The organism is Paragemmobacter kunshanensis (assembly GCF_011059185.1).
Lineage (GTDB): Bacteria > Pseudomonadota > Alphaproteobacteria > Rhodobacterales > Rhodobacteraceae > Paragemmobacter > Paragemmobacter kunshanensis.
This window is the reverse complement of record NZ_JAALFE010000025.1, coordinates 1-43,018: the sequence shown is the minus strand read 5'-3', so window position 1 is coordinate 43,018 and position 43,018 is coordinate 1. Positions and strand designations below refer to the sequence as shown.

The following is a 43,018-nucleotide window of genomic DNA, read 5'->3' as shown; positions in this document are numbered from 1 at the left end:
GCCGTCAACGCCATGATTTATATGCGAAATATCACGATTACGACAGCGAAATCAGCGACTTACTTGGAGAATGTGGGTTCAGGACAACGAGATCTATCGTCTACAAAAGCAGGCCCCACCTTGGTTCGCCGGTGGGTTTGGTCATTGCGACCGCATCGCCGATTTTGTGTACTGGGCTCGTCAACCCTTCTTCTCGGTGGATGAATTGACGTGCCTGTCCATCGGCTTCGATCCACGCCAAGAGATCGCAAAGAGGATCGACGCAATAACTGCCAAAGACCCTCATTTTCAGTATCAATCAGTCAAATTCCTTATCGAACGCCATCAGCTCCTTACCAGGCAGTTCAATCCAAATGGGTACGAAAAACGTGTCCGACCGGCAGATTTCTTGCGATGGGTCGATCGCATGGAGTTCGAAGTGCACCCGGACTTTCTCGCCCTCTTGCGAAAGTATCACGGCCCTGAACAGCAAAGATCGCCAAGCCGCCCTCTTCCGAAACAGGACAGGCGCGAAGTCGATACGATCGCACAACTCTTCACAGCCATGGCAATCGACCAACTCGGCTACAATCCACGCTCAGCGCGAAGCTCCGTCCCGAGGGAAATCGCGGAGTTGGCGTCTGAAATGGGCTTGTCGATTTCAGACGACACGGTCCGAAAGTTCCTGAAGCTGGGCGCGAGCTTCATCCCTGATGACTGGGAACCGCACAACGGCTAATCGGTTAACGATTATCTTTTGAAATTTCCATATAAATCAAATTCTTGAATCTAGTCGGAGAGGCCTTCTGGCTATTCCCGTACAGGACGGGTCACCGATGGCATGCTGGGCGAACATCATGGCCATGGAGATGATCCAACATGGGAAAGAACGAGCAGCCACTGACCGAAGCGATAGCGGATTGCGCCCTGATTTCTGAAAGGGAACTCGCAATGCGCTGGAGGTGCACCACACGCACCCTCCAGCGTTGGCGCGCAGAGGACTATGGACCCCATTTTCTTCGGTTGGGGGGAAGCATCCGCTATCGGCTTTCCGACATTGTCGAATACGAGAACCGCCATCGCGCGTCGCCGGTTTCACGCTGATGGCGCCAATCTCAGCCAACGCTTTCCGGAATAGCTCCCACTCCTGCCATGGGGGTGAAGCGTCAACGCTTAAGAGGAGTGAGGAATGAACCCCCTCGCCCCCTCCCTCATGACCCCTGCCGAGCGCCGCACCGAGTTGTGCCGCATCCTGGCCTTGGGCCTGATCCGGCTGATGCAGCGCCAGTCAAGTCAACTCTCTGATCCCGCTGGAGAAACTTCGCTACACTCTCTGCCCGACCAGAGCGCACATGCAACTCCGACGCACCGGAGAACCGCATGACGACCAATGACCCCATCCCCGCGCGCCTCGCGGCACTGAAGACGGCGCCGGTCACTGCGCTGAAGCAGCAGTGGCGCGATCTGTTTGGCAGCGAACCGCCCCCCTTCAATCGCCGCTATCTGGAGAGCCGCCTCGCCTACCGCATTCAGGAACTGGCCTATGGCGGGTTGAAACCCGAGACGGTGCGGCGGCTGGAGGAACTGGGCGAGGAACTCTACGGCGGCGGGGATCGGAGAAAGAGCAGCCATCGGTTCGATCGCGATCGGCCGATCACCGGGACGCGGCTGCTGCGCGAATGGCAGGGCGTGGAGTATGTGGTCACTGTCACGGCTGAAGGCTTCGACTGGCAGGGACGGCCGTATCAGTCGCTGTCCGCCATCGCCCGCGCCATCACCGGCACGCGCTGGAACGGCTGGGTGTTCTTCGGGTTGAAGAACCATCGGAGGGGGGCGTGACCGAAGGCATCGTCCAGAAGCTCCGCTGCGCCGTCTATACCCGGAAATCCTCCGAGGAAGGGTTGGAGCAGGAGTTCAACTCGCTCCACGCCCAGCGTGAGGCTTGCGAGGCCTACGTCGCCAGCCAGCGATCCGAGGGATGGGTGCTGGTGCGGGATCACTATGATGATGGCGGCATCAGCGGGGGCACGCTGGACCGCCCCGGCTTGAAGCGCCTGCTGGCGGATATCGAGGATGGGCTGGTCGATGTGGTGGTCGTCTACAAGATCGACCGCCTGTCCCGGTCCCTGATGGACTTTTCGAAGCTGGTCGAGGTCTTCGACCGGAACGGCGTGACGTTCGTGTCGGTGACGCAGTCCTTCAATACGACAACATCCATGGGTCGCTTGACCCTGAACATCCTGCTCTCCTTTGCACAATTCGAACGCGAGGTCACCGCAGAGCGCATTCGGGATAAGGTGGCGGCCTCCCGCGCGAAGGGCATCTGGATGGGCGGGGGTGTGGCCTATGGTTACCGGGTGGAGAACCGCAAGCTGGTCATCAATGAGGATCAGGCTGCCCATGTGCGCTGGGTGTATCAGCGCTTTCTGGAGGTGGGGTCCGCGACGCTCATCGCTCGGGAAGCAGAAGAGCGTGGCATGCGCACCACTTCCGGCAAGGCCATCGACAAGAAGTTCATCCACCGTCTGGTCGACAACCCGGTCTACATCGGGGAGGCGGTCCACAGGGGCAAGCGCTATCCCGGTGAGCATGAGGCCATCGTGGATCGCGAGACTTGGGAGAAGGTGCAGTCCATCCAGAAGGTCAGTCCCCGCCAGCGGGCGGCCAAGACGCGGGCGGACACTCCTGCCCTGCTGAAGGGGCTGCTGTTCGGGCCGGATGGGGCGGCCTTCTCGCCCAGCCACACGCGCAAGGGCGGGCGTCTGTATCGTTACTATGTCAGCCAGACCATCTTGCGGCATGGGGCGGGGACATGCCCGGTGGGCCGTGTGGCGGCCGGGGACATCGAGGCGGCCGTCATTGACCAACTGCGCGCGGTGTTCCGGCAGCCCGAGATCGTGGCGGGCACCTGGAGGGCCGCACAGGCCCACACAGACGGCATCTGCGAGCAGGAAGCCCGGGACGCCCTCACGCGGTTGGACCCGCTGTGGGACGAATTGTTCCCGGTTGCACAGGCGCGGATCGTCGCGCTGCTGGTGGAGAGAGTGGAGATCGGGTTGCACGCGCTGAATATCCGCCTGCGCACGGACGGGCTGGCAGCACTGGCGCGCGAAATCACCGCAGATACAGGAGCCGAAGCATGACCCGGGCCACGTCCCTCCCCGACACAGTCACCATCCTTGTCCCGTTCCGCGTCGTGAAGCGCGGCGGAAGGAAAGAGATGGTGCTGCCGGATGGCGCCGAACAGACGCGCAAGCCGGACAATACGCTGGTAAAGGCGCTGGGTCGCGCGTTCCGCTGGAAGCGCATGCTCGATTCAGGCGAGTTCGCCACCATAGCCGATCTGGCTGAGCGCGAGGAGATCGCGCCCTCATACATGACCCGTGTCCTGCGTTTGACGTTGCTCGCGCCTGATATCGTCGAGGCGATCCTCGACGGCAGGCAGGGATCAGGGGCCACGCTCGCTCAGCTACTGCAGCCGTTCCCGCAACACTGGCAGACTCAGGAATCCGCAATCGGGTAAGCTATCACGGCACTCCGATCATTCACCGACTGGCAAAGCATCAAACGGATACCAACCCTTGTTCCCTCAGTCGTTCAAGGACACTCAAGGCATGTTTGCACTGTAGTTCACTCGGTAGCTGTCGCGGCATCGAGGCGCAAACCTGCAAGATCTGCTGGTCTTTCGGAGTGAGTTTCCGGTCGGCCATGCCCAGCTCGAGAATTTCCCGCCAGAAATCGGCCCCACGATTCACGACTTCAGACTGAGCGGATATGCCGTCAATCTCCCGCTTTTTCTTCCTCTGGTCACGCTCGTTGGTTCGGGCATTCTCTGCCAGCACGAGACAGCCATCGAATTCTGGACCATAATCCAGTGATCGCCCCTTCAGTCCGTTCCAGCACGCCTGCTGTTTCGCCCACTCCGACATGTTGCGCACGCCTGCAGGAGGATTGGTGATCACGTCATTTGCTTCGCCCGCAGCCAGCAACAAAGCCTGTTTCAATGCGTCAGAAACGGACTGGCGACGCCAGATCGCATCGAGGTCCAGAACCTGTTTCTCGCCGTTGGCGTCGTGAAACACCTTGGCCATTGCATACGTGACGATATTTGCGCGGTAGCCGCCTTCGTACCATGGCTGCTTGGGAATCTCGGTCTCGAGCCAGCGAAACACGATCGCCTTTGATATCAGTCGTCTGTACCAAAGCTCGTCGAACTTGGCATCGTTCTTTGACCAGGTTTCGCCGATGTCCTTCGCAAATTCGGCGAAGTTCTTCTGGGCCCCTCGCGACACGATGTGGGGGTGGCCCGCGGCCGAGAATTCGAACTTGGCCAGATCTGTCTTGCTGAAGAGCTGCGGCTTTGGGAACTGAATATCGAAATCGGTCTGGGCTCGCCCCCGCGTCTTCGGCCTTGCGTTGATGTATTGACCACGCGCCCGCTCATAGAACCATTTGGTGTCATGACGTTCGCCCTCGCGGCGCGCAAAAATGACGTCCCGCGAGAAATCCTGCATGCGGACGTGGAACGGATGGTTGGCAAAGAAGTCGGCAGCGTTCACCTTGTTTTGGGTGTTCGCATATTCCGAGATCCGCGGTACGATTTCTTCCGCCCGATCGAACGGGACCACCGTCAGCTTCATCTGCACGAAGACCCGCTGCAGTTGCTCTGCCGCAGTTTTCATCACGGCATGAAGCGACCCGGTCGTCTGGGCACCGTTCACGATCTGGAGGTTGCTGATCGACGTGACGAAGAGGCCATTCGAACCTTCTTCGCACGCGACTGCGTTGGCGGTCGCGGACAAGCCGTTGTTGTAGGGGAAGAACAGTTCCGGCTCGTTCCGGATCGTGTTCTGGATTCCCTTGTTCGTCTTGGCCCGCGCCTGAAGAAACGAGCGCACATTGCCCTGAAGGAGCTTTTCGCCCCAGCGATCGTAGATGCTCGCCAGTTGCGAACCAGGAATGATCATCAGGTAGCTTTCCAAGGCGTCACCGGATCGCGAGGCCTTGAGGGCGGGTATCGCGCCGCCGAAATCTCCGTTCAGGTCGATCTCGATTTCGTCGCTTCCCTTCAGATCGAAGCGCTCGAACCGAGCGAGATCCCAGACGGACCAGGTAATCGGAACGTCACCGATTTCTGCCAGCTTCACCGCATCATCGCGACCGATGTACTGGCGATTCGATACAAGGATCAGCTTGACCTTCGTGACCTGTGCCCATGTCGTTATGATCAGGTCCGAGACCTGAAACGCCGGATTGGCCTCGTTGAGGGAATCCCGGAATTCCTCGGTCTTCGCCTTCTTCAGAAATCGGATCAGGGGGTTCAGGATCGGTGGGACATCGCCCTTGCCAAAGGTCTGCACATTGTCGCTGTCGGCGAAATCGCAGACAATCAAACCAAGGACACCTTCGCTGTCTCTCGGATCACCGGCATAGCCGTCGATCCTCAGTTTCTGACCGCCTTCGCCGCTCTGGAAGTAGGCTCGATCGGCTACCTCCAGTTCGCCGGCTTCGGTCAGACGGTCCGTCATCCGGTCGAAGAATGCCTCGACGGGGAAGATGCCGCTGGCATCCGCTTCGCGGCGGATATCGGCCATCAGGTTCTGGTGGTACTCGTCGAGTTCGCTCATGGCTGGGCTACTTCGTTCAGGTTTTCCTGCACCGTGTCCCAATCCGTCCGGAATGGCGTGCAGGCAGAAAGGGCAATGGCGTAGGAAACCGCAGACAGCCCCAGGGGCACGGGCGCGGCAATCCGTGGGAAGTCCTCGGTCACGGCATGGAAATCGGGAGCCGAGACGATCCAGCGCCATGCCGAATAGTCGTGCAGGATGTCGAAACCCGCGTCAGCCAGGTGCAGATCCCAGTCCATTATGGCCGAAGGTTCGGTTCGTTCCAGAAACTCAGTGACTTCCGAGACATACTCGGTCAACGTCCGGCCGTGTGGCGGCTGCACCTTGTCGACGGCCAGCACCGCAAGCCACAGCCGCCGTTCCGGCACATCGGCCAGCTGGAACTCGTTGGTGATCTTCACGAAGGGCTGCGAAGCCCCGCGCCTCGCCTTGACCTCGATGCAGTCGGCCTTCAGCTCGAAATCCTTCGGTGCGCCAGACGGCCCCGTCCACGCGGTCAACGCCGGTTTGGCACCGAGCGTGGAAATCAGCAGCTTCAGGACTTCGATCTCGCCGATCAGGCCCTTCTGGGCTTCCTCCGAAAGCGCTTCGAGCTTTCCGCCGCGAAGCAGATAGTGCCAGCGGAAGGTGCGGCCGATGGCGCGTTCGAGGGCTTCAGCCTCGTTCACTGCAAGCTCGCCCGCCGCCATCACATCGCGACACAGGGTCTCGAACAGTTCAAGCTGGGCGCTGTCCTTGAGCCGGATGTAGAGGATCGGGCCGCCAGGCAACGTCTGGAACCGGATCTCGAGGTTCCGGAGCTTGGGCAGGTCCGGGGCGGGTTTTGGCAGGTTGGACAATTGCAGGACAAGGGCCACATCCGCCCGCGGCATCACTGCCCAGAACCAGTTCCAACGTGCCGACGCCGAAACCCGGCGCGTGTCCACCTTCCCTGCCTCGAGGCCGGACCATGGCGAGTCATTCGGTATCACCGCGCGCCTCCTCCTCGATCTCTTCATCGCCGAACATTTCGCGCATGCGGATGGTGTTGACGATGTATTCCACCGTGCCGCCTGCGATCTTGCTGGACGGGAAGGAAAGGCCCCAGGCGAGGACGTCCTTTCCGAAAACGGTATTGCCATCCGAATCTTCGACCTTCGGCCGCACGAGCCGCAAGATCAACAGCGGTCGGCGTCCCTCTACCGATCTGTAGTAACTGGGGTTTATGGTGGACTTCGGTTTTGCTTCAGGACGGTCGCGCCTGAAGGCGTTCTCGGCGGCCGCGATCTGTTCGTCCGTCAGCCCTTCGCGTTCATCCTCGGCCGAACCAACCCGGCGGCTTGTGCCGCTGATCGTCAGAACGCCCTTTGCGAAGTCGCGAGGGTCGACCGATCGCCCGTATGGCACGAGATCCAGATGCCCGAAGGCGACCGGATCGAACTCATTTCCGGTCGAACTGGCAATGAAGACGTCCCACAGCCGCAATTCGCTGTCCGCCCGGGCGGCGATGTAGTCGCGGATCAGCTTGGGGTCCGTCAGAAGATCGGCTGGCACATTCGCCGGATCCGTACGGAAGGTCCGCAGGAAAGCGTCGATCCGCCCGACGGCCACGCCCTTCACCAGGTGACCGCGGCTTCGCTTCTCGAACGAGCGGCCATCTGAGACCAAGTCCTGCAGCAGTGCCTCGCCTGCCGCGAAGTTGCGCTGCATCAAGCCCTCTTCGGCGACGATGCGTGTCGTTTCGACGAGTTTCTTTTCGAGGCTGACCTTCATGGGGAATTCCTTCCCCGTGCCCATCTTGTTCCTCGCCGTCACGATCAGCGATTCCGGGTGGCTGCGAACGGCGAGACCGAACTGCTCGGGCGTGGCCTTGGCCAGTTCCATGCGCTTCAGCTGGGTCTGCAGGTCGTCCATGGCCTCGTGGATATGAGCATACCAGCCCACACCATCGGCAGGGATCCAGACGCGGCACAGGTCCTCGTATCCGGGCCGGTAGCCGAACCAACGGCCCATCTGCATCAGCGTGTCATACATCATCGAGTTCCGCAGGAAGTAGCTGATGGTCAGCCCTTCCAGCGTCAGCCCGCGCGAGAGGGAGAAACCGCCGACGGCAATCACCGTCACGCCATGTTCCCCACCTTGGTCATAGTCGAGCGGCTGCGACCGCTTTGATGCGTTGACCTCGACAACCCGCGCGGCAACCAGAACCTCGTGCAGGCGGGCCTGGACGGCGGGCCAGTCCGCGCCCTCAGCCCCGGTGAACTCGGCCTCCCAGACCGCATGCAGGGCCGCAATCTCGGGGTTGCGCAGCGCTGCCTTGCCCTTGGCCCCATCGACCGCGACGGCATCCCGTATCCTGTCGACGACATCCGCCACCCGGGACCGCAACCGCCCCTGGACATCGGTAAAGCGTGAGGCGTTGATCAGCATCGAGGCATGGGCCCCCTGCTGGCCCCGGGCATTCCGGATCGCCCGCGCGACGATGAAGGCGCGCACGGCACGGATGAGGCTTTCCGGCAGCACATCGACCGGATGGTCGATCTTGTGCTTCATCGGCAGGATGTCCTCGTTGTCGTCGATCAGGCGGACATGCCGGTCCCGGGCATCAAGGAACACCTTCTGCGCCCCGAAATAGTTCGATGGCGCGTCGAGGCCGATGATGAAGTGCCGCGGGAACAGGTCCTGCTTCAGCGCATCATCATCGGTATCCGGGTCGATGAAGATGTTGGCAAAGGGCGTCGCCGTGTAGCCCACATAGCAGCTGCGGTGGAACATCGACAGCAGCTGCCGGAGCTGCCCGTTGATCCGGGTCACCTCGTCGCGCGCATAGGCGGTGTTGATCGAGGCGTTGTCGGCCTCGTCATCGATCAGCAGCATGGGCTGGCTGACCATCCTGGTAACCCCGGTTGCAGAGTGTTCCTCCAGCCATTCCAGCAGGTTCTTCAGCGTGCTGGAGTTCTTTTTGATCACCAGAACGACGGGCACGTTGTATTGCCCGATCTGGCTGGTGTTCGTGGTGGCCGTCGCCTTGTTGAAGTCGCGCAGCGTGTTGGTGAGAGAGACCGGAAACTCGCGCTGGTCGAACTGGCCGACGCCGATGATCCTCTGGCGTTGCGCCCTGTTGGCATGGGCCAGCCGACCGGTATCGCGGCCGATGAATCCCTCGTCTATGCGGGCCTGGGTCTGGTTCCGCAGGTTGTTATGGATCCCTGCGATCACGACGATCAGGCGATAGCCCGCATCAGCCGCCTTGCAGATCAGCCCCGTGTAATTGGCGGTCTTGCCGCTTTGCACATGGCCCACGACCATGCCGCGGCGGCTCCACGGGCTGAGGTTGCGGGGATTTCCCAGCCGATCCAGCACCCGATCCGTCACCTCATCCGTCGCGTCGATCACCGACTTCGGCATTCCCTTCAGGTTCAGGAGTCTGCGGTACCGGCCCCAATAGAAATCGTCGATCTCACCGTTGATCCGGGCGTCATGCAGCCAGGGTCTGAAATCTTCGGCATCGACAATGGCACCGAAGCCCATGCTGATGCCGTATTTCTCCTCGATCAGGCGCGCGAGTTCCTCTGCGTCATCCTCTTCGATCTGGCCCGCGAACATTGGCATGACACGCAGCTGGGCGATGATCTCCCGGATCGACTGGGCCGTATGGGGGCCGGGCTGCGACGCCATGTACATGGACGTCATGCCCTCGAGGCTGCTCAGCATCTGCTTCACGTGTCTTCCTTCGTCTCGATCGTTGCCGCGATGATGCGTTCCGTATCATCCCAGGCCGATCTGAACGGATCGACGTCCTTCATCATCGACTTGATTTCCTTAATGTCCTTTCGCGCGCTCAAAAGAACGGAGAGAGTTGCCTGAACTGCCTGGGCAAGCGTGTCTTCGTCTACCTTATCCGGGACAATCTGTTCGGCCGTGCCTGCCATGTCTGCGTGCAACGTTTCTATGGGCAATGACGCCCCGACCAGGGCAATGCAGTTGAAGAAGCCGCGCCGGAGGTCCGGGGGCAGGCTTTCGGCGAAATCGGCAAACGCCGGATGTTCGATGTTCGGGCGGTAGCGTATTTGCCCATCCGCCTGAATCCGGTGCCACATGGGCAGCCGTTCATGATCGACGAGCTTCTGGCCCCGCTTGCTGTAGGTGCGCTTTGAACCGGCGAGGATGCGCTCAATGACCTTCTTCAGGCGGTCGCGAACGACCGGCGGAAGCTGCGCCGAGGACTTCTTGACGTCGATCTTCCAGTCCGCATCCATGCTGTTGGGAATGTCGATCCTGACCCGGGACAGCTTTGTCAGTTCCGACTGTCGACACAGTCCGAACCAGGTTCCGTGCAGGATCAGACGCTTGCCGCGATAGAGATAGAAACCCTGCGATTTCAGGTGACCTTCCGGCCCACCGATATCCTCCCATTCCGTCTTGGACATCTGCTTGTGATGGGGAAGCGTGAAGCTCTGGATCTCCACATCGCCTCTGATGAGGGTCAGCGTTTCTTCCGGGTCTGAAATGATCGCGGGGTTCTTTCGGGCGAATGGGTCAAGCGGGCGAAGCAGTCGCCCGTTCAGGAGGATGCGCAGCGGTTTGGCGTCCTCCATGAACCGATGAAACACGAGGCGCAGGTGGCGTTCGGTTTCGGCGATCCTCTGGTTGATGACCTCCGCGCGCTTGGCGGCATTGTGCGAGTACCCGCCCGTCAGTCGGTCAAGTTTCTGCCAAAGCACAAGCGTACCTTGCTGCCCCAGCTTCTCGATGCCGGGGATGAGATCGAAATGATCGGGCAATTGCACCGCCCATTCGTTTCGTTCCGCGACATCATCAAGATCCCAGATTGCTGCGCTGGTCTGCCCGGAACGCCGGGACACGACCGTGAGCCGACGGCACTGGGAGAAGCTGGCGCTCTTGAGGCCGAGGCCGAACCGACCGAGGTCCGGTTCATCACGCGTGGCCAGCGGGTTCCTGCTGCCGGGTCGCATCGCCGCGACAAGTTCGTCTTCGGTCATGCCGAGGCCATCGTCGATGATCGCGATATAGGGCTCGTCCGAATAGGTCTCCGTGGCGATCTCGATCCGTTGTGCGCCCGCGGTGATGGAATTGTCGACAATGTCTGAAATTGCAGTTTCGAGCGAATAGCCGATGTCCCGCAGCCCCTCGATCAATGCGGCGGCGTGAGGAGTGGCATCTGCCCACCTTGAAATGACTTTCTCTTGCATGCGAACCTAGTCAAAATGATTGACTCGAGTTTGACGTGAGATGATAGGCGGTTACAAGGCACGTGAAAGACAAAAGCGGGGCAACCGACAGTCGGGGTGCCTTACTTCGTGAGGGCGGAATGCACGAGGGTTGCGATTTGCCGTGCGAGAAAGGGCGGCACCGCATTCCCGACTTGAACATATTGCTGAGTCCTGTTGCCGAGAAACAGGTAGTCGTCCGGAAAGGTCTGCAACCGCGCGGCTTCGCGCACTGTCAGACTGCGGCACTGCAGCGGGTCGGGGTGAATGAAATAGTGGCCATCCTTCGAGATGTGGCTGGTCACCGTCGTTGAAGGCTCATGGGCAAGCTGAACGCGAAAGCGGTCATTGAAGACGCCGCTGTGCCAGTTCCGGTGATCCGGGCTGAGGGCTAGCGGGAAGTCGGCCGCCTTGGGGCTGTAACCGCGCACCTTGCCAAAGACTGCGGCAAACAGGTAGCGGCCGAGGTCACTGGCCATATGGCCCCTGGTTTCGTGCTGGGCCAGCGCGCGCAAGCCGGGACGCTCCAGCCAGCGCATCAGGACGTCATTCGAAGTTCCATAGGCGGCAGGAAGCCTAGAGGAGGAGCGGCGGGTTTCGGCGCCGTGTTTCAGGACTTCCCTGATCTCCCGGAATTCCGATGCGAGGGCACCGTCCTCGTCGCCATTGGAAATCCTCTCGAGCAGTCTGGCGAACCCTGCGACCTCCTTTCTCCATGCCTCGGCGGTGTCTGACGCGCGGCTGATGCCGCTGCGCAGAGGCGGCATGTTGCCGATGGTCTCGTCTACCGTGCGGGTAGTGCACGACACCGCGATGCGTGCGCCGGATGCTCGGGTTGCCAAATCCGATCTGATGCCGACGATGATGACCCGATGGCGGCGCTGCGGAACACCGAATTGTTCGGCACGCACGATGAAGTCGGATGGCTGTGTTGCCACTTGCAGGGTGGCCATGCCGTCCGCAAGGCGGATGGCCCGAAGCTCGTAGTGATGGCCGTGACCCGTGCCCAAGGAAGCCAGGTCTTCCATCAGCATCTCGAAGACCAGTCGGCTTTCGACGGTCGAGGACAGCATGCCCTTGACGTTTTCCATGACGAAGGCGGCTGGGCGAAGCTTGTCCAGCACCCGGATGTACTCGCGGAAGAGGTAGTGCCGTGCGTCCTCCTCGGGAACATAGCCGACCTTGCCCTTGGACCGAGCGCGCCCGACCAGGGAATAGGCCTGGCAAGGGGGGCCGCCGATCAGGATCGTATCGTCGTATCCCGCCTTCAGATTCTCGATGGCGCAATCTATTGCGGACGCGGCGACATCGGTTCCAAGTTCAAGCGCACGGGCTTCGTCGACGGCATGCTTCCACGCCTGAGCGTCGACGGCTGACCAGTCTGGTTCGGTCTCAAGCCCTGCATGAAAATTGATGAACTGATCGGGCAAGGTGCCGTGAAACGCCATGTATTCACGCAAGAACGCACGCAACGTCAGGGTCCGATGGGCCGACGCCTCCTTCTCGACCGAAATGCCGATCCGGAACGGCGCATGGCCATCCTTGGCAAGGGACGCAAATCCCTCGCCAAGCCCGCCTGGACCGGCAAACAGATCGACAATGCCGAAAGTGGAAGGCAAATCAGGCTCCTGATGAATTTCATTCAGCCGGTGTATACCAGCTTCAGGGACGAAAACCAGGACGGATGTGACCGACATCGTGGACCAGAAGACCCGCTCCCGGATGATGTCGGGGATCAGGGGAAAGGACACCAAGCCCGAGCTGGCTCTCAGGCGGGCGTTGCACGCGCGCGGTTTCCGCTTCCGACTTCATTCAAAGAAGGTCCACGGACGACCGGACCTCGTTCTGCCGAAGTATCGCGCCGTCGTCTTTGTGCACGGCTGCTTCTGGCATCGGCATGAGGGATGCCGCTACGCCACCACGCCCGCAACGCGCTCGGAGTTCTGGCGGGCCAAGTTCGCGGCCAACGTTGCACGGGACAGCGTCGTTCGCGGAGCGCTGCTTGATCAGGGTTGGCGCGTGGCGACGATTTGGGAGTGTGCCCTGCGCAAGCCCGAACAGGTCTTCGTGGCCGCCGACCGCCTTGCAGAATGGCTGGTTGCTGCTGGTGATACGCTCGAACTCGGTGAAAACGAGGCTTCGGCACACGTGAGAGAAGGTGAGGACGCCGGCTCTTTCCACTGATTGATCCAGCGCAGCAAGGCCATGATCCGCCTGTTGAATGTTCGATCCGGGTTCCTTTTCACGAACGCCACTGACATCGAAGTGTTCAGGTGGGGTGTCTGGAAAAGTATGAAATTTCTGATAGTTACAAGCTATTCACCAAATCCGCGCAGTCATGAGCTTCAGAGAAATTGGGCGTCGAGAGAACGATTTTGGCACGTCGCGGCGCAGGAAGGTCAACAGCCCCTCCCGCATAACCCTCGAAAACAACGAGAAAAGCCGGCCGCGGCCGGATCGGGAGAACGCTTTCGCAGGGGCAAGTGGCGGAGAGGATGGGTCTGACGTCGAACCTTCTCCGGGGTGGAATGTGAAGCTGGTATCTTAGTTCTTTGTCGTGGGGTCCATTGGTCGCGGCATGAGGTACGTCGGAGAAGGCAATCCATCCTAGCGCACGCCCTCCTCCTGGCTTTGCCCCGGCTTGGCCGCACCCATGACATGCGCCGGGTGAACGAATATGAGCAATGCATGACCTCTCATACCTGAGGCATTATCGTGTTAACGATACACGCGCGCCATCCTGTTTCGAACAGCGCCCCGAGACTCCACGTCTGGTCGGCGGAACTTTTCGTCAGACCTTGGACGGAAAGGCCCGTTCTTTTCGCGGCGCGCAACGCCCCGTGATCCGTCCGGCCGGCCGCCCTGCGATCGCAGGGCTCAGGGCGGGTCGGCTCAGGCTCCGCCGGCGGGTTCCGCCGCGCCTTGCCCCGCCACCTGCCGATCTCGGTACGCGGCGGGGGTCATGCCTGTCGCCTCGCGGAAGGCGCTGTAGAAGGCCGAGCGCGAGTTGTATCCGGCATCGACGCCCACCTGGGCGATGATCGCTTCCGGATCCCCGAGCAGGCGCTTGGCCTCTTCCACCCGCCATCGGTTGACATAGTCGAAGAAGGTGCATTTCAGGTGCCGCGAAAAGGTCTGCGACAGGTGCCCCTCGCTGACGCCTAGCTTCGCCGCCAGCCGCGCAAGCGACAGGTTGGGCGTCAGATGCAACCGTTCGCCCGCGAATACCGCCTCGATCCTGCGGGCGATCTGGACCATCCGCTCGTCGCCGAGCAGCGATTTCGCGTAACGGGGCTGCTCCGTCGCGTCCTCATCGACGGCGATGCGCCGCTTTTCGCTGGGGGTCAGCTGGAAGACGGGATTCTGATGGATCGACCACGTCGCAAACAGCACCCCGAGCACAGAGGACAGCAGCGCGAAGAGCAGTTCGGGAACGTCCAGCAGGCCGAGGTTTTCGGCAATCGCCACAGGAATGTGCAGCACCAAAAGCGCGATGATGGCCCGCAACCAGATCAGGTCGCGGCCACCGGTATCTGCAAAGACAAGTTTCAGCCGCCGCGGCAGGCTGCGCATGGTTAGGATGGTGGCCGCCGAATAGGCCGTGACATGCACCAGCCACGCAAACAGCAGGACGAGACCGCTCAGCCTGAAAAGAAGCCCCGACAGACCCGCCTGCGCGCCAAGGTCAATCCCCGCACTGCCGCCATAGGCGATCATCGCCCAGAGCGCATGGACAAGAAACGCAATCGGCACCATAAAATGCACGACCTCGCTGCGGCGCAGGGGGCGGGGCACGTCAGACGACAGGTCCCGCGAATAGACCCATGCGGTCACGAACACCCCCGCCGACGCCGCCCCTGACAGAGAAATGACCCAGAGCGGCGCCTCGGCGCTTGCAGCATCGACCGCGTTGCATAGCGCCGTCAGCACCAGCAGCAGCGCCGTCGCCGCCCCCGCTGCAAAGCTTTCGGCCGCGCGCCACCTGCGACCGAGCGATAGCGCCGCCACGATGGATGCGCCGGCCGTCATGCCGTAGAGCACAAGAGAAACGGCGTCTTCCATACTCGCCCCGAACCACGGCCGATCCCGGGTCGTGTCCGTCCCAGCAGGGCAGGACATCGGACGTGTCCTGCCGACTTGGCTGAGGGCGCATCCCACCCGCCGCGACAGCTAAGGGCTTTCCTCCTCCTCCATCAAGCGGAAAGTAAACACGATGTCCATCCCCTTCACGGCGGCCCGTTCCCGCCGGATCCTCGGCCTTCTTCTGGCCACGACGCTGGCCTGTTCCGGTGCCAAGGCCGACCCCGTCGCCAACATGTTCGTCTTTGGAGACAGCAACGCCGATGTCGGCTCGCAAGGCCCGCAGCGGCGGCCCACGAATGCCGGCAGCATGTGGAGCGAGACCGTCGCCCGCGCCTTAAACCTGCAGAACCGCCACGCGCGGGAATTCAGGATCAACGCCACCGCGGACGGCATCGACATCCTCGCCACGGGTGGCGAGAATTATGCGGTGAACGGCGGCACGGCCCTGACCTTCGATTGCTGCGTCAGCTTCGGCCAGCAGGTCGATTTCTTTGCCGCCGACCGTGGCCGCTTTGCCAGCAACGACCTGGTCTTCACGTGGTTCACGCGGAACGACATCACGACCGCCCTGCCCGACGGGCTGCCCTACAGCGCGCAGTCCTATACCGATGCCTACATCACCCAGATCGAGCGGCTCCGCGGCCTTGGCGCGCGCAACATCGTGGCCTTCGGGGCCGAAGTCGGGCTCATTCCCGAACAGTTCGCGCTCGACATCGGGACCCCGCCGGAGATGATCGCGCTTCTGCGGCAGGAAACCCTGCTGGCTGAGGCCGCGCTCTGGCCGCGTCTAGCGCAGAACGACGTGTTCATCATCGACATGAACAGGCTGGGCGATGACATCATCGCCGATCCCGGACGCTACGGCTTTACCGCCACGACCGATGGCTACCAGCAGATGGGCAACCCCAACCCGCCGGAATCGCAGACCCTGCCCAATGACGGGAACGTCTTCACGCTGGATGGCCACTATACCTCGGCCATGCAGGATGTGATCGCCGATTACACGCTGGCCCAGCTACGTGCGGGCGACCAGATCGGCAGCCTGCTTCTGCAGTCCTCGGACAGCTACCGTCAGGCGTCGCAGTCCCTGTCGGCCGCACGGTCCGCAAACCGTGGCGAGGGATGGCAGATCTACGGCGCGCCCTTCGGCGGGCTGTCCAGCCACGCGCGGGGCAACGCCATCTCGCCCGAGGCGGACCTGACCTTCAACGGGGCGACCTTCGGGGTGGGCTACACCTTCCAGAACGGCACGGCGATCGATGCGGGCCTGTCGATGTTCCGCGGTGCCACCACCTTCGGGGGGGCATCCGGTTCGGCCAAGTCGCGCTCGACGCTCTTCGAGATCAGCCTGCTGCACCCGCTGTCCGAAGGGCTGGCGCTGACGGCACACGGCTCGGCCGGACGCACCACCTTTGACCGGATCGAACGGAAGGCGCGCCTCGGCGCGTTGGCCGAGGCGCGGGGCCTCGGGTCCGCCGACGGGGCGTATTATTCGGCGGGTCTGGGTATGGAAGCAGCGCGGACGCTGGGCAACTGGTCGGTGCGCGCAAGCGCGGGGGTGAGCTACGAGAAGATGTCGATCGACGGCTATGCCGAAGCGCCCGGCGTTCTGGCCCTGCATTTCGGCGATGCGGAAAGCGCGGGCTTCACCGGCAATCTGGATGCCGAGGTGATCTACGGTGCCGAGACCGAGGTGTTCCGGCCCTTCTCGACCCTGTCGCTCAACCACGACTTTTCGGGGCGCGACATGACGGTGAAGGCCGGTCCGACCGCCGACACCATCGTGTCGCGCCCCGTGGGGGGCGCGGGCGGCACGACGGCGAGCCTCGAACTCGGGGTCAAGGTCAAGCTTGGCGCGTCGGTGTCGGGCAGCGCCAGCGTCTACGGCTCGCTCCAGCCGGGCAGCGACAGGGGGCTTTCTGCCTCGGGGCTGCGCCTTGCGCTAGTGAGCCGCTTCTAGGGCCCCTGCGGGCTGGCACGGAACAGGCGGCGCGCCTGATCAGGCGTACCCCTGCCCGCCAAAGCCGCAGGCGACGAAATCGAGCAGCTGAGGCACCTCGGCGAGGTATCGCTGCCTGAGTTCCGTTTCGCCGACGAGCGGTCGCAGGAACTCGGCGCTGGCGAGAACGGCAAGGATCGAGACGAAGGCGAAGTCGAGCCGCGCGGCGAGGTGGTCGCGGCCGGTCAGGCCCGACCGGGCGCTCAGCTCGTCGATGATCCGGTCGTTGTGGAGGTTCACCTTCTCGCTGAACTCTTGCGCGATTTGGCCGGCCTCGCCGGTCACGACCCGTGAAAGGAGCTTCACCGCGTCGCTGCCCCAGGCGGGGTGCCGCAACGGCAGGGTGACCATCGGCAGGAACAGCGCCGCGAGGACGGCATGGATGCCCGAGCGGTCGCAGAAGGCGCGGTCCACGCGCACAAGGCTTGCCGTTCCGGCATCGACCGGTTCCGCCAGGGCCGCCAGGATGCGGTCCACCGCCGCCATCAGCAGCCGGTCACGGTCGCCGAAGTGATAGTGCACGGCGGCGGTGTTCTTCTGCCCCGCCGCCTCGCCGACCGCCCGAAGGCTGACGCCGTTCACCCCCTTTTCGGCGAACAGCCGGATCGCCGTGCGCACCAGAAGGTCGCGCGTCTCCTCGGCCCGTTCAGCCTGCCCGCGGGGCGCTGCCTCGCTCATCCCTGTCTCCCTTCGCCGGTTGCGGAGCATTTTCCCTATCGCGCGCTTGACGGGATAAAGCAAGCGCTTTAGGTGCGCTTAAAGCAACTGCTTTAGGAGCGAATCATGACCGACACCGCAGCGACCACGACCTTCATCGACCATTGCGTCATCGGCGCGGGGTTCCAGGGCCTGCCCGTCCTCAAGAAGCTGACCGAGATGGGCGAGAAGGTGATCTGCCTTGACCGGAACGAGGATGTCGGCGGCATCTGGCACACCGGCGCCTATGAGACGGCGCACATCATCTCGTCGCGCTCGGCCACGGGGTTCGCGGATTTCCCGATGCCCGAGAGCTACCCCGACTTTCCGTCGAAGCGCGAGATGCAGCGCTACTTCCGGTCCTATGCCGAGCACTTCGCCCTGCTGCCACACATCCGGTTCAACACCGCCGTGACGCGCGTCCGGCCCGCCTCTGCCGCGGAGGCCGCGCGCGGCGCGCGCTGGCGCACCGAATGCGGCGACGGTTCCGCCGTGCTGTCGCGCACGGTCGTCATCGCCAACGGCCACCACAGCAAGCCAAACGTCGCGGGCTACCCCGGCACCTGGCAAGGCGAGACGATGCATTCGGATGCCTACCGCACGTCGGAGGTCTTCAAGGGCAAGCGCGTGCTGGTCGTGGGCAACGGCAACACCGCTTGCGATGCGGCCGTGGAGGCGTCGCTGCACGGCGCGGGGGCCGACATCTCGGTGCGCGAGGGCGTCTATTTCTTCCCCCGCACCTTCATGGGCAAGCCGCTCGACACCTTCCTGCGGGCCATCCCCTTCGATGCGCCCTGGCTGGAGCGGCTGTTCGGCTGGGTCGTGCACAAGGCCGCCGTGGGCGACCCAGCCCGCTATGGCCTGCCCCGCCCCACCTACCGCATCTTTGACCGCCACCCGGTGATCAACTCGGAACTCCTGCGGCGGATCAAGCTGGGCCGGATCGGCGTCCGCCCCGAGATCGCCCGGCATGACGGCAACACCGTGACCTTCACGGACGGGACGAGCCGCGACTACGACCTGATCTTCTGGGCGATCGGCTATCAGATGGCCTTTCCGATGCTGGCACCCGAGGACGATCTGCTCGACTGGAAGGGCGGCAAGCCGGTCATGTTCCTGCAGCTGGCCCTGCCCAAGGCGCGGGGACTGTTCATCGCGGGTCTGGGGCAGGCGCGCACCGGAGGCGGACCGCTCTTCGAACTGGGCGGCTATCTGGCTGCGCGGATGGCGGCCCATGACGCGCGCCATCCGCAGGGCGTGATGGAGGCGATCTCGGGCACGGCCCGGATGCGCTTTGCGAAATGGGCCTTCGGCCATGACCCCGTCGCACCGGCCGACACCCGCTCGCTCAGCCTGCAGCACCATGTTGCCAGCGGGCGCATGCTGAACGGGCTGCTCGACCAGATCGGCGCCCCCGATGCCCGGTCGGGCACCGGCAGATCGAAGGCCCGCACGAACCTCGAGCTGCTGGCCCGGACCGGCCGCACGGCGGTGACGTCATGATCGGCGCCATCGTGGAAGAGGTCCTGGAGGAGGTCGCGGAGGGGATGATCGAAGACGCCCTCGACAAAGCCGCCGACGGGACCACGGAACCCCGGCGCATCATCCGGCCCGGGCCGATGGAGCTTGCCTGCGTCACCGACGGGCCAGACTCGGGCGAGGCCGTGATCCTCGTCCACGGCCTCGGCCAGACGATCGCCGACTGGCCGGAGGGCTTCGTGTCGGGGCTTGCCGCGCAGGGGTATCGGGTCGTCCGGCTCGACAACCGCGACGCCGGTCGGTCCTCCCGCCTCACACATCTGGGTGATCCGGCGCTGGTCCTTCAGTCACTGGGACATGCCGTCGGCCTGCCGGACCTCGTGCCGCCGCCCTACAGGCTTGCCGCCATGGCCGGGGACGTCATCGGAGTGATGGACGGCCTCGGGATCTCCCGTGCGCATGTCGTGGGGGTCTCGATGGGCGGGATGATCGTGCAGCATCTGGCGGCGCTCGCCCCCGGGCGCGTCCTGTCGATGACCTGCATCATGTCGTCGTCGGGCGCACCCGGCCTGCCGCCCCCGCGCGAGGATGTCGCGGCAGCCCTTGCCACGCCGGAGGCACCCGACTTGGCCGGGATGCTGCAGTTCCGCGAACTCGTCGCCGGCCCGCTGGACCCGGCGGACCGGGCGGAACTCGCGGCGCGGGTGGCCGCTGCCTTCGCCTATGGCACGCCCCATGACGCGGGCACCCGGCGCCAGTACGCCGCCATCCTTGCCGATACGGCACGCTACAGGCTTCTGGCGGATCTCGACGTGCCGACCCTGGTCATCCATGGCGAGGACGACCCCTTCGTCCGGCCCGACCATGGCATCGACATCGCGAACCGCATCCCCGGCGCGCGGCGCATCCTGCTGCCGCGGATGGGGCACGAGATCACCGCGAGCTTCGCCCCGGTCCTTGCACAACTGGTCAGCCGCCACCTGCGCGGCCAGCCGCCCCTCTGAACCCACCAGGAAAAGGAACCCACCATGAAACTTCTCGTTCTCGGTGCCGGCGTCGTCGGCAAGCACATCGCCCGAACCGCCGCCGACATGCCCGTCTTCGGCGGGATCACCGTCGCCGACCGGCTTCCGGGCCGCGCGGCGAACCTCGCGGCAGAGGTCGGGGGCACGGGCGTCGCCGTCGATGCGACCGATCAGGCCGCGCTTGTCACGCTGATGGAACAGGCCGACCTCGTGGTCTCGGCCATCGGCCCGGCCACCCGCTTCGGTGTCTCGACCCTGCGCGCGGCCATTCGGGCGCGTCGGACCTTTGTGGACATCACCGACGACCCCCACCCGACGCTGGACATGCTGAAGCTGGATGCCGAAGCCCGGGCCGCAGGCGTGACGGCGATCATCGGCACCGGCGCCAGCCCCGGCGTCTCGAACCTCCTGGCCGTGGCGGCAGGTCGCGCCCTTGACCGGGTTGACCGCCTGCTCACCGGCTGGGGCAGCGGCGGCGAGGAAAGCGGCGACGATGACGAACCGGGCGACGGGGCCAATGCGGCGTTGCAGCACTGGGTCGAACAGTGCTCCGGCGCGATCCCGGCGCTGGTTGACGGGCGGATCGCCGATGTGCCGCCGCTGCGCCGCGTCGTGGTGGACTACCCCGGTCTCGGGCCGGTGACCGGCCGGACCGTCGGCCATCCGGAGCCGGTGACGCTGGCACGGCGGTTCCCGGAGCTGCGCGAGGCGTTCAACGTGATGAACTTCTCGGACTTCGTCTTTGACGGGCTCGAGGCCGCCGCCGCCGCCGTGAATGCGGGGGCGAGCCCCGCCGAAGGGGCGCGCATCCTCGCCGCCCGGTTCGGCGAGGATGCGTCGCTGGCGGACCGGTTCGGCGCGCTCGCAAGGCTGGCGTTCCAGGGGATGCGCGATGCGTTGGCGCCCAAGCTGTGGCTGCCGCCGCTCTGGGCGCTCGCCGAAGGGGAACGGGACGGCCGCCCCGCCCGCATCGGCGCCTCGCTGAACGGCTATGTGCCGGGCGGAACCGGGCGCATGACCGGCGTTCCCTGCGCGCTGATCGCCGGGCTTCTCGCCACGGGCGCGGCGAACCCGGGCCCCGGGGTCCACAGCGTCGAGACGGCGGTCGATCCCGACCGCTTCTTCGCGGCCCTCGCCCCCTACCTGCGCGACAGCGAAGGCCGGGTCGTGACCGACCCGGTGGCCCTTGTCCGCGACGCAGGCCCGGGACACGAGGCCGTGGCCGCCGAGTGACCGCCGGGGCCGGGGGGGATTGCCGCTGGCAGTCCCCCCGATGCGTCGGGGCGAGGGCCCGGTTCGCCCGTGCGCGTCGAAGCGGGCCGCAGCGCCGTCAGCCGTGGCGCAAGCCGCCGCAGCAGATCAGTCCGCTTCGCCCCTTGCCGCGAACTGCCGGCGCAAGTGATCGAAGAAGGCGGCACGCCCGGCTTCGTCCAGAGGGCTGATCCCGAGGACTTCCGACATCCAGAGCCCGTCGAGCGCGAAATGCAGAAGCCGCGCCTGATCCGGCCCGAGCGGCGAACTGCCAAGCCGGTCCAGCCAGGTCCCGGTTGCAGCGCGGAGCGGTGCCAGAACCGAGAGATCCTGCGTCAGCGCGGCCAGCAGCGCCGCTGCGGCCGGATCACGCGCGCCATGTGCCGCCTCGGCCCGGTCGATCAGGCTCCCCGCATCGACCGACGCCGGATCGGGGTCTGCCGAAGGTGTGAGGCGCCGGACCAGACGTTCGACCATGGCCGCCACAAGCGCATCCTTGGTCCCGAAGTAATGCAGCACCGCGCCCTTCGAAACGCCCGCCTCGCGGGCGACCGCCTCGAAGCTGAGGCCTGCCGCACCAAGGCGGGAGACCACGCGCTCGGCTGCGGCAATGATCTGTTCGGACGAGAATTTCGGCGGGCGTGACATCCTTACGGTACTATCCTCCCTGCCGATCACCGGCAATGGCCGGATCCACGGTCGCCGAGATTTCGGCGAAGAGGCGATCCCGGGTCGCGGGTCCGGCCAGGAACAGATCATGGCCGCCCGGCAGGTCCACGACCCGCGCGTCCAGCCGTCGCGCCACATCAGGCACCGGCGACAGGTCCACCGATGTCTCCTGATCTGCCGTGGCAATCAGTACCGGACCCTTGCGCCAGCCGACGGAACGCGCCGACCGCATCGCCGCCAGTGCCGCCCGGCTCCAGCCCCAGGTGACCCCCCGGAGCGAGAGTTCGGGGGAATCCGCGGCAAGCTCGGCCACGCGCAACTGACAGGCCGGATCGGTGACGTCGGCCGAAGACGTCCCCATGGCGGGCTTCTGCGATTCACCCGGCGCGAAGGTCCGGCCAAACCCGAGCGCGACCGCAAGGGAGGCGCCAGCCAAGGCAAGGGTTTCGGGTATGGGCAGCGGGATGCGCAGCATCGGGCTGACCAGCGTGACCGCCCGGGGGGCCAAGACCCCGCTGCCGATCAGCGGCAGGGCCACGGCAGCCCCCATCGAATAGGCCAGAACCCAAAGCGGCACGTCTGGTCGGCCCCGCGCCCGCAGGACCGACGCCGCATCCGCCCCGTAGCGGGCGAAGTCATCGGCATGTGCGGCCTGCGGGTGCGCACCAAGACGCCCCGATCCGCCCTGACCGCACCAGTCGAGGGACAGCACTTCATGCCCCTGCGCCGCCAGCCGCGCCGCGACATCGGCCCGCTTCTCAAACGAATCTCCCAGCCCCGGCAGGAACAGGCAAAGGGCCTTCGCTTCGCCCTTGGGGTGCCACAGGCCGCTGCGTAGGGCTGTGCAAGTGGCTGTGGGGCGGGTTTCGATGTTCCAGGTCATGCGCGTGCCCCTGCGGCAAGCGTCGGCAGATACATCACGACGATCCCGATGACGACGATCACGATGCCAAGCCAGCGCTGCAGGCTGACCGTCTCGCCGAAGAGGAGCATCGCGCCGATTGTCGCGCCGACGATGCCAAGGCCCGCCCAGGTCGGGTAGGTCAGGCTGAGGGGAAGGCGCGTGGTGATCTGAGCCAGAAGAAAGAGCGATGCGCCGAACCCCGCCAGGGCGGCGGCCCCCGGCAACAGGCGCGAGAATCCCTCGGACGCCTTGAGCGCCAGCGAAGCCCCGACCTCCAGTCCGATGGCAAGAAGCAAGAGAAGATACGGCATGTGTGGTCTCCATTTAAAACCGTCTGCACGGTATTTAATGATGCCAATCTTTGAGTCAAGGGGTCGGGCGAATGCGGCGATGGCGTCGCATCGTACTTGACCTCGCCGCTGAACAATGAAGTGGCTGCAATCTTAAGGAAGGCCGATCAGCGGAACGCTTCAGAAGTCCGTCTCGAGGTAGACCCCGGCGCAGTCGAAGGCGACCGCGGCGGCTGTCGCGCCGGTGTTCAGGAACAGCCGTGGTGACAGGAACTGCGTCGCGGCGAGCAGATCGGCGGTGACCTCCTGTTCGAAGACCGCGCCCGAAACCTCGTCGACGACGCGCACCCAGACAGATGACCCATTCGGCGGGGCGGCAATGAACAGCGTCAGCACGCCGCCCGTGGCGATGGCGAACGACGCGCCCATGTCAGTCAGGGTCGGTGCGCCGGTGCCATCGTTCGCGACCAGCTGCCAACGGGTGTGCGTCCCGCGCTGGAATCCGATGCCGATGCAGTTGATGGCGGCGGCCAGCGTCAGGGTGGTGGCCAGCGCAGCGGTCGATCCGTAGAGGCCGAAGAAACCCATGCCGGTTGCCTGCAGTGTCGTCAGCGAAAGCCGGGTGACGAAGGTCCAGCCGCCGAGGCCCGCCGCGTTCCCGCGCCAGCAGGCCCAGCCTGCGGATCGCTGGTCGGCGACCGAGTCCACGACGGCCGCCGAGGTCAGGCGCCAGCGCCGCATCGAGGCGGCCAGGTTCGTCGCGGCCAGCGTCGGGTGCGACACGGTGCCGACCGAGGTGATCGGCATCCCTTCGGTGGTGATCGTCGTCGTGACCGAAGGTGACCACGTGGCGATCCGGTTCACCCCGAAATGCGGCTGCAAAGGGAAATCCCGTCCCGAGGGACGCATGACGTCGATCCATGGCGCCCCGGCACGGCTGCGCGCATAGACGGCGGCCTTCCCTGCGGGCGGCGGGGTCGGCGCGGCGCTGAGGCCGGGCAGGACCGTCGGCTGCGGCAGTTCCACCTGGCCGTTGGTCCGGTCGATGCGCAGCGCGTCATAGAAGGCCGAGCCGTCCGGGCTGACCTTGAAGCTGAAGTCGTCGTTGCCGAGGAGCCCGATCAGCGCTCGGGCGGAGAAGCCGGTCTTGAAGGCGAAGGTGGCGTCGTTCGCCGGTGCCGCCTTGTTCACCGTCGCTTCGATCCCGGCGCCTGCGTTGTTCAGCAGCACAGCAGGCGTGTTGACCGAAACCCGGTTGTAACTGTCCGCTGTGGCCCCGCCGAGGCCCAAAAGCTGCGCGGTCAGATTCGCCTGCGGCATGCCAACTTGTGTGACAGCATTGGCGAAGGTTACCGTCGGCGTATTGATGACGGTCGTGCCGCCCGCACCGGCGCTGGCCGAGCCGATGTTCACGACCGTAGTCGATCCGGACGCACCGCCGGTACCGAGGTTCAATGTCTTCGTGACGCCGGTCGTCGTGGCCCCGGTGCCCACCCCATAGGTGGCGGTCGTCGTCGCCGTGCCGATGCTGGCGCTGGCCGCAGACACCGTCACTGTCCCGGACGCCGTCAGCGTTCCCGAAAACGTCTTGTTACCGGTGAAGGTCTGCGTGCCAGCGAGGATCGCCAGTTCGGACGAGGTGTTCGGCAGCGTGAAACTCCGCGTCGTCCCGGCGCTGATGCCTGCCAGCAAGAAGGTCGCTTTCTTTGTCGGGTCCGCGTCGTTTACGAGGCTGAAGACGGCATCCGACACATCGCGCGGCTCGCCCACGACCTCCCAGGCCGCACCGGTCCAGACGAGGAATAGCCCCTCGGCCGCGACCCAGACCAGCCAGCCGGTGCGCGGCACCAGCCTGATCCACGCGCCATCGATCCAGAAGGCGATGTTCAGATCCCACCCGGCCCAGAGGCCGGTGGCGCCCGAGGCCACAAGGTGCCGGTTGCCGTCCGCGGGGCTGGCCGGGGGCGCGGTGCGCGTGCGGTCGAGGACAGAGAACTGCACCATGGCATCGAGCAGGCGCAGCGCCTCGTTGTGGGTGACATGCTTCTGCGCCTGGGCGGCCAGGAGGTAAGGCAAGCCCAGATGGGTCGTGGTGTCGGACATGGGAAATCCCGTCAGAACTGGAGGGTCACGGCCGCAGGCGTGCCACGGCCGAGGCGGTTCGAAAGCTGGTAGATGCGGATCGCCAGCGTTTGGCCGGGGCCGAGCGGTGCGCCCCAATCGGCTGTCTGCTGGGCGGCGGTGTAGAGTACGGATGTCGTGCTGCTGGTCAGTGTGCGCTTGATCGATGCCCCGTCGAGGATCTGGACGTCATAGCTTTCCAGGTCTTCGGCCAGCGGCACTTCGACCTGTTCCCAGGCATCCGCGACCAGCGCCCGCGATCGCCGCGTCCAGCGGATCGTCAGATCGCCCGAGCTACGAGCCGTTCGCCATGGCTGCTCGACATGGACCGTGGCGAAGGGAACAAGCCCCCGGCCAGTGGGGGTTAAGCCCAGCGCGGCATAGCTCGCGTCACTGACCGCCCGGGCGGCCGGGCCGACACGCCAGTTCCACGGCAGTCCGAGATCGGCCTCCGCGATGGGTAGCGAGGCCAGCGTCGTGTCAAGCACCACGACCCGCGCGCCAGCCGGTGCCGGGTTGCCGATGGCATGTTCCGTCCCGCGCTGGCCGCGCAAGAGGCGGGTCAGTCGGTAGCGGCCAGCGGCGATCAGTTCGGCTTGGCCAGCCTGGACGATCTCCCAGACCCCGACCTCCATCTCCACGGCCAGCGCATTCGCCCCGCCGAACAGGGCAACGTCGGTCACACTCTCCAGCGTTCCCGACAGGAGATCGACGACCAGCGCGTTGCCCAGATCGAAGCGGGAGGTAGGGCCCGGAAAGAAGTCGAAAGCCAAGGTGCCGATCCGCGCCCGACTGCCGAAGGTGGTGAGCAGATTGAACCCATCCGTCGAGGCGCTGCGGAAGACCGCGATCTCGCCCGGCCAGGGGCTGGCATGGGCTGCAATCAGGGGGCGATGGGCGGGCTGATCCTCGGTGATCTGCGGAAGGTCCAGCATCACCACCTCGGGCGTGCCGAAGACGACGGGGCTGGAGAGCGAGGCGGGACGTGGATCACCGGGCGGGAGATCATAGGCGGCCCGGTCCTGGCGGACAGCCTCGATCCCGCGCGCCTCGGCATCTGCGACCGAGACGAGACGGAATTCCACCTCGCGTCCGTCATGGGCGAGCCGGATCACGTCGGCTGGGTCCAGCGCCAACCGCGAGGGCGGCAGGCGGAAGGTTGCGCTTTCCCGGCCGATCCAGGCTTCCATCAGCGCGCGGCGGCAGCGGCGTTCGGCCTCCTCGGGCGGGATTGCCATGGGGAAGGATTCGGAGGCGATGCGCGTGGTATCGACGGTGATGCGGCGTGCCTCGACGAGCGCCGCATCGTAATCTTCGTCGGCGCGTGCGACCTGCCACTTCAGCGCCTGCGGCAGTTCAGTCTCCTGGCCACGGGTCAGCTCGAATGCCTCGCCTTCACGGCTTGCGACCAGATCGTCGATGGCCAGTGTGGCGACCGAGGCGCGGCCGCGCATCACGAAGCGGATCACGCCTTCGGTCTCGATGGCATCGAACCCGAAATGTCGGGCCAGCGTGGAAATCGACGCGCGGGGGCTTTCCAGCGCCCCGATGACATAGCCCTCGACCGCGCCCCAGAGGCCAGAGACGTCGATCAACGCCTCATCGAGCCCAGCGCGCAAGCAGAGGTGGCGCACAAGGGCCGCCAGCGACACCGCGCCCAGCCGCCCGGTCAGCCAGTGGCCAAGCCGCCAGTTCGGCCCGTCCGTCCAGACGCCGGTGAGTTCCGGAAAGAACGGATAGGGTCGCGCGTCCCAGGTCCAGGCAGCGCATTCGGGGACATGGACCATCCGGCCGCCGTAGACGGATGAGGTCGGGTTGTTCGCGCCCTGACCCCACCAGAGATAGCTGGCCTCGAGATAGGCGCGCTGGATCGCGTCATCCCGCCAGCCGCGCGAGAAGTAGGGCGTGAAGCTCTCCGACGACTTCGGGTCGAAGAAGACGTTTGGCTGGTTCGTGCCCCGGTCGATGGCGGGACAGCCGAGTTCCGTGAACCAAACGGGCTTCGACTGCGGCACCCATGCGGTGGACGTTCCACTCTCCACCCCGCCCGGCCGGTTGAAATGCGGGTTCGACCACCAGGCGCGCAGATCCTTGTAGCGGAAGACCCATGGCTTGCCTGCAGCGCCATCCGTGATCGGCGTCCGGATCTGGGCCGACCGGTCGGCCGCGCTGGCATAGAACCAGTCGAAGCCTTCACCACCCGCGATGTTCGCCTGCAGGTAGCCGCGATCATGGATCGCGGGCCAACCTTGCAGGGCGTCGGCATGGTCGAACCCGTCGCGCCAATCCGAGAGCGGCATGTAGTTGTCGATGCCGATGAAATCGATGTTGGCATCCGACCAGAGCGGGTCGAGGTGGAAGAACACGTCGCCACTGCCGTCGCCCGGCTGGTGGCCAAAATACTCCGACCAGTCGGAGGCGTAGCCCACCTTGGTGCCCGGCCCGAGGATCGTCTTCACGGCCGCTGCCAGCGCCTTGAAAGCCGTCACGGCCGGATAGGCGCTGGCGCTAGAGCGGATCGTCGTCAGGCCCCGCATCTCGGTGCCGATGAGGAAGGCATCGACACCGCCCGCGACCGCGCAGAGATGCGCGTAGTGCAGGATCATCCGGCGCAGGCCCCAATCGCCGGATGGGCCGATCCAGTTGACCGCGTCGCCAGAGATCGCGAACTGCGCCGGGGTGGCCGCACCGAAGAAGCTGGAGACCTGCGTTGCGGCGGCGGCGGTCTTGTCGGCCGTCCCGGCATAGCCTGCCGCTGGGGAACAGGTGATCCGGCCGCGCCAGGGGAAGCTGGGCTGGCCGGGCGTGGCGGCGTTGGCGCTGTAGGGGTTCGGCAGGGTATTGCCGGGCGGGACGTCCATCAGCATGAAGGGATAGAAGGTCACCCGCAGCCCGCGCGCCTTCATCTCGCGGATCGCCTGCACCACCGCGAAATCGGCAGGCGTGCCGCCATAGACTGGCCGGTCTTCAGCATCGCGGCTGACCAGATGCGCATTCGCCCGTGCCACGCCATTCACGGACCAGACCTTCGGGCTGGTAACCTTTGCCGCCACTTCGACGCCGGGCTTGATCGTGCAGTTCCCCGCGCGCAGGTCATCGCCGAACCAGGCGACGACCAGGCTGACGCTCTCCACAGCCGGGGCCATGGCTTGCAGGCGGTCCAGCGCCACGACGATGTCGGCCTCGTCGGGCAGCGCGTTGAGGTTCTCGGCCGAGGTCGTGCCGCCGGTGGTCTGGCCGAACACCGTGGTCGTGGCGCCCACCGTCTTGCGGACAGCCTCGGTCGCATAGGTGAACTCGCCTGAGGCGGGGATCATCGTCACCGCCGTCACGAGCCCCTCGGCCGTGTCAGGGTCGGCAAGTGGCCGAAAGACCTCGAACGAAAGCTGCGGCAGGCGGTTGCCGTAGCTCGCAAGCGGCAGTTCCTCGAAGACGACATAGGCCGTGCCGCGATAGGCCGGGGTGTTGGCCGCCCCCATCTTGGCCGCAATGAAGGGATCGGCCCCTTGGGTCTCGTTCCCAGGATACCAGCGCATGGGTAGATCGCCGGTCATGTCGAGCGGCTTGCCATCGGCCCAGATGCGGCCGATGCCGGTGATCGGGCCTTCACACAAGGCGACTGCAAAGCTGGCGTAGTACAGATACTCGGTCGTCTGGACCCTGCCACCGCCACCGCCCTTGCCGCCGCCTTGCGTGGTGGTCTTGGTCTCCTCGCGGAAATCGGTCGCCCAGATGATATTGCCGCCGATCCGCATGCGGCCGTAGAGGCGCGGGATGATCGCCCCCTCGGTCGCGGACGTGATCCGCAAGCTGTCGAGGCGCTGGCCCTCGATCTTCTGCGCGGGCGCCAGCGAGGACACGATCCAGCTGTCCACCACCGAACCGATGGTCGAGCCGATGAAGCCACCGATGGCAGCGCCAGAAAAGCCGAGGATCGCGCCGCCAAAAGCCCCGCCGATGGCGGAGCCGACAGCGCCGAGGACAAGGGTGGCCATGTGGAAAACTCAGCGTGCAGGGAACAGAAAGGCGAAAGCGATGCGGCGTCGCCATGCGGGCGTCAGCGGTTCCTCGATCACGCCCAGCCGCTCATAGGCGTGTAGGAAGGTGTCGGGGCCGGTCAGGATCCCGACATGCTTGGCGATGGCGCGAGGCATCATGCGGAACAGGATCAGCGCGCCAGGCGGCGCATCGGCCGGTGCGATCTCGGGCATCATCGCCCGCGCCCCATCGGCCAGAACCTCGCGCGTGCCGGTCTCGCCCCAATCGCGGCTGTAGGGCGGGATCGGGAAGGGCTCCGGGCCAACGACCTCGCGCCAGACACCGCGCGCGATGCCGAGGCAGTCGCAGCCGACCCCGCGCAGACTGGCTTGGTCGTGATAGGGCGTGCCAAGCCAGGAGCGCGCGACGGCGATGACAAGGGCGGGATTGGCAGTCATCACAACACCGCCCCCTCGTGCCCGCCGTCCTTCGTCGCGTAGCGCAGGACTGCGTCCTGACCCGGGATGTGGGGGAAACCCCGGAAGTTGGCAACATTGGCAAATTTCGTCCCGCAGGTCGCGATCCGCTTGTCGCAGCCCGCCCGGACCACGAAGGCATCCGTCGCCGTGATCGGCCGTACTGGGGCTTCCAGAAGGGTCAGGATGGCGACGCCGTCGACGAGGTCATGCGACAGCACTTCAACCCGCCGCCCGGCATTCGCGCCGGTCGACCATTCGACAAGGCCGAAGGTGAACCAGCCCGCCGCGAAGGTGCCGAGTCCGGATGCTGTGAAGGCCCGATCCCGCAGCACATCGATGACGGTTCCGCTGCCCTTGAAGGCCGGGGCCTCGAGGTTCACGCCGCAGCGCGGATCGCCCAGCGCGGCGTCGCAGCTGGCCTGGAAAGTTCGCCCGACGGTCTGCCCGAGAACATGGGCAAGGCTTCGCACCTCTGCCACGAAGGCCAACCGCCCGCGCCGGATCTGGCCGATGGCCCCGCGCCGCAAGAGCACGCGCTGCGCCGGGGCCGACCAGTTCACCCGCCAGACCTCGACCGCTGCATTATCCCATCGGCCATCGAGGATGTCGGTCTCGGTGATCCGGTCCGACGACAGCACGCCTTGCGCGTCCTGCGCATCGACCGACAGGTCCGACCCTGAGCGCACCTCGGACGCCGTCAGCCCGCTTTCCGGTTCGAACTCGGTGCCGTCGAAGGTGAGCTTCAGGTCGTGGTCGGTGAAACCGAAGGTCACGCCATCGGCACGGGTGATGCGCCAGCACCACGCGAGCGTCGTCGTGCCTTCGTCCAGATGCGCCTGCAGCGCGGGCGGTAGCGACTTCACTTCCGCCCCCAGCCGCGCCAGAGCGCGATCGAGGCCAGCGCCGAGGAAACGACGCCACCTGCAGCGCCGGTCAGGGCGTAGAGGTTGAAGGGCCTCAGGTCGAAGGTTCCGGTCGCCAGGTCGAAATCCGCGAGCCCCGCCATGGCGAGGCCGGAAGCGACGAGACAGGCGAGATAGACGAGGCCGCGTGCGAGGGTCCAGTTCATGTCGTTTCCTTTCCGGTGAAGAAGCTGGCGAGCTGCTGCCACCAGCTGGGCGTGGTGGCGGGTTGGGCGGGTGGCGGCATCAGCGTGCCGGTCGGGCGCAGCAAGGCGAGCGCCTCGGCCTCGCTGAGCCGCCGGATCGGCCGCGAGAAATCCACCCTGCCGTTGCGGTCGACCGGCCAGACCGGGATGGTGCCGGTCGGATAGATACCTTTCGCGAAGAGATCGCGCTCCGCCTCGCGGCGGGACCGGATGGCGGCGGGCTTGAGCCAGCCCATGAAGGCCGCTGCGGCTGCTGCGCGGTTCCCCGCATTCAGGTGCCGCGTCAGCGCGGCCTTGGCGATGCCGCCGGTGTTGTAGTGGAAGCTGACCAGCGCATCGAATTCGTGGGGTTCCAGCGGCACCTTCACGGCGCGCAGCACGTCGGCTTCGTAAGCCGCGAGGTCGGCGCGAAAGAGCCGGAATGCCTCGCGGATCCCGGCTTGCGTGTCGGCGGGCATGCCGCGCTGCATTCGCGCCGGATTGGGCGGACCAGCAGCGGCGGTGTGGCCGATGCCGAAGGTCCAGACGTCCTTCACGTCGAGATAGGGTCCGGGCACGACGCCTTCGTGCCGGATCAAGGCAAGAAGCCCCCGGTCAGTGGTCTGCATGGCGATGGTCCTTTGGGGAAATCATGGGGCGTCGTGTCGACGTTCGAGTGCGGCGGTCAGCGCCTCGATCCGGGCGAGGATGTTGGCAATCCGCTCGTCGATGACCGCGATGCGGCGGTCGGCCTCCACCACCTGGTTGTGGTAGAGGGGCGAGGTGGAGAGCAGTTCGGCCACCCGCGCCTCGAGCGAGGTCAGGCGGGTGTTCTGCGTGCCCGCCCACCAGATCGCGGCCCCGCCCTGCGCCGACAGCGCGAGGGCAAGGCTCAGGTAAGCGGCCAGTGCGCCCATGCGCACGGTCGTGGGTTCCGACATGGGATCGGTCCTTCAGAGGCGGAGTTCGATGAGGGGGATCGAGGTGATCGAGCCCAGGCGTTCGAGGTCGAGGGTGACGTCGAGGGCGTCGGTGTCGAAGCGGACGGGGACGTCGAATTCGAAGCCCGCGGTGATGGCCACGCCCAGGGCCGGGGCGGTGGTGAAGGTGACGAGGCCGGTTGCGGTGGAGACCGACCAGCCGGAAGCCTGCGGCGTGCCGTTCAGGGCGATGGTCACGGTCCCGGCGACGGGCTTGCTGATGGCGCGCGTCCAGGACTGCGCGCCGGAGGTGTAGCGTTTGGCCAGCTGAAAGGTGTTCGTACTGCCGTTGCCGGTGCCGATGGGGTGATCGGTTGACGCCGGGGTCTGCGACGGCAGGCAGGACTTGAAATCGGCCCAGTCCTTGAAGCGGAAACCGTGGAGGCGGCCGTTGCGGGCCTCGAAGAAGGCGACGACTGCCGCCAGATCGTCGGCGCGGCGGATACCATAGGCGACGTCGTAGCGGCGGCGCGAGTTGGCCCAGCTCGCGTTGCGCTCCTCGGCACCGCTTGCCAGTTCGACGATCTGCGTGCGCCGTTCCGGGCCACCGCGCGCGCCTCGGCTGATGTTGTCCGGAAAGCGGACCTCGTGAAACGCCATGGCTGATCCTCACATGCCGCGCCGCCCCAGCGACACGGCGCGGGCGATGTCGCTGGCGACCTGTGTCCGGGACTGGCGGAAGCTCTCGGCGTCGCGGGCGTTGATCGTGACATTGACGGTCGAGACGCCCGCCTGGCCGTACCCCGCCGCCTCGCGCCGGGAGAGAACCCGCTCCCCACGTTGCAGGATCGCGGGCACCTCATCGGGCCGCAGCCCGGCCCAACCGCCGCTGTGCATGCGCGGCGCATGGGCGAAGGCCAGCGCCGGGACCATCCGGCCGGGGCCAGCGGCACCGACAATGCCGCCCGCATGCAGGATGTTGGCGAAGATCCCGCCCGCCCCACCCATGGCGCCGGAAAGGGCATTGGCGATCGGACCGAGGATGAAGCGGCGGGCCGCGAGCTTCGCCAGATCGGCGATCATCGAGGTGACCAGATCCCGGAAGTCGAGCTTGCCGGTCTTCACGAAGTCGCCGATGGCGTTCTCGGCGCTCTGGAAGGCCCCGACCAGCGCGCTGCCGACGTCCCCGCCAATGTCGCGCGCCTTCGCGGCGTAGTCGGCGAGTGCGGCGGTGACGGCTTGCCAGCCCGTGAGGGCGGTGTCCGCGCCTTCGGCTGCAGCCGCCCCCGCGTCGCGTGCAGCGCCGCCAGCACCCTCGGCGGCGGTGGCGGTGTCATTAAGCCCGGCCGTGAGGGCACCGGCAGAAGCGGCTGCATCGGCGAGTGCGGTCTCGGCTTCGGTCCCCGTGCCGGTCACCGCATCCTTCAGCGCCTGCCAGCTGGCGAGCGGCCGACCGGCGGCATCGGCTAGCATCCCGGCCGCTTCGCGGTATCCGTCGACACGGGCGCGGGCATCGTCGGCCATCGCGCCAAGCCCGAGATCGGGTGGCTCGAGATAGGTCCGCGACAGCGCAGCCGAGAAGGCATCGGCGGCGGCTGCACCGGCTGCGGTCGCGGCTCCCTCGAAGGGATTGCCGATGCGGCCCAGTTCCACCGGATCGAGGATGCCGATCCGCACCCCGCCCTCGCCGGTGGCCCATTCCGGCAACAGCGCCAGCGCCGCGTTCAGGGTCTCGATGAAGCTGTTGATGCGGGTGACGACGCCGTTCAGCATCGCCTCGACGCCGGAGATCAGCCCGTTGGCGGCCTGGAAGGCGAAATCGCCGATGGCGCCGGGCAAGCTGCCCCAGATCGCCACGGCGGCGTCATAGGCCCCCTGGAAGATCGCGGCCGTTCGGTCGCCAAAGCTGACAACGCCTGCGATCGTGCCTTCCAGCGCCGAGAGACCGGCCGCCTTCAGGCCCTCCCATCCGGCCGCCATTCGCGCCAGCGCCGCATCCAGCGACAGGCCGATGCGGGACCAGACCTCGCGGGCCAGATCGCCGAGGAGGCGAAACGCCTCGCCCACGCCGCCGACCCGAGTGATCAGCTGCGAGAACTGGTAGACCAATTCGCCCGCGCCGACGATCAGCGCGCCGATGCCGGTGCGGATCAGGGCGCCGCGCAGGAAGACCAGAGCGGTGGCGAGGCCGCGCACGGACAGAGCAGCGGCCGCCATACCAGCGACCCAGCGCCCCGCCATGACAGCGGCGAAAGTGGCGGCATAGGACGCCAGACGCCCGAGGTTGCCGATCAGCGTGTCGATAGCCGACCGCAGGATGCCACCGTCTGACGCGAGGGCGACGAAGGCATTGGCCAGTGCCTCGATGGTCGGAGCGACGGCGACGGCGATGCGGTTCCGAAGGCCGTCGAAGACCAGCGAGACTGTGCCCAGCGCAAGTTGCGTACGGCGCAAGGCTTCGAGGGCATCACTGTCCAGAACCGTCCCAAGGTCGGAGGCTTGGTCACCCAGACGGGCCATCTCGGCCCCGCCGTTGCGCAGCAGCGGCAGCAGGCGTGTGGCGTCCGAGGCCATGGCCTCCAGATAGAAGGTCATCTCCTGCTGGCTGAGCCCTGCGCGTTCCAGCGTGTCGACGTAGAGCTGCAGGGCTTCCGGCCCCGACAGACGGGCGAATTGATCGGCCGTCACACCCACGCGCGGGGCGACATTCTCGAAGAAATCCGCCATCGGTCCGCCGCCCGTCTGCAGGAAATCCCCGACCCGGTCGTTCACGTCCTTCAGGATGTCAGCCAGCTTCTCCTGCTCGATGCCCACCGTGCGTGCCCCGGCCGACCAGCGCTGCAGCGCCTCGGGCGTGGCATTGGCGACCTGCGCGAACTGCCGGATCTGGGCAGCGCTCTCGGCGGTGGATCGGACGATCAGGCCGAGCGAGGCCGTGGCAGCAGCAGCAGCGGCCCCGAGGGCAAGCCCGGCACGGCGTGCGAAAGCAGCAAGCCGGGTGTTTGCCAGTTCCATCTCGCGTGACAGACGTCCGAGGCCCTTTGCCCCGGCCTCGCCCACCCCTTCCAGTTCGGCGCGCACTTGGCGGCCGCCCACGGCGGCGAGCCGGACGGAGACGCGTTTCTCGGCCATGGGATCGGGGCTCCAGATGGGTTCAGTCGCGGTTCGCTGCGATCTGTTCGTTGACGCGGCGGACCATCACCGCCTCTAGGGCGGGCAGCAGTTCGGCGATGGCGGGCAGGGAAATGCCGAGGGCCGCGCCCAGTGCCAGCGCCGCGCCCATGTCCCAACCGATCACCGCGCTGGGGATGACGCGAATCTGGCCACCAAGGCGCTGTGCCAGGTCCCAGACCTGCGCGCCCTCTAGCGTCAGCGGCCGGTTCAGCCGTGCGGGGCAGTCGGGACAGGGTCCTGCGCAGGCCGTGCAGTAGCCTTCGCCCCCGCCGAAGGACCAGTCGGCAAGGGCGCAGAGCCGTTTTTTTCCGCGTCCAGCAACAGCGCCTTGGCAACGTAGTGGGTCTGGAACGCCTCGAAGGCAGGCCAGAGGTCGAGGAGCGCGTCGATGGCCTCGGGGCTCGGATCGATGGGATTGCCATCGGCATCGCCGATCCCTTCCCATTCGAGGATCGCACGCCGCGCCAGCGACTTCGCCATGGCAAGCGCGGCTTCCTCGGTCGCAGCCCCCTCGGACAGATCGGCAATCGCCGGATCGCCGCGCGCCGAGACCATCAGCGCGGTGGTGAGCGGGCGGAGCCGGACGCGCACGCCGGGGATGAGGTCGCACCATTGCGGCGCGTTGATGAGATCGAGGGTCAGCATGGCTTGCCTTCTCAATAGGTTGCGACAGTGTTGACGAGGACGGCGGTGCACATGCGGGCGGGGCTGACAGCCTTGGCGGCCTGCCAGTCGAAGGTCGCCTGGATGCCCTGGGGCCCGGGAATCTCGATCCGGGGGCGCGGTAGGTAGACGGCATGGGCGGTGAAGGTGAAGCTCGCGTTGGCGCCGAGGCTCCAGGCGAAGACCAGCTCGCAAGGCGTGCCGTCGATGGCCTGCGTGATCAGCGTGCTGTCGGCGAAACGCACCTCCACCCGGCCGGTAAGCGCGGCCATGCCGGGGTCGGCCCCCTCGATGCGCCCGTCCGAGCGGATGGTCTCGATCCGGTCGAGGCCGTTGGAATAGGTGACCTCGGCCGAGATGACGTTGCCGAGTGGCGAGCCGTTCCGGGTGATCGCCCCGTTGAAATGGCCGAACCGCTGCAGCGAAAGCGAGGTGGGCGTGCCCGCGGCCGTTGTGGCGGCGACGTTCTCGCCCTGCGCCACAAGCCGGGCGGTCGCGGTCAGCAGCCCCGACCGCGCCATCTGCCAAGAGAGCTGGTCGCAGACGCAGCCGGTATACATCGCATAGCGCGGCACCTCGGGCATCGCTGTCTCGACGGCGATGCTCGGCAGCGTCCAGTTGCCCGACTGGTAGGTATGCGTCTTGGGCGTCGTGCCGGTGGTCGTCGGCTGACCGAAGGCCGCCTTCAGCCAGAGGCCGAAGTTCTCGACGTCGATCGGCACGACGACATCGCCATCCGCGGTGACCGCGTCCTTGATCGGGGCCAGAGGATCGCGCCCCTGGCCCAGCAGTTCCGAGGCGATCAGCGGTTGCTCGGAGCCGAGCGTGGTGCTGGCGAAGGGCACCGTGCGATAGCCCGAGGCGGGCGCTGTGCCATAGACGGTCTCGAACGCAAGCGCCATCTGCGCCCGCGCCCCATGGGCTCGTGCCATCGTAGTCTCCTGTGGTGAAGGGGGTCAGCCGAGTGGATCGGCCGTGGAATAGTGCAGGATTACAGGGATCACGGCGGCTTTCAGGCTGGCAGCGCCTTCGACTGCCAGATCGACCGGACGCGGCGCTTCCGCCTCGACCCAGTCGCAGAGGCCGCCCAGCGTGCGGTCCGCGGCAAGCGCCGCGCCGACACTTGCGCAGAGCGTGTCGAAGGCGGCGTCACGGGCCGCACCCTGGACGACCGCCTCGATCTCGGCCCGGTGCTGGTAGTGATAGCGCAGCGGCGAGAGCGTGACCTCGGGCTCGCCCGGCTCGCCGTCGCGCAGGATCAGGAGGCCGGAGCTTGGCACGCGCTCGGGCAGAACATCACCGCGCAGGGTGGTGGCGGGCAACGCCGAGAGCCGCGCGTGCAGCGTTGCGAGGATGGTTTCGCGGGGGGTGGCCATTTCAAGTCACTAAGGCTCATTGGACTGAACGCATGGGGGCTCGGCGCCCGAGTTGCTAGTCTCTGCGGTACTTATGGGCTTACTTCGTCAGCGGCACACGACCTTCGGCTCGGCCCCGGGATTGCCGTGCTGGATCGAATGTCAGTTCGCGAGGCGAAACTAAATCTTGGACAAGGCCAACCGCGCTGCAAGTGCGATCAGTAGAGCACCGAGCGTGCGATCCAGAGCCTTCGCCAAACCCGGGCTACTACGCAGCGGAGTCGTCAGCGTGCTGCCAAGCAAAACAAGGGGCGGCTCGATTACGGCCGCGACAACTATGATGAGGACCCCATGTAGGAGGAGTTGTGCCCAGACCGGGCCAGCACCTGGCACGACGAATTGAGGAAGAAACGCGAGGAAAAAGATTGCGACCTTGGGATTGAGCAGGTCCACAAGAACCCCCTGCCAGTATATTCGGCCAAAGCTCGAGCCAACCGGTGCCGCTTCGTTGATGAACGTCCCGCCGGCATGGCGAATGGCCTGAATGCCAATCCAGAGCAGATAGGCAACCCCAATCCATTTCACGACAGAGAATGCCAGGGCTGAAGTTGCGATGATCGCGGACAACCCCGAGACAGCCAGCACAACGTGACCGAGCGCGCCGGTCCAGATGCCCAGCATTGCCGCCGTTCCCGCCCTGGCCCCACCCTTGACTGTGTGACCGAGGATGAACGCCATGTCGGGCCCCGGCGCAAGATTCAAGAAAACAGCGGTCGCCAGGAAGGTCGCCCAGTGCGCGAGATCGTAGTGCAATCGTAAGCCTCTTGCTTGTTCGAATGTAACCTTATAAATACCTTTATACGGTTTCACAAGGGGAGAGCCGCTCCATGGACCGATGGTTGGACAGCCACTTCGTGGGCAACCACCCCGCGCTGGATTTCGTCAACACGCTGTCTCATCGCGTTGATCCGAGTTTGTGCGAAGATCGGATGGTGACGGTGGAAGACCTTCGAAGCTGGGCAGAGCGCGCGGGACTGCGTCCCGCCACGAAGGTCGTCCAAATCGAGGGCCAAGATCACGGGGCGCGGCTCGTGCTGGACGCTCGGGTCCTTAGAGAGGCGGCCCATGAGGCTTTGCTTGCCAGAGTTCGGAAACAGGATCCCTCGGTGAGTGCGATCATTGCGATCGTGGAGCAAGTTAAGAGCATACGGAAAGGCATTTCCTTCGCTTCACCTTCCGACATCGCATCCTGCTCCGCGACTATTGAGTCAGATGAAAGCCTGCTGGGCGTCATTGCGCTCCAGATACTTGATGCCTTGTTCCGGTTACCTGTGGAGCGACTTGGGGCCTGTCCGGCTTGCGGCTGGATGTTTCTTGATGTCACACGTGGCGGCCGACGGCGCTGGTGCAGCATGGCCACCTGTGGCAATCGCGCAAAGGTGCGTCGCCATCAGGGGCAGTCCGACAACCCGTCGTCTGCTCGAAGTGACGACCATGGCTGATCGCACCCTTCTTGGCTATCTCGCCGCGGCTGGTGCCATCTCCATCTATGCAGGAATGTTTACAGTTGGACGCGCCGGTTCCGCAGCCGGTCTCGACGGTTATGACCAGACTGCGCTGCGCTTTCTCGTCTCGACCATCCTTGTGTTGCCCTTTGGAATGTTCACGCTGAAGGAAATCCTCGGCAGGATCGGCCTTCGCCGCTCCATCATGCTCGCGCTGCTGAACGGGGCGACCTATAGCGCGGTCTTCTTGGGAGGTTTGACCTTTGCCCCCGTTGCTTATGGTGCAGCGCTCGTACCCGGGCTGCAACCTTTCGTTGTCATGTTGCTTGCCTTCATGGTCGAGGGCAGGAAGCCACCTCGCTCGGTGTTGTCCGGAAACTTGGTCTGCATCTGCGGACTTGCCGTTGTTTTCTTGGACCAAAGCGGCACTTGGCGAACGAGTGACCTTATCGGTATCGCCCTATTTCTCTGCTCCGCAGCCATGTGGGGAAGTTATGCTTACTTCGTTCGCCATTGGAATGTACCCGCAAGAACCGCCCTCGTGATACTGGGCTCGATCTCACCGGTGCTATTCCTGCCAGCTTATCTCTGGTTCCGAGGCCTTGGCATTCTCGATGGCGATTCCACGGCGATCGCACTGCAGATCGTCTATCAGGGGGGGCTAGTGGGGATCGTGGCTGTGTTCTTGTATCCTTTTGCAATCTCAGTCCTTGGGAGTAGCCAAGTGGCCGCTCTGTCGCCTGCAATGCCGGCCCTTGCAACTCTCATCGGCGCCGTCGTTATCGGCGAGGTTCCAACGACACTTCAATGGACGAGCATTGTCATCGTCACATTGGGTCTGGCGATCAGTCAAATCGGCACACATCTTCTGCCAGCGCGTAGGTCGAAAACGCCATGACTAGGACGCACTCGACAACGATGCCCAGTTCGCCACGATCAGGGCCGGCACCGCATCATGCACCCGCTCTGCGTCCCGCGCCAGGTCCAGCCGTTTCGGCAGCTTGACCTGTGGCACCAGCAGGAAGATCGGGGCAGTCACGAGGCCCCGGCCAGTCTTCGACCGTGACGCCACTGCACGGCCTTTCGTGTCCAGCCGCCCCTCGTCCACCAGCAGGCTTGGGCCCAGACGGCGATAGACGAACCGCAGGCGCATGCCGGTGCGGCGCTCCCACTCGCCTGGGGTGATACGCCCGCCGCGCAGGGACTTTCCTGCCGCGGGCGTGGGGATCGCCAGCCAGAAGCCGTTCTTCGAGCGGATCAGCGGGCCGGTATCGTGCGCGCCGACGATGACCGGGGCGTTGGACCAGACCACGGCCGCCGCGTTAAGGCTGGGCGTGGCCTTGGGGAACTGCTCCGACCGTATGGTGCGGGCCAGCCGGGGCCCAAGGCCCGCGCCGGTGATCTGCAGCCGCCAAGCGGCCTTCAGCCCGGTTCCGGCCTCGCGGATCGCGGCCGAGACAGCCCGCTCCCCCGCCGCGACCTCGGTCGCCATCATCGCGACGATGTCGGGATCGACGTCGAGCTTCAGCTTCATCGCGGTCATGCCGGGCGCAGGTCGACGGTCCAGACCAGCCGCTCGCGGTCGCGGACGGGTTCTCCCTGGATGAGGAAGGCGTCGCCCTCGATCTTGATGCGGTCACCAGGGCGCGGGTTAGGCGCCTCGGCCACGCGCAGGTCGATCCGGGTGGTCTCGGACCAGAGGCGGGTATCGCCGAAGTCGGTGACGGCATCGGCACGCCGGGCGACGATGCGCACCAGGATCGGCGCGCCGCCCTCGGCGATGTAGACCGCGTCCCGGCCGATGTTCGGATCGGCGAAGAGTGCCGCAAGCGCGGCGGAGAAGGCGTCCGGCATGTTTTCTCTTTCCTCAGAAAGGAAGTGATACTATGTTTTCCTCAGACAGGAGAAAGTCATGACCCTTTCCCATCAGATCGCCCGAAACCCCGAAGCCGGTGCCGTGCTGACCAAGGCCGCGCTGCGGGCGGCAGACCGGCTTGGCCTTTCGGGCCGGCAACTGGCCGACATCGTCGGCGTCTCCGAGGCAACCGTCTCGCGCTGGAAACGGGGCGACAGCCTGCTTGAGCCGGGCTCGAAGCCCTTCGAGCTTGCGGCCCTTCTTGTGCGGACCTTCCGCTCGCTCGACGCGATCACCGGGGGCGACGAGGCGGTGGCGCGACGCTGGCTGGCCGCCCCCAACACGGCGCTCGCGGCGCGGCCCGTGGAGCGGATGACGCAGGTGCAGGGGCTTGTCGATGTCACGACCTATCTGGACGCAAGACGCGCTCCGCTCTGAGGCGCGGCCCTACGCGGGCCCGGCATGGCGGTTCGTCGAGGCCCAGCATCGGGTCTCGACCCTGAAGCTTGTCGACAGCCTCGCCGAACAGGCGGCGCTTGAGGAGATCCTCGAGGCCACGAAGCCGCCCCTGCCGGAGGACTGCCGCGCGCTCGATTATCTGCTGGCCACGCCCTTCCGGTATCGCCCCTATCCGGCGGGTTCGCGGTTCCGCCGGGCGGGACTGACACCGGGCGTCTGGTACGGGGCCGAGGCGCCCGAGACGGCGGCGGCCGAAATGGTGTTCTACCGCTTCCTGTTCTACGCCGAGAGCCCGGAGACGCCCTTTCCCGACGATGCGGCCGACTACACCGCCTTCTCGGCAGAGGTCGCAACGCCCGTGGCGGTCGACCTGACGGCCGGGGCACTGGCCACCGATCAGGCTGTCTGGACCCACCTCACAGAATACGCGGCCTGCCAGGATCTGGCCGAGGAGGCCCGCGCGATCGGTGCAGAGGTGATCCGCTACGCCTCTGTCCGCGATCCTGCCCGGGGTGCGAACCTTGCCGTGCTGACCTGCCGGGCCTTTGCCGCCCCACAGCCGGTCGAGCGTCAGACATGGCGCATCCGGATCGGCCCCACCGGCGCGCAGGCGCTGCGCGAGCATCCGCGCCTCGGGATCGAGTTCCCGAAGGACAGCTTCGCCCCGGATCCACGCCTTGCCGGCATGATCTGGGACCGCCCCCGCGCCCGGTAGGCCGTCATCACGTCCGCCGCGCCGAACGCAGCACCTGCGGGCGGGTGCAGATCGGCAGCGGGTTGCTCTCGATCTCGAGGCGCACCCATTCATCCCTGTCACGGTCCGGGATCATACGCGCATAAAGCGGCAAGCCGAGCGTGTTGACCGTCTCGAAGGTGTCGGCCGGAGCGAAGTAGATCTCGAAGAGGCCCTCGACCCCCTCGGGATAGAAGTAGGCCTTGTCGGTCGGCACGCCAAAGCCGAGGCCGCCCCGGTAGCGGCGGAAGGTGATGCCGCCGAAGCTGACCTCCTCGCCCACGCGGCCGCGAAGGTCGGCGGCGGCTGCGGTGTTGAGATAGGTCTCGCGCACCTCCTTGTGGGCGACCAGATCGGCGAAGAATGCCGAACCGCATTCGGCGCGCAGCTGGACCTGACCGGCGGCCAGCCCGCCAAGGCTGTCCTCGACGCTTTCGATCAGCGCCTGGCAGCGCTTGCGCAGCGCACCCGACGCGGGGCTCGCGTTGTCGAGGTCGAAGTCGACCTCGGTGGCAGGCGTGATGCCGAACTCTGTGAAGTAGTTGACCACCGTCGCCCCGTCCTTCGGGTCCTTCACCACGCCCTGAATGCCGTTGAAGAGGTGGAACTCGAAGGTGGCCTCGGCGTCGTTCCGGAGCCGGCCGAGCTTGCGGGCCACCTCGGTCTGCACCTGCTGGGTCGCGGTTTCCGATCCGTGGTCGCGGATGCCCTGAATCTCGGAGGCCCAGAGCACATCCTGTTTCTTGAACTGGCGCACGACGAAGGCGCGCATCTCGCGGCGTTCCGGCACCTGGCTCTCGTAGGCCGAGCCGCGTTCGGAGAACGGGATCAGCTGCAGCGTGCCGTCCCGGCTCTCGATGACCACGGTGCGCGCACGCACGCCGCGGGGCCCGAAGAGGTTCGCGCCCGAGAGGATCGCGGGCTTGAAGGGGATGTTCTCCAGCGCGCGGGTCAGTTCGATGATCGAGAAGGCATCGCCTTCGAAGATGTCCATGGTCGCCATGGGGATGTCCTTTCGATGAAGAGTTCAGCGCAGCAGGATGCCAAGCGCGGCCAGCGCCGCGGTGGCGGCGGCGATCTGCGGTTCCGTCGCGCCCGTGGGCCAGATGAGGTCATTGCGGTTGACGATGGCCGGGCCGCGCAGAACCACGACGGCAGCGGCATCGGCGGCCGTTGCGTCAGCGTGGCCCCACAGGATCCCGGCGGCGTTCTGGCTGCCATTCGACGCGGCGGGGGCAAGCTGGGTGAATTTTCCGCCCGTGGTGATCTTGCCCAGCACCGTGCCGGGGTCGAGCTTGCCCGCGCCGGAGGTGAGGGTGACGGTGTCACGGGTGTAGTCGCGCGACGCTTCCCAGACGAGGAAGCCGCCCGCGTGTCTGCCTTCGGTCAGCGTGGTCATGGAAGATCATCCTTTCAGCTTGAAGGTGCGGGCGATCACGTCGCCCCAGGGACGGGCGATGGGAGTAGGCCCGGGTTG

42 protein-coding genes are annotated in these 43,018 nt (G+C 65.7%); 14 read left to right on the top strand and 28 right to left on the bottom strand.

Going from position 1 to position 43,018, the window contains the following annotated elements; translation table 11 throughout:
• Positions 1–70: 70 nt before the first annotated feature.
• The 5 genes from G5V65_RS18645 (at position 71) to G5V65_RS18630 (ending at position 3,502) form a co-directional block, all read left to right on the top strand.
• Positions 71–718, top strand: a complete 648-nt coding sequence (locus G5V65_RS18645) for a hypothetical protein (protein WP_165053201.1) — start codon at positions 71–73, stop codon at positions 716–718.
• Between the two features lie 140 nt (positions 719–858).
• Positions 859–1,083, top strand: a complete 225-nt coding sequence (locus G5V65_RS22860; RefSeq protein ID WP_343162864.1) for a helix-turn-helix transcriptional regulator — start codon at positions 859–861, stop codon at positions 1,081–1,083.
• Positions 1,084–1,359: 276 nt separating this feature from the next.
• Complete coding sequence (locus G5V65_RS18640) at positions 1,360–1,818, top strand: DUF2924 domain-containing protein (RefSeq protein ID WP_165053198.1); 459 nt, start codon at positions 1,360–1,362, stop codon at positions 1,816–1,818.
• Positions 1,815–3,122, top strand: a complete 1,308-nt coding sequence (locus G5V65_RS18635) for a recombinase family protein (protein WP_165053195.1) — start codon at positions 1,815–1,817, stop codon at positions 3,120–3,122. Before G5V65_RS18640 ends, G5V65_RS18635 begins: the two co-directional genes overlap by 4 nt.
• Positions 3,119–3,502 carry a hypothetical protein gene (locus G5V65_RS18630; protein ID WP_165053193.1) on the top strand — a complete coding sequence of 128 codons (384 nt, stop codon included), beginning with the start codon at positions 3,119–3,121 and terminating at the stop codon, positions 3,500–3,502. The genes G5V65_RS18635 and G5V65_RS18630 overlap by 4 nt, the downstream gene beginning before the upstream one ends.
• A 40-nt stretch (positions 3,503–3,542) precedes the next feature.
• Here G5V65_RS18630 and G5V65_RS18625 read toward each other — a convergent pair whose 3' ends face one another.
• The 5 genes from G5V65_RS18625 to G5V65_RS18605 all read right to left on the bottom strand — a co-directional run bounded on the left by G5V65_RS18625 (position 3,543) and on the right by G5V65_RS18605 (position 12,435).
• The gene (locus G5V65_RS18625; protein WP_165053191.1) at positions 3,543–5,606 is read right to left on the bottom strand and encodes an AIPR family protein; all 2,064 of its coding nucleotides are present in this window, start codon (positions 5,604–5,606) and stop codon (positions 3,543–3,545) included.
• Positions 5,603–6,604, bottom strand: coding sequence for a PD-(D/E)XK motif protein (locus G5V65_RS18620; RefSeq protein WP_165053189.1), 1,002 nt, complete (start codon positions 6,602–6,604; stop codon positions 5,603–5,605). The genes G5V65_RS18625 and G5V65_RS18620 overlap by 4 nt, the downstream gene beginning before the upstream one ends.
• Positions 6,564–9,299, bottom strand: coding sequence for a Z1 domain-containing protein (locus tag G5V65_RS18615; RefSeq protein ID WP_165053213.1), 2,736 nt, complete (start codon positions 9,297–9,299; stop codon positions 6,564–6,566). Before G5V65_RS18615 ends, G5V65_RS18620 begins: the two co-directional genes overlap by 41 nt.
• Positions 9,300–9,304: 5 nt before the next feature.
• Positions 9,305–10,798, bottom strand: a complete 1,494-nt coding sequence (locus G5V65_RS18610; RefSeq protein WP_165053187.1) for an ATP-binding protein — start codon at positions 10,796–10,798, stop codon at positions 9,305–9,307.
• Between the two features lie 101 nt (positions 10,799–10,899).
• On the bottom strand, positions 10,900–12,435 hold the full coding sequence (locus G5V65_RS18605) for a DNA cytosine methyltransferase (protein WP_206526882.1): 1,536 nt from the start codon (positions 12,433–12,435) through the stop codon (positions 10,900–10,902).
• Positions 12,436–12,502: 67 nt separating this feature from the next.
• Between G5V65_RS18605 and G5V65_RS18600 the strand changes: the two genes are divergently transcribed.
• A complete protein-coding gene (locus tag G5V65_RS18600) occupies positions 12,503–13,000 on the top strand; it encodes a DNA mismatch endonuclease Vsr (RefSeq protein WP_165053183.1) in 498 nt (165 codons plus the stop codon).
• Between the two features lie 708 nt (positions 13,001–13,708).
• Here G5V65_RS18600 and G5V65_RS18595 read toward each other — a convergent pair.
• Positions 13,709–14,845, bottom strand: a complete 1,137-nt coding sequence (locus G5V65_RS18595; RefSeq protein ID WP_165053181.1) for a helix-turn-helix transcriptional regulator — start codon at positions 14,843–14,845, stop codon at positions 13,709–13,711.
• Positions 14,846–15,029: 184 nt separating this feature from the next.
• On the opposite strand from G5V65_RS18595, the gene G5V65_RS18590 reads away from it, so the two are divergent.
• Complete coding sequence (locus tag G5V65_RS18590; RefSeq protein WP_165053179.1) at positions 15,030–16,859, top strand: autotransporter domain-containing protein; 1,830 nt, start codon at positions 15,030–15,032, stop codon at positions 16,857–16,859.
• A 39-nt stretch (positions 16,860–16,898) separates the two neighbouring features.
• Here G5V65_RS18590 and G5V65_RS18585 read toward each other — a convergent pair whose 3' ends face one another.
• Positions 16,899–17,576, bottom strand: coding sequence for a TetR/AcrR family transcriptional regulator (locus G5V65_RS18585; RefSeq protein WP_206526878.1), 678 nt, complete (start codon positions 17,574–17,576; stop codon positions 16,899–16,901).
• A gap of 105 nt (positions 17,577–17,681) precedes the next feature.
• On the opposite strand from G5V65_RS18585, the gene G5V65_RS18580 reads away from it, so the two are divergent.
• Genes G5V65_RS18580 through G5V65_RS18570 form a run of 3 tightly spaced genes read left to right on the top strand, consistent with a single transcriptional unit; the run spans position 17,682 to position 21,331 of the window.
• Complete coding sequence (locus G5V65_RS18580; RefSeq protein WP_165053174.1) at positions 17,682–19,097, top strand: flavin-containing monooxygenase; 1,416 nt, start codon at positions 17,682–17,684, stop codon at positions 19,095–19,097.
• Positions 19,094–20,077 (top strand): alpha/beta fold hydrolase, encoded by a 984-nt coding sequence (locus G5V65_RS18575; RefSeq protein WP_165053171.1) that lies wholly within the window; start codon positions 19,094–19,096, stop codon positions 20,075–20,077. Before G5V65_RS18580 ends, G5V65_RS18575 begins: the two co-directional genes overlap by 4 nt.
• A gap of 24 nt (positions 20,078–20,101) precedes the next feature.
• Positions 20,102–21,331 carry a saccharopine dehydrogenase family protein gene (locus G5V65_RS18570; protein ID WP_165053169.1) on the top strand — a complete coding sequence of 410 codons (1,230 nt, stop codon included), beginning with the start codon at positions 20,102–20,104 and terminating at the stop codon, positions 21,329–21,331.
• A 126-nt stretch (positions 21,332–21,457) separates the two neighbouring features.
• On the opposite strand, the gene G5V65_RS18565 is transcribed toward G5V65_RS18570, so the two are convergent.
• From G5V65_RS18565 to G5V65_RS18485, 17 genes are all read right to left on the bottom strand, one after another.
• Complete coding sequence (locus tag G5V65_RS18565) at positions 21,458–21,997, bottom strand: TetR/AcrR family transcriptional regulator (RefSeq protein ID WP_165053166.1); 540 nt, start codon at positions 21,995–21,997, stop codon at positions 21,458–21,460.
• A 10-nt stretch (positions 21,998–22,007) separates the two neighbouring features.
• Positions 22,008–22,901, bottom strand: a complete 894-nt coding sequence (locus G5V65_RS18560) for an alpha/beta fold hydrolase (protein WP_165053163.1) — start codon at positions 22,899–22,901, stop codon at positions 22,008–22,010.
• Complete coding sequence (locus G5V65_RS18555; protein ID WP_165053160.1) at positions 22,898–23,233, bottom strand: DMT family transporter; 336 nt, start codon at positions 23,231–23,233, stop codon at positions 22,898–22,900. The genes G5V65_RS18560 and G5V65_RS18555 overlap by 4 nt, the downstream gene beginning before the upstream one ends.
• Positions 23,234–23,392: 159 nt before the next feature.
• Complete coding sequence (locus G5V65_RS18550) at positions 23,393–25,315, bottom strand: DUF2793 domain-containing protein (protein WP_165053157.1); 1,923 nt, start codon at positions 25,313–25,315, stop codon at positions 23,393–23,395.
• A gap of 11 nt (positions 25,316–25,326) precedes the next feature.
• Positions 25,327–29,328, bottom strand: a complete 4,002-nt coding sequence (locus tag G5V65_RS18545; protein ID WP_165053154.1) for a baseplate multidomain protein megatron — start codon at positions 29,326–29,328, stop codon at positions 25,327–25,329.
• Positions 29,329–29,337: 9 nt separating this feature from the next.
• Positions 29,338–29,769, bottom strand: coding sequence for an NlpC/P60 family protein (locus tag G5V65_RS18540; RefSeq protein WP_206526877.1), 432 nt, complete (start codon positions 29,767–29,769; stop codon positions 29,338–29,340).
• Positions 29,769–30,653, bottom strand: a complete 885-nt coding sequence (locus G5V65_RS18535; protein ID WP_165053148.1) for a baseplate hub domain-containing protein — start codon at positions 30,651–30,653, stop codon at positions 29,769–29,771. The genes G5V65_RS18540 and G5V65_RS18535 overlap by 1 nt, the downstream gene beginning before the upstream one ends.
• Complete coding sequence (locus G5V65_RS18530; protein ID WP_165053145.1) at positions 30,650–30,859, bottom strand: hypothetical protein; 210 nt, start codon at positions 30,857–30,859, stop codon at positions 30,650–30,652. The genes G5V65_RS18535 and G5V65_RS18530 overlap by 4 nt, the downstream gene beginning before the upstream one ends.
• A complete protein-coding gene (locus G5V65_RS18525) occupies positions 30,856–31,506 on the bottom strand; it encodes a lysozyme (RefSeq protein ID WP_165053142.1) in 651 nt (216 codons plus the stop codon). The genes G5V65_RS18530 and G5V65_RS18525 overlap by 4 nt, the downstream gene beginning before the upstream one ends.
• 21 nt (positions 31,507–31,527) lie before the next feature.
• Complete coding sequence (locus G5V65_RS18520; protein ID WP_165053139.1) at positions 31,528–31,818, bottom strand: hypothetical protein; 291 nt, start codon at positions 31,816–31,818, stop codon at positions 31,528–31,530.
• Positions 31,819–31,830: 12 nt separating this feature from the next.
• A complete protein-coding gene (locus G5V65_RS18515; protein ID WP_161768675.1) occupies positions 31,831–32,457 on the bottom strand; it encodes a DUF2460 domain-containing protein in 627 nt (208 codons plus the stop codon).
• Between the two features lie 9 nt (positions 32,458–32,466).
• Positions 32,467–34,929, bottom strand: coding sequence for a phage tail tape measure C-terminal domain-containing protein (locus G5V65_RS18510; protein ID WP_165053136.1), 2,463 nt, complete (start codon positions 34,927–34,929; stop codon positions 32,467–32,469).
• A 22-nt stretch (positions 34,930–34,951) separates the two neighbouring features.
• Positions 34,952–35,107, bottom strand: coding sequence for a DUF7697 family protein (locus tag G5V65_RS18505; RefSeq protein WP_449301106.1), 156 nt, complete (start codon positions 35,105–35,107; stop codon positions 34,952–34,954).
• Between the two features lie 71 nt (positions 35,108–35,178).
• Complete coding sequence (locus G5V65_RS18500) at positions 35,179–35,616, bottom strand: hypothetical protein (RefSeq protein ID WP_165053133.1); 438 nt, start codon at positions 35,614–35,616, stop codon at positions 35,179–35,181.
• 11 nt (positions 35,617–35,627) lie between these two features.
• Positions 35,628–36,566 carry a phage tail tube protein gene (locus G5V65_RS18495; RefSeq protein ID WP_165053130.1) on the bottom strand — a complete coding sequence of 313 codons (939 nt, stop codon included), beginning with the start codon at positions 36,564–36,566 and terminating at the stop codon, positions 35,628–35,630.
• Between the two features lie 24 nt (positions 36,567–36,590).
• Complete coding sequence (locus tag G5V65_RS18490) at positions 36,591–37,010, bottom strand: acyl-CoA transferase (protein ID WP_165053128.1); 420 nt, start codon at positions 37,008–37,010, stop codon at positions 36,591–36,593.
• A 159-nt stretch (positions 37,011–37,169) separates the two neighbouring features.
• Entirely contained in the window at positions 37,170–37,802 is a 633-nt protein-coding gene (locus tag G5V65_RS18485; protein ID WP_241250644.1) for a LysE family translocator, read from the bottom strand.
• Between the two features lie 74 nt (positions 37,803–37,876).
• Between G5V65_RS18485 and G5V65_RS18480 the strand changes: the two genes are divergently transcribed.
• Together G5V65_RS18480 and G5V65_RS18475 are read left to right on the top strand one after the other, a co-directional pair.
• Complete coding sequence (locus G5V65_RS18480; RefSeq protein ID WP_165053125.1) at positions 37,877–38,491, top strand: CGNR zinc finger domain-containing protein; 615 nt, start codon at positions 37,877–37,879, stop codon at positions 38,489–38,491.
• Entirely contained in the window at positions 38,484–39,392 is a 909-nt protein-coding gene (locus tag G5V65_RS18475; RefSeq protein WP_165053122.1) for a DMT family transporter, read from the top strand. Before G5V65_RS18480 ends, G5V65_RS18475 begins: the two co-directional genes overlap by 8 nt.
• Here the strand turns inward: G5V65_RS18475 and G5V65_RS18470 are convergent, their stop codons facing one another.
• Both G5V65_RS18470 and G5V65_RS18465 read right to left on the bottom strand, forming a co-directional pair.
• The gene (locus tag G5V65_RS18470) at positions 39,393–40,028 is read right to left on the bottom strand and encodes a DUF6441 family protein (RefSeq protein ID WP_165053204.1); all 636 of its coding nucleotides are present in this window, start codon (positions 40,026–40,028) and stop codon (positions 39,393–39,395) included. It abuts the gene before it with no gap.
• A 5-nt stretch (positions 40,029–40,033) separates the two neighbouring features.
• Positions 40,034–40,348, bottom strand: coding sequence for a head-tail joining protein (locus G5V65_RS18465; RefSeq protein ID WP_165053120.1), 315 nt, complete (start codon positions 40,346–40,348; stop codon positions 40,034–40,036).
• Between the two features lie 58 nt (positions 40,349–40,406).
• On the opposite strand from G5V65_RS18465, the gene G5V65_RS18460 reads away from it, so the two are divergent.
• Both G5V65_RS18460 and G5V65_RS18455 read left to right on the top strand, forming a co-directional pair.
• On the top strand, positions 40,407–40,787 hold the full coding sequence (locus G5V65_RS18460; protein WP_165053117.1) for an antitoxin Xre/MbcA/ParS toxin-binding domain-containing protein: 381 nt from the start codon (positions 40,407–40,409) through the stop codon (positions 40,785–40,787).
• Positions 40,747–41,523, top strand: coding sequence for an RES family NAD+ phosphorylase (locus G5V65_RS18455; RefSeq protein ID WP_165053115.1), 777 nt, complete (start codon positions 40,747–40,749; stop codon positions 41,521–41,523). The genes G5V65_RS18460 and G5V65_RS18455 overlap by 41 nt, the downstream gene beginning before the upstream one ends.
• A 7-nt stretch (positions 41,524–41,530) precedes the next feature.
• Here G5V65_RS18455 and G5V65_RS18450 read toward each other — a convergent pair whose 3' ends face one another.
• Together G5V65_RS18450 and G5V65_RS18445 are read right to left on the bottom strand one after the other, a co-directional pair.
• Positions 41,531–42,544 carry a major capsid protein gene (locus tag G5V65_RS18450; protein ID WP_165053113.1) on the bottom strand — a complete coding sequence of 338 codons (1,014 nt, stop codon included), beginning with the start codon at positions 42,542–42,544 and terminating at the stop codon, positions 41,531–41,533.
• Between the two features lie 24 nt (positions 42,545–42,568).
• The gene (locus G5V65_RS18445) at positions 42,569–42,940 is read right to left on the bottom strand and encodes a head decoration protein (protein WP_165053111.1); all 372 of its coding nucleotides are present in this window, start codon (positions 42,938–42,940) and stop codon (positions 42,569–42,571) included.
• Positions 42,941–43,018: the final 78 nt, after the last annotated feature.

Coding starts and splice junctions, on each gene's coding strand:
- G5V65_RS22860 (WP_343162864.1), top strand. CDS start 859: ATGGGAAAGAACGAGCAGCCACTGACCGAAGCGATAGCGGATTGCGCC.
- G5V65_RS18470 (WP_165053204.1), bottom strand. CDS start 40,028: ATGAAGCTGAAGCTCGACGTCGATCCCGACATCGTCGCGATGATGGCG.
- G5V65_RS18645 (WP_165053201.1), top strand. CDS start 71: ATGTGGGTTCAGGACAACGAGATCTATCGTCTACAAAAGCAGGCCCCA.
- G5V65_RS18630 (WP_165053193.1), top strand. CDS start 3,119: ATGACCCGGGCCACGTCCCTCCCCGACACAGTCACCATCCTTGTCCCG.
- G5V65_RS18525 (WP_165053142.1), bottom strand. CDS start 31,506: ATGCAGACCACTGACCGGGGGCTTCTTGCCTTGATCCGGCACGAAGGC.
- G5V65_RS18545 (WP_165053154.1), bottom strand. CDS start 29,328: ATGGCCACCCTTGTCCTCGGCGCTGTCGGCTCCGCCATCGGCGGGGCT.
- G5V65_RS18480 (WP_165053125.1), top strand. CDS start 37,877: ATGGACCGATGGTTGGACAGCCACTTCGTGGGCAACCACCCCGCGCTG.
- G5V65_RS18460 (WP_165053117.1), top strand. CDS start 40,407: ATGACCCTTTCCCATCAGATCGCCCGAAACCCCGAAGCCGGTGCCGTG.
- G5V65_RS18560 (WP_165053163.1), bottom strand. CDS start 22,901: ATGACCTGGAACATCGAAACCCGCCCCACAGCCACTTGCACAGCCCTA.
- G5V65_RS18640 (WP_165053198.1), top strand. CDS start 1,360: ATGACGACCAATGACCCCATCCCCGCGCGCCTCGCGGCACTGAAGACG.
- G5V65_RS18530 (WP_165053145.1), bottom strand. CDS start 30,859: ATGAACTGGACCCTCGCACGCGGCCTCGTCTATCTCGCCTGTCTCGTC.
- G5V65_RS18595 (WP_165053181.1), bottom strand. CDS start 14,845: ATGACGGCCGGCGCATCCATCGTGGCGGCGCTATCGCTCGGTCGCAGG.
- G5V65_RS18515 (WP_161768675.1), bottom strand. CDS start 32,457: ATGGCGTTTCACGAGGTCCGCTTTCCGGACAACATCAGCCGAGGCGCG.
- G5V65_RS18445 (WP_165053111.1), bottom strand. CDS start 42,940: ATGACCACGCTGACCGAAGGCAGACACGCGGGCGGCTTCCTCGTCTGG.
- G5V65_RS18450 (WP_165053113.1), bottom strand. CDS start 42,544: ATGGCGACCATGGACATCTTCGAAGGCGATGCCTTCTCGATCATCGAA.
- G5V65_RS18510 (WP_165053136.1), bottom strand. CDS start 34,929: ATGGCCGAGAAACGCGTCTCCGTCCGGCTCGCCGCCGTGGGCGGCCGC.
- G5V65_RS18585 (WP_206526878.1), bottom strand. CDS start 17,576: ATGAGCGAGGCAGCGCCCCGCGGGCAGGCTGAACGGGCCGAGGAGACG.
- G5V65_RS18580 (WP_165053174.1), top strand. CDS start 17,682: ATGACCGACACCGCAGCGACCACGACCTTCATCGACCATTGCGTCATC.
- G5V65_RS18620 (WP_165053189.1), bottom strand. CDS start 6,604: ATGAAGAGATCGAGGAGGAGGCGCGCGGTGATACCGAATGACTCGCCA.
- G5V65_RS18495 (WP_165053130.1), bottom strand. CDS start 36,566: ATGGCACGAGCCCATGGGGCGCGGGCGCAGATGGCGCTTGCGTTCGAG.
- G5V65_RS18625 (WP_165053191.1), bottom strand. CDS start 5,606: ATGAGCGAACTCGACGAGTACCACCAGAACCTGATGGCCGATATCCGC.
- G5V65_RS18610 (WP_165053187.1), bottom strand. CDS start 10,798: ATGCAAGAGAAAGTCATTTCAAGGTGGGCAGATGCCACTCCTCACGCC.
- G5V65_RS18590 (WP_165053179.1), top strand. CDS start 15,030: ATGTCCATCCCCTTCACGGCGGCCCGTTCCCGCCGGATCCTCGGCCTT.
- G5V65_RS18575 (WP_165053171.1), top strand. CDS start 19,094: ATGATCGGCGCCATCGTGGAAGAGGTCCTGGAGGAGGTCGCGGAGGGG.
- G5V65_RS18490 (WP_165053128.1), bottom strand. CDS start 37,010: ATGGCCACCCCCCGCGAAACCATCCTCGCAACGCTGCACGCGCGGCTC.
- G5V65_RS18570 (WP_165053169.1), top strand. CDS start 20,102: ATGAAACTTCTCGTTCTCGGTGCCGGCGTCGTCGGCAAGCACATCGCC.
- G5V65_RS18475 (WP_165053122.1), top strand. CDS start 38,484: ATGGCTGATCGCACCCTTCTTGGCTATCTCGCCGCGGCTGGTGCCATC.
- G5V65_RS18565 (WP_165053166.1), bottom strand. CDS start 21,997: ATGTCACGCCCGCCGAAATTCTCGTCCGAACAGATCATTGCCGCAGCC.
- G5V65_RS18500 (WP_165053133.1), bottom strand. CDS start 35,616: ATGCTGACCCTCGATCTCATCAACGCGCCGCAATGGTGCGACCTCATC.
- G5V65_RS18465 (WP_165053120.1), bottom strand. CDS start 40,348: ATGCCGGACGCCTTCTCCGCCGCGCTTGCGGCACTCTTCGCCGATCCG.
- G5V65_RS18540 (WP_206526877.1), bottom strand. CDS start 29,769: ATGACTGCCAATCCCGCCCTTGTCATCGCCGTCGCGCGCTCCTGGCTT.
- G5V65_RS18455 (WP_165053115.1), top strand. CDS start 40,747: ATGTCACGACCTATCTGGACGCAAGACGCGCTCCGCTCTGAGGCGCGG.
- G5V65_RS18520 (WP_165053139.1), bottom strand. CDS start 31,818: ATGTCGGAACCCACGACCGTGCGCATGGGCGCACTGGCCGCTTACCTG.
- G5V65_RS18615 (WP_165053213.1), bottom strand. CDS start 9,299: ATGCTGAGCAGCCTCGAGGGCATGACGTCCATGTACATGGCGTCGCAG.
- G5V65_RS18550 (WP_165053157.1), bottom strand. CDS start 25,315: ATGTCCGACACCACGACCCATCTGGGCTTGCCTTACCTCCTGGCCGCC.
- G5V65_RS18555 (WP_165053160.1), bottom strand. CDS start 23,233: ATGCCGTATCTTCTCTTGCTTCTTGCCATCGGACTGGAGGTCGGGGCT.